Raw genomic sequence first — 57,396 nt, 5'->3', positions numbered from 1 at the left:
CTTGGTTTCAATACCCAGGGACAGCGGGGTGACATCCAGGAGCAGAACGTCCTTGACTTCACCGCGGAGCACACCAGCCTGCAGGGCAGCACCCACAGCCACAACCTCATCGGGGTTCACACCCTTATTGGGTTCACGGCCACCGGTGAGTTCCTTGACCATGTCGGAAACAGCCGGCATACGGGTGGAGCCACCAACCAGCACGACGTGGTCGATGTCCTTGACGGACATATCGGCATCCTTGATGACCTGGTTGAAGGGGGCCTTGGTGCGGGCCAGCAGGTCTTCGGTGATGCGCTGGAATTCGGTGCGAGACAGGGTCTCATCCAAGAAGAGCGGGTTCTTCTCGGCATCGACGGTGATGTAGGGAAGGTTGATATTGGCGCTCTGGGAAGCAGAGAGCTCAATCTTGGCCTTCTCGGCTGCTTCACGCAGACGCTGCAGAGCCATCTTGTCCTTGGTCAGATCAATGCCATTGGCGGCCTTGAACTTTTCGACCAGCCAGTCAACGATGCGCTGATCCCAGTCATCGCCGCCGAGCTTATTATCACCAGCGGTGGCCATAACCTCGACCACACCATCGCCGATTTCTAGCAGCGAGACGTCGAAGGTACCGCCACCAAGGTCGAAGACCAGGATGGTTTGTTCCTTATCGCCCTTTTCCAGGCCATAGGCCAGGGCTGCTGCGGTGGGCTCGTTAACGATGCGCAGGACATTCAGGCCGGCGATCTGGCCGGCTTCCTTGGTGGCCTGGCGCTGTGCGTCTTCGAAGTAAGCGGGAACGGTAATAACCGCGTCGGTTACCTCATCACCCAGGTAGGCTTCCGCGTCGCGCTTCAACTTCATGAGCGTGCGGGCGGAGATTTCCTGCGGGGTGTACTTCTTATCGTCAATATCGACAGACCAGTCGCTGCCGATATGGCGCTTGACGGAACGAATGGTGCGGTCCACGTTGGTGACTGCCTGGTTCTTGGCGGATTGGCCAACCAGCACTTCACCGTTCTTTGCGAAGGCAACCACCGAGGGGGTGGTGCGAGCGCCTTCAGCGTTAGCGATGACGGTGGGTTCGCCACCTTCCAGAACGGCGACCACCGAGTTGGTGGTACCGAGATCAATTCCTACTGCGCGTCCCATGCTGATTAAGTCCTCCTGTTTTGTTGTTTCATCTTGGGCTGTACATCTTCAGTTGATTGCATCGCACTCAACTAAAGGGTGTTGGCCCCTCGCGACCCTAACAGAATGTGCGAGGGCCTTGAGTCGATGTCACTCAACCTGACACTAAGCACAACGGGGCAACCCTCAAAGTTGTTCCCACTTCGCTCAACTTTTTTGGAAAATTTTTGTTTGCGCAGGTCATAGCGCTAAAGATTTTGGAAATTCTACTCGCGCCTTGCACAAAACCGGCGCGGCTTGAGCGCACCCCACTCAAGTATGAGTATGTATGGGGGCTGCGGGAGGCGGGTCTCGACTAAAGCCCTAAGGCACAAAGTTTTGAGATCCTTAACACCTTAGGGGGTAATGGGCGTCGACAAGCTGGCGAAAGCGCCCTACCCTCGAAGGGGCACCTGACGGACACGAGGTTCGACAAGATTTTTTGGAGGCTAACCCCCATGAGCGAAAAGCAAACTGAAGTAATGCGCGAAGGCAAGGGCTTTATTGCTGCACTGGATCAATCCGGCGGCTCCACCCCCAAGGCCCTGCGCCTCTATGGCATTCCGGAAGATGCTTATCAGGGCGAAGATGAGATGTTCGACCTGGTGCACCAAATGCGCACCCGCATCATCACCTCGCCTTCCTTTACCTCCGAGAAGATCCTCGCCGCGATTCTCTTCGAGATGACCATGGATCGTGAGATTGATGGCATCCCCACCGCGCAGTACCTGTGGGAAAAGAAGGGCATTGTGCCGCTGCTGAAGACCGATAAGGGCCTGGCAGATAAGGAAAATGGCGTGCAGGTCATGAAGGATAACCCCGGCCTGGACGAGCTGTGCAAGCGCGCCGTGGAAAAGGGCATTTATGGCACCAAGATGCGTTCGGTGATCCATGAGGCCAATGCTGAGGGCATTAAGGCTGTCATTGAGCAGCAATTTGAGGTCGGCAAGCAGATTCTTAGCCACGGCCTGGTGCCGATCATTGAGCCGGAAGTTGATATCAACGCCCCGGATAAGGCTGAGGCCGAAAAGATGATGCGCGATGAGATTAAGCGCTGCTTGGATGAACTGCCCGAGGACCAGCAGGTGATGCTGAAGGTCACCATCCCCACCGAGGATGGCTTCTACACCCCGCTGATTGAGCACCCGCGCGTGATGCGTGTGGTCGCCCTTTCCGGTGGCTATGAACGCACTGATGCTAATGAGCGTCTCTCCCGCAACCCCGGCCTGATCGCGTCCTTCTCTCGCGCGCTCACCGAGGGGCTGTCTGCGGATCAGTCTGATGAGGACTTCAATAAGACTCTGGCTGAGTCCATTGAGGGCATCTACCAGGCATCTATCGCCTAAGTAGGCCCCGCTCGATTGCCTTAGGCACGGCACTTTCACTGTGGTTGGTGAGGTGCCGTGCTTTTTATATTTAGCGACGGCTTGAGCAGCCTGTGCACCTGAGGTGCGTTGTGGCCTGCGCCTAGGGATTTGGTCTTCGCGACAATTTTGCGCCCAACAATTCCATAAATGAACAAGCATATGGGAGAATCGGAGCCCATGAACGCCAACGAACCTGGACAAACATCAGAACAGGCTTCTGAACAGTCCTCCACCACCAGCCCGAAGGGCCCCCGACCTAAGGCAGCAAGCGCTGCAACTCAGGCGCGCAGTGCCCGCGCCGAAGCTGCCGATACCCCATCGATCCTCGCCCAAGCTGTAGAAGGCATGGTGGCTGAGGATGATGGCGAAGAGCACCCCATTGACCGCGCCCTGATTTTGGGCCGCGATGGCCGCTGGTTCGCCGGCTGGGCTTTGCGCTTCATCATCGTGGTCATCGCCGCGGTGTTTGCCTTTAAGATCCTTGGTTCCGTATGGAAGGGCGTGCTGCCTATCCTGCTGGCCCTGTTGATCTGCACCGTGCTGTGGCCGCCAGTGAAGTGGATGCGGGACCATAAGATCCCCGCCTCTTTGGCGGTGGTGGTGACGATGGTGGGAACCATCGCCGTCCTCTTTGGTGTCTTCGCAGGCATTGCGCCTTCGGTGACCTCCCAATTCCAGCAGGTGGTGGATCGCGCTACCGAAGGTGGCCGCCGCTTTGTGGAATGGATCCAAGGCCCGCCGTTGAACCTGGAATCTAACCGCGTTGATGAAATGGTCAACGAGGTCACTGCCTTCTTGCAAGATCACTCCAGCCGCATTGCCTCTGGGGTATTTAGTGGCCTATCCACGGCCTCTTCCTTTGCAGTGACGGCCGCGGTGACCATGGTGTTGGTGTTCTTCTTCCTCAAAGATGGCACGAAGTTCCTGCCCTGGCTGCGTAAATTCACCGGCAACAATGTGGGCTGGCACCTCACCGAGGTGCTCTCGCGCACCTGGAATACCCTGGCTGGGTTCATCCGCGCGCAAGCTGCGGTCTCGCTAGTGGATGCCGTCTTTATTGGTATTGGTTTGGTGCTGCTGAAGGTACCGATGGCGTTGGCGCTCGCGGTGATTACCTTCTTCGCCGGCTTCATCCCGATTATTGGTGCGGTTTCCGCCGGCTTCTTGGCTGTGGTGATTGCGCTGGTATCCAATGGCTTTACCAATGCGCTATTGGCCCTATTGCTGATCCTGGTGGTGCAGCAACTCGAATCCAATATTCTTTCCCCGATCCTGCAGTCCAAGGCCATGGACCTGCATGCCGCCATTGTGCTTTTGGCGGTGACGGTGGGCGGCACCCTCTTTGGCATTATTGGTGCCTTCTTGGCCGTGCCGGTGGCTGCCACCATCGCGGTGTGGTTGCGCTATCACTCGGAGCTGGTGTCGCTACGCGCAGGGGAAATCACCATCGATGATATTGAGATAGCGACCTCGAAGGGCAAGACCTTAACCAGCCAAGAAGCATTTAATGCGGTGCGTGGGCGCTTAACCAACCTTTCGGGGAAGCGCCGCCGCGGGCGTTCGGAATCTACCGTCGCCCCGAAGGTCTTTGAAGCTAAAACTGTGATTGAGGAAGACCCCTCCTAACCACGAAGACCCCTCCTAACCACGGATAATCTAGGGCGAAAAGCTTAAGGGCGATGATGCGAGTGTGAAGGCATCATCGCCCTTTTTAGCTTTGGGGATTCGCGCCAAAATAATTTTGTGGTGAGGCATAGCTGGGGAAGCACTGCCCTACCGAAGTTTTGCGTGGCGCTGCCGGTGGTGCGGGTCTCGGGGAAAGCACAACCTCGGCGCAGGCCGCACCTAGCTGCGCTTTTCTAGTTCCTCGGCGACGTGGAAAGCCACCTGTGCGAGCTCGCGGGCGCCGAGTTCCACGGCCTCATCCCAGAGCGCTGCAGAATCTTCATTGGCCTGGTCAGAGACCTGTTTGATGAGGGTGACGGGCAGGCCGAGGTGCTGGGCGACGCGCACGATGGCGTAGCCTTCCATATCCACCAGCTCAGCTTCGCGGGCGATGCGTTCGCGGTCTTCGCGGCGGTGGATGAAGGCATCACCGGTGGCGAGGCGCTTTTCTTCGAGCAGGCCGCTGGTGGGTAGGTCGATGTGGTTGGGGTAGGGCTTACCATTCATCTCGGAGATGATCTCGTGGTCGAAGTCATGCTGGTGGCAGCGGTTGACTTCATAGATGCCGTGCAGGCCATCCTGGAGGGCGCCGACCGTACCGAAGTTAATGAGGCGCGAGGGGGTGCGGCCTTGTTCGCGTTCGCTAATCAGCAGGTCCATGAGCGTAATGGTGGCGTTCAGCGTGCCGATGCCGGTGACGATGAGGGCGCATTCTTTGGGCAGGTGGACGGCTTCTTCTTGGGTGGCGGAGACAAAGAGCGGGCGATTGGGGATGACCTTTGGGGTTGTGTGCATGTTCGCTAGCCTAAACCCCCTGCCGCGGTGGTGTCGTGCGGTGCCTGGTGCGGCGCTGCTCTCTAGACGACCCCACGGCGCATCGAACTTAGCTTTGCCTGAACTGTGGGGACATTGCTGCGATGCCTTATAGTCCGCTGTGCACAGCTGGCCGCTACGGTCTGACCCTTGCTGGGCTCTAAGGTGGTGAAGGAGCGAAGAACGCTTCACTTCCTCCTCGCCTCAACCTGGCAAAGGCACGCGCCATCGCCCAACCACGCCAGCAAACCCCCATACCTAAAACCCCATACCTAAAAGAAAAGCACAGCCCAGAGGTTCACTTCAGCCATGATCTCCTCCCCCACAACACTGCTCGGCATTTTGGGCATCGTGTTGTCCCTTCCCGCGTGGGCCATATTCCTGCGCGGATTGTGGAAGCTCTGGCGTTTTGTCTCCCAAGGCACCAGCAGTGCACCGGAGCGATTCCACCACCTCCCCAAGCGCTTTGTGCGCATGCTCGTTGAGGTTTTTGGACATACCCGGATGAAGGGTAAACCCCTGGTACTCATTGCGCACTGGGTGGTGATGGTCGGCTTCCTCTTCGGCGTGGTGGTGTGGTTCGAGTCCTATATCCAAACCTTCTGGCCCGCCGGCGGCTGGCCCTTCCTACGCACCTGGACCTTCTACCACGGGGTAGAAGAACTCCTCGCCATCTTCACCGTGCTCGGCATCCTGGCCTTAATTGTGGTGCGGCTAAGGCTTGGGCATAAGGATCGCTCCTCGCGTTTCTACGGTTCCCAAGCCTGGGCGGCACGCTCCATTGAGGCGATTGTTTTCCTCGAAGGCCTAGGCATGCTGCTAGTCAAAGCAGCGAAAACCGCCACCTACGGTCACGCGCATCCCATCGCGGATCTGCTCTCCGCCCAGATCGCGCGGCTGCTGCCCGAAAGCCCCGTGCTCATCAGCTGCTTCGCCTTGCTCAAGCTGCTCGCCGGCATGGCCTTTTTGGCTCTGGTGGGCCTCAACCTCACCTGGGGCGTGGCCTGGCACCGCATCCTCGCCTTCTTCAATATCTTCTTCAAACGCGATGATGGTGGCCTTGGGGCGCTGGCACCCATGCGCACCGCTGAAGGCGAGGTCCTCACCCTAGAAAATGTGGGAGAAGATGATCAACTAGGTGCCGGCCACTTAGAAGATCTTTCCTGGAAGATGCGCCTGGATGCCGCCACCTGCACGGAGTGCGGTCGCTGTCAGGATCTCTGCCCCGCGTGGAATACCCACAAGCCCCTGAACCCGAAGCTGCTCATGATGGATATTCGGGAAGCAGCATTGAATCCACAAGCAGCTGCCGAGATCAACGAGGCGGCACTCAATGTTGATAACCCACATGCCGGGGTGGATGTGCTGAAACTAGCCGGCGATATTGTCACCGATGATGTGCTGTGGAGCTGCACCAATTGCGGTGCGTGTGTGGACCAATGCCCCGTCGATATTGAGCACATCGACCATGTGGCGGCACTACGCCGCTTCCGGGTGTTAAGCGATTCTGAATTCCCCGGCGAACTGGGCACCATGTTCCGCGCCCTAGAAACCAAGGGCAACCCCTGGGGGCGTAATCGCAAGGAACGCGAAGATTGGATCACCGCTGCCCGCCGCGATGGCCTCGAGGTGCCGATCTTCGGTGAGGATGTCGATAGCTTCGCTGACCTGGAGTACCTCTTCTGGGTGGGGTGTGCCGGCGCCTTTGATGAAGATGGCGTGAAAACCACCCGCGCGGTGGTGGAGCTCCTGCACACCGCCGGCGTGAAATTCGCGGTGCTTTCCAAGGGCGAAACCTGCACCGGCGACCCGGCGCGCCGCGCGGGCAATGAGTTCCTCTTCCAAATGCTGGCCGCGGAAAATATCGAAACCCTCAATAACACCTTCGAGGGCGTTCCTGCCGGCCAACGCAAAATCATCACTACCTGCCCGCACTGCTTTAATACTTTCCGCCGCGAATACCCGGACTTCGATGGCCACTTCGATGTCTTCCACCACACCCAGCTGCTGAATCGCTTGGTGCGCGAGAAACGCCTTACCCCCATCCCGCGTGGCCCGGAGAACCGTCGCCCCATCACCTACCACGACCCCTGCTTCCTGGGCCGCCACAACCAGGTCTTCGACCCACCGCGGGAACTCATTGGCGCTACCGGTGCTTCCATTAGCGAGATGCCGCACTCCCACAACGAGGCCTTTTGTTGCGGCGCTGGTGGCGCGCGCATGTTCATGGAGGAAAAGCTCGGCACCCGCATTAATGAGTTCCGCACCAAAGAAGCCCTCGATACCGGCGCGGAAACCATTGTCGTGGGCTGCCCCTTCTGCAACACCATGATGAGCGGCGGAGTGCGCGCCCTGCGCGATGACCAACCCAAGGATCAGCGTCCGCAGGTCCGCGACGTCGCCCAGATGCTGCGCGACTCCATCCTGGTCGATGGCCAACTGCCCACCCCGCATCCCCCAGAGTTCCTCGATAGACCCATCCGCGATACCGCACCTAAGAAGCCCACGGCTCTACCCATGCCGGGCTTAGGGCCCGAAGGTGGCACGCCAGCCACAAAGGATGCGGCTGCAGATAGGAAGGTTCCGGGCGCCTCCCCGAGAACGACTACTCCGCTTCCCACTCCCGGTGCGGCAGTGCCTTCCCCGGGGTCTGCCACGCCTACCCCCATTAAGCGCGAGTCGCCTAGCGACAGCGCATTAACTGGGAAACCTGCGGCACCTGGAGTTCCTACGCCTGGTGGGGTTCCGGCTCCTGGTGGGGTTCCGGCCCCTGGTGGCCTACCTATGCCCGGAGCGGCCACACCGAAACCTGTAGCCCCGAAGCCCATGGCACCAAAGCCAGCGGCTCCAAAGGCGTCAGCTCCTACGCCACCGGTTCCGGGTGCGGCCACGCCTAAGCCTGCGGCACCAAAGCCAGTGGCTCCAAAGCCCGCTGCCCCGAAGGCAACGGCCCCAAAGCCCGGTGTTCCAACTCCGGCGGCCCCGGGTAGTTCAACCCCGGCTGCCCCGGGAGCATCTACGCCCAAACCGGGTGCACCAAAACCTGTGACTCCTAAGCCTGTAGTGCCATCTCCGAATGTGCCTACACCAAGTGCACCTGCACCGAGTGCGCCAACTCCTGGCGCTGGGGTACCTGGTCCGGTGACGCCTAAGCCTGCGGTGCCAAAACCGGCACCACAACCAAGCACGCCAACCCCGGCTGTTCCCGGCGCGGCCACGCCTAAGCCGGCGGCACCAAAGCCAGTGGCACCAATGCCGGCGGCGCCAAAGCCCAGTGTTCCCACTCCGACGGTTCCGAAGCCCGCTTCAACGACACCAAAGGTGGCAACACCATCACCGGCTGCTCCTAAGCCAGCGGCATCCAAACCGACGGTGCCGAGCCCATCGGTCCCGAAGCCTGCTGCCGCGACTCCAAAGTCGAGTGCCCCTAAGCCACAAACACCAAAGCCTGCAGCCCCCGGTTCAGCGGTACCCACTCCTGGTGCTGCGGTGCCACCTCCCGGCGCGGCGACCCCGGCAGTTCCGAAACCAGTGGCGAAACCTGCTGAGGATTCCGAGTCCGATAACGACTAGGCCACCAGCTGGTCGTCATGTGGTGTGGCGGCATAAAAAATTTTCCCTCTGAGCTTTAACGCCGAATGCGTCTAGTTCAGAGGGAAAATTTTTGTGTGCGGACCTAGGTACTGCGGTTGAGGTTCGGGCTAGGTTTTATGCTTCCTTCATTCGCTTGTAGCCGAAGGTTCCTAGACCAAGTCCCATTGCCAGCAGCGCCAGGGCGATCATCCAACCAGCATTCGCACCGGTGGCTGCCAGGATTCCGCTCTTAGGGCCAGTGCCTGCCTGAGCGTTGGGGGCCTTGGGTGCACCAGGGGAGCTCGGTGCACTAGGTGCAGGTGCTGCGGAGCTACTGCTTAGCGGCGCGCCGGGGGCCTTAGATGAAGTGGGGTGAGTGGTACTAGGTGCCGGGGCTCCTGGGGCAGTACTGGGTGCTTCGGTCCCAATGGAGCTCACCTTGCCATCACTATCAACCAAGAAGGTCACGGTACGTGCGGCCACAGTGTTGTCTGGGTTGTCGTGCTCGTTGGCACTGACATCCATGGTGTAGATGCCGGGCTTGGTGAACAGCCAATTCGCGTGCAGGTGCATGGGCTCGGAGTTGGCAATCACGTGGCTGCCATCGCTACCAGCTAGCACCTGGCCTACCCCGCCGAGGGCTCCTTGGGTGTAGGCCCACCACTGTGCGCCTTGGGGGAGTTCCTTCGGGACGATGGTGATGTCATAGGCTTTGCCATCGCCTGTGTGCTGGGTGGAGAAACCAGGCCAGAGGCTATTGCCTTCTTGGGTTTGAGGCAGTAGATACACAACGTCACCAGCATGGGCGTGATAAGGCATGGCCTTCGCGGTGTCTTCGGTCAAGGTGTGTTTAAAGTGCTTCTCCACGACGAAGACCGTGTTATCCGCTAGGAAGTGACGGTGACCGCCGGGGTAGCTGGCGTCATCATGACCGACCATGATCTCTGGGTTAGAAAGCGAGCGTTCCTGCTCATTAACCATCGGTCCGATATCGGCATGGCCTTCTCGGATCCACACCTTCTCGGCAACGCGCGGGTCCAGCTCATCCGCATGGGGAGCAGAGGTCGAGGAAGTAGATGGAGTGCTGCTAGGGCTCGGGTTTGGTACTTCAGTCTCCGGTGCGGCGGTAGAGGTTTCCTCAGTGGTGGCGGTTTCACTTGTTGAAGGGCTTGGCTCATCACTGACTACTGGGGACTCCGAAGTTTCGGTGGTGACCGAGGTTGTCGGGGTGCTCGGAGTAGTCGAGATCTCCGGTGTGTCAGTGGGTTCCGGATCTGAACTTGGTTCGGGTTGGGGTTCCGGTTGAGGAGCTTCCGAGCTGTGTTCAGAGGTGGTTTCAGGCAGCGGTGCCGCAGTGGTTTCGGTGCTGCTTTCGGGCTCTACTTCGGGTGCGCGGTCGCGTACTTCAAAGGTGATGAGCTTTGGTTCGGTGGCGTTTTCTGGATTGCCGTGTTCGATCGCCCGCATGCGCATGACATAGGTGCCGGGTTTGGTGAATACCCAGTTGTTGTGCAGGTGGATGGGGGTATCGCGAATGATGGTGGTTTTGGTTTCATAGGAGGCCAGGCGTTCGGCGATTCCCATGAGTCCTTGGGTGTAGGCCCACCATTTGGCGCCTTCGGGTGCTGAGACCGGTTCGATTTCAATATTGAAGGCTTTGCCGCCGACATGTTCGGTGGAAAAACCTGGCCACAGGCGGTTGTCGCGTTGGACTTGGCTCACCAGCCAAACGGAATCCCCGGAGTTACCCATAAAGGCGTAGGGGGTGTTTTCCACGTTGTCGGGAAGTGGGGTTTTGAAGTAGGGATCCACGATCATGGTCACGGATTCGGGGTCGCGTGCGACATGTTCCTTAACGATGCTGCGGGTGTCATCATTAAGCACGAATTCCAGGCCATTTTCGGTGGGCACCGGGCCAAGATCGATGTGGCCGCGGTCTAATTCCACCTTCTCGCGCAGCACCTCTACTGGTTCTAGTTTCGGAGTTTTTGGCGCAGGCGGCGGTGGCGGTGGCGCAACACTGCTGCTCGTGGTGACTTCACTAGGTGAAGGTGCTGGTGTGGAAGGGGTGATAGCTGGGCTGCCATCTTGGGGTACGAAGGGTGCCTCGGATAGCTCAAAGGTGGTGCTGAAAGCAGCTTCGCTAAGGCGCTTTTCTAATACCGGTTGGACAACCCCGGCTCCTGCTGAGCTCAATGAATCCGGGATGGCTTTGAGGATCAGCACAGTGTCTTTGGGGCTACAGACCTCATCGCTTCGAATCGCGGTGCGTTGGGAAGGCGAGGAGGTAAATTGCACGGAGCAATCCGGGTTGGGATAGGGCTTACCGGTGCGATCATTAATCGCATAGAAGCCACCATCAACGCGCAGCGTAAGGCGTGGATCATTGGGGATCACGCTGATTTTGAAGGTGCGGTTTTCCGCATCCACCGGTTCAGAGGTGACCGTGACCCCGCGGTCTTCGATGATTTTGTCGGAAAGATCGAAAGCCGGTGGCGGGTCTTGGGTAGCTGGGGTGGGAAACTCGGTGGCGGTTTCACTGATGCTGACGCCCGGCTGGTTGCGATCATAGTTCAGTGGTGCTGATACCCACCGTGGGCTGCCTTGATCATTATCGGGGATATAGACCACCTGAAACTGGGAGGAATAGGACCCGATCATTTCAGCCCAGCTAGCGCTACCACCACTAACGGGTACCTCGGTGAGGTAGTAGCCATCAATGTAGAAGACGGCGGTGCCTGAATCTTGGGGGTTGCCGGTGCTAAATTCCAGATCGGTGAGGTACTGCGCACCTGGGGTGATATCGCCTTCAGCCTTATGCGGGCGCATGCTGAAGGTGGGGTTGAAGCTGGCGGAGCCAGCAGTGGAAGAAGGTGCCTTGTTATAGGCTTCGGTGACGTCGCCGATGCCTTGGGGAGACGGTTTACGGCCACCGACCTGCCAACTTAGAGCCTGGGGTGCAGAGGCAATGAGGTTGCCTTGTTTATCGCGGGCAGTAGCGCGGTAGTGCACCACATAGCGGCCAGGCTTGGTGAAGGTGGTGTTGATATGGGTGTGGTTACCGGGTGCAATGGAGGTGGAGCGCAGTCCAGGATCATGGGAGGACCAAACGCGGTTGATGCCGCCTTCCCCACCGGAATCACCGAAAAGTTCCATTCGGCCGGGGCCTTCGAAGCCAACAATATCGAGGGTGAATTCTCCGTCTTTGAAGTTTTCGGCCGGGATGGAGGTATCGGCACCGTAGCCAACCCAAATGGGGTAACGGCCGCTCACGAGGGCGGGTGCCCAGTAGAGCAGGTCGCCTGGTTTGCCGAGGGCCTCAGAGTGCATGCGGCCATCGACGGTGTAGACGAATTGTTGTGGTTGGCCTTGGCCTTTGCCGATCCAGTGCACGGATTCTTCGATGGGGCGAAGGGTGCCACCGTGTTCGGTTTTGAAGGTGAAGTTATTGGTGTCGGGATCCCAGAAGGCTTTGGGGGAATCGACGTGGGCTTCGGTGGCGACGTGGCGGTGGTCATCGGGGCCAGCCCAGGCGTAGGGCGTGCTGATGCTCAGCATCAGTGCACTACCTAGGGCTAATGAGGTGCGGGTGAAGCGACCTCGGGGTTGGGAAGGCACAGAAGCTTCCTTTCGGTAATGGTTTTCAGTTTGGCCATGAAGCTACCCCACCACAGTACTATTGGGCAAGATTTCCATTAATATTTTTTATTTCCCCAAGAGAGTCCTGGTTGCAAGTTTTTAAGGCTGAGCAATGTTGACAACGATTCCCACTAGGGCTTAGTTTGAAATGACGTTCAATACCAGTAAGGTGCGCTAGCAACCCTAACGAGATACAAGGAATCAAGCACAGTGCTTCAGGACTTACATACCCCTGCCCTATCTTCTTCGGTGAACAAAGCACCGGTGCGCTACCGCGGACTCGCGTTGCGCGCGGCGAGTGTCGTTGTGGCGGGAAGCCTGCTCAGCGTTGGGGGCGTGCCCCCGCTGGGAAGCACGATCTCGGGGATAGCTCCCCTCCCAAGCGCTCAAGCGCAGGATCGTGTGGTGCTCGATCACGGCCATATGGATGCCTTTAATGTGGGTACCGATGGGGCCGGCGGGCTGGTGATGAGCTTGAAGGAGGATGTGACCGGCTCGCATGTGCTGCGAGATCCGTCGACGGTGACGATCAAGGTGGGCGATCACGCCTATACCGAGCAGACGCAGAGTATTCCGGGGGTGGAGCGCGCTACGTATTTCCTGCCGCAAACGCAGCAAGCGAACTTGCCGTGGCCGGGGTGGGATACCCAGGGTGTGCGCGAGGGTGGTTTTGAGAGCATTGACCTGGTTTTTGAAGAAGTTTCCGGGCCGGGGAATGTGTTTGTATTCCAGCAGGAGGCTTTTGGAGGGTTCCATGGGATGACCACTGATGGTGCGATGGTGCTGCGTAGTGGTTCGGTGATCCGGCAGGAACAAGCCGCGCATGTGCATGTGAACTGGGCTTTTGATGCGCCGGGGACCTATGTGATGAAGGTGCGGGCAGCCGGGACCTCCAATAGTGGGGTGCAGGCTAGCAGTGCGACTGCGACCTACACCTGGGAGGTAGGAAGCGGCGGGGCGGGAGCTACTGACGGCGCTGCTGCTAGTGGGGCTTCGAATGCTCCTTCAGCGGCAGCTCCCTCGGCACCTGGAGCCCCCTCGGCGCCTGGAGCTCCCTCGGCACCTGGAGCTCCCTCGGCGCCTGGAGCTCCTTCGACAGGACCGAAGCAATTGCCGAATACCGGCAGTAGTGTGTTCTCCTTACCGATTGCTGGGCTGGGCTTAGGTGTCATCGTGTTGGGCGCTGGCTTAGTCTTTGCGACTCGTCGACTGTGGTCCGCTTAAACCGCGCCGGCACCAGGGGTGCCTTTCAGCAGGATTCGACCAGAGCTACGCGCCGCTTTAGGCGCAGGCTCATTGGTGTTTTAAGCGCGAGCTTGCTGGTTGTTTCGGCATGCGCGGATCAGGGGAGCTTTGAGGCTGCCCCGCAGCGTGATGATGGCGTGGTTGATGTGGTGACCTCGACTGCGTTGATTGCGGATTTAGCAAAAAACGTGGCTGGGGATCGTGCGCGGGTGACCTCTTTAATGCCTCCGGGTGCGGATCCGCATGCCTATGAGCCGAGTTTGCGCACGGTGCGCAATGTGGCGAATGCCGATATTGCGTTCATGAATTATCTGCTCTTAGAGCAGCAGTCTTTGTTTCAGGCCATCACGGAATCTTCCCGGCCAGGCACCCCGGTGGTGCGTATCGCTGAGGAAGCCAGTGAGCATGGGGCAAATATTATTCCGCTGGTAGAAGATGTCTCCTTAGATACCGTGTGGTTGGGGATGCGGATTATTGGCACCCAACCTGGGGAGCTTCTTGGTAGTGCTGATGCTGCGAACTCTATTGAGTTGAAGGCTACGGCGGTGCGCGGCCCAGGTGATGTGGCTGCTTATTTAACGGGAACCTTTGGGCAGCCGGTGGTGTATTTCAATTCCGCTGATGGGGTTAATGAGCGGGATCGGATTGTGTTGCCTGCCGCCGCTCATACGCATATGAGCTGGGCTTTTAGCAAGCCGGGTGTGTATGAGTTGGATTTATCAGCGCGTTTTGCGCACGTCGATAATGCCCCGGAGATCGCCCATGGCACGGTGCGTTTTGCTGTAGGCATAGATCCGCACACGGTTGCCGGGGTGGATGCACACACCACGATTATTGACCAGGGACACCAGGATATTGCTGTTGATGTGGATAACCATGAGCTCTTGATCCACGGCGATGAAATCGGAGCGCATGAGCACGGTGCCCACGAGCACGGGCACGAGGGGCATGACCACGAGACTCACGAGCACGGGGCGCACGAGCACGGGGCGCACGAGCACGGGGCGCACGAGCATCACACGCATTCCGCCACAAATGAACGGCACCGCCTGGAAGACTCCATCATTTCTATTCCAGGCAGTGCCTTACAGCAGATCCCTGCCACACCGGCTTTTCGTTTTCTCGGGCGCCCAGGTTCAGAAACCTACATGTTGGCCCAGGCAGTGCTGGGCAAGCATGTGCATGGTGAATGGGATCCGCACTTATGGCATGACGTGGGCAATGCGATCGCTTATGTGAAGGTAATCCGTGATCACCTGATTGCCATTGACCCAGATGGGGCACCGGACTATACCCGCAATGCACAGGCCTATATTGCCCGGCTTAATCAACTAGACAGCTATGTGCGGGAGCAGATCTCACAGATCCCAGCAGATAAACGCTATTTGGTGACTACCCATGATGGCTATGGCTATTTGGCCAAAGCCTATGGGTTAAAGGTCGCTGGTTTTATTAGCCCCAACCCAGCTGTGGAACCTAGTGCGCGGGATCTCATTGCGCTTACCCGCACCCTAGAGAACCTCCAGGTACCGGCGGTGTTTTTAGAACCGCAATTAGAAGGCCGTGCCACGAATCTTTCAGAGATGGCCAAGCGTGCGCATGTAGATATTTGCCGGATTTATGGCGATAGCTTCACCGAGGATGTGCGCACCTATGTGGAGTTAATGGAAGCCAATGCCCGCAGCCTCAAGGAATGTTTAGCGAAGGAATAACACAATGACGAAGCCCAATGCCCACCACCCCCAGTCCATTGCAGTAGCAGCACGTCCCCACCGAAAACGGGTGGGAAGAACTCTATGCGCTGTGCTTTTTAGTTCCGCTGTGGTGCTTAACCCCATTGGTTTTAGCGCAGTGGGATTACCAACGACGTGGTCATCAGAAGCAGCTATGCCTCAAGCTTTGGCGCAGGAGGACCCAGCGCTACATCAACATGTGGACGCCAATGAGGAACATGCGCCTTTAGGTACCCGCGTGGCGTTTGATCATGGGCATGCGGATTTAGGGCCGCAGCTTGATGAGCAGGGCAATTTAGTGTTCTTGGTGCGTGATGATTCCGCCATCACCCCGGTGTGGCGGCATATCGAGGATGTGGTTTTCCATGCTGATGAGAAAGCCGCCTTAGATCTCCCGGATGATCCGAATTATCACTTCATTGGTGCCCAGCCTGGGCAGAAGGTGTGGGTGCTTCCCCAAACAGAGGTCCCTGGGGTGCCGTGGTTGGGGTGGTCAACCCAAGCCCCGAGTTTGTCCGATGGTTCCGCCCAAGGTGTGAACCTCAAGCTCCTCGGTCACCAGGGCCCGGGCAAGCATTCTTTATTCCTGCAATCCGGTGGTTTCGCCGCACCGAAGGTGTTGTGGACAGATGATCAACCCCAAAATATTTGGGTGGAGCTTAATACCCATACGCATGCCAATTGGGTGTTTAGCGAACCTGGGGTGCACCTGGTGGCATTGAATGTGCAGACCACGTCTGCCCAGGGTGTGGGCCAAAGTTTACCGGTGGTGTTGAAGTTCGCCATTGGGGTGGACCCCAACTCTGATGAGGTAAAAGACGCGAAGTGGGAAGGTGAGCTTCCTGGAAGTGCTGGGCAAGCAAACGCTAAAGGTAAAAACACCAACGGTGAAAGCCCCAAGGCTGATGCTTCTTCTACCCACGAGGTATCCGATAACCGTGCGGTGTGGTGGGTGTTTGCCGGGCTCGCCGCACTGATTGTCTTAGCTGCGGTGGCGGGCCTTGGCTGGCGGGCTAACCAAAAGAAACATAAGGCAGCAGCACAACGTGCCCAAGAAAACACCGACTCAGCTGAAGGTTCGGTGCGGTGATGTCTACCCCAAGCACACAGCAACAGCACGAAGATAACCAGCCCAACCCGCGGGTCTCGGGATGCGTGCTTGATGCGAGGAAAGATACTGAGATGCCGCTGCTATCGGTCAAAGACCTGGCGGTGAGTTTGGGTGGCCGGGAAGTGCTGCGCGATATTGAGCTGGATATTTTTGAAGGTGAATTCATTGGGCTCATCGGGCCTAATGGTGCGGGTAAAACCACTTTATTGCGCGCGATATTGGGACTTCTTCCTGCCCACGGTGAGATCAGCATTGCTGGGGCAACCCAAGTACGTGCGCGGCGCCATGCGGTGGGGTATGTGCCGCAGCGCCATGAGTTTGCCTGGGAATTCCCGATTAGTGTGCATGATTGTGTGCTGAATGCGCGCGGTATTGGTAGCCGCGGGTGGTGGAAACCGCAGCGGAAAGAAGATTATGCGGCGGTTGCGGCGGCATTGGATCGGGTGCGTCTTAAAGACTTAGATAATCGACCGATTGCGGAGTTATCGGGTGGGCAACGCCAACGCGTATTAGTGGCCCGCGCATTGGTGAATACCCCTAAGTTGTTGCTGCTTGATGAGCCTTTTAGCGGGCTAGATATGCCTTCGGCGGAGTTATTGGTGGAGCTTTTTCAATCATTAGCGACCGAAGGTACTGCGATTGTGATGAGTACCCATAATTTGGGCGAAGCGATGGATGCCTGTTCGCGCCTGGTGTTGCTTAATCGGGAACTGAAAGCCGTGGGAACCCCCGCACAGCTACATACCCCCAGCGTGTGGATGGAAACCTTCGCGGTGAGTGCGCATTCACCGCTATTGAGAACCGTGGGGATTAGCCCGCTTGCCGAAAGGGAAGAAGCATGCTGAGTTTTGGTGATTTCTTGGCAGATTTAATGAATCCGGCGTTGGGCTTTTTACCCAAAGCCCTCATTGTGGCGATGTTATCGGCGATTGTGTGCGCGGTGGTGGGCACCCATGTGGTGTTGCGCTCCATGGCTTTTATTGGTGATGCCGTGGCACACGCAGTTTTCCCCGGCATTGCGATCGCCTTTGCTTTACAGGGCAGCGTTTTGCTTGGCGGGGCGGTTGCTGGGGCGGTAGTGGCCTTATTAGTCGCAACCTTTTCACAACGCCGCCGCATTAAAGAAGACACCCTGATTGGCATTTTCTTCGCCGCTGCTTTTGCGGTGGGGTTGGTGGTGATCTCCAGGATTGATGGGTATACCGCGTCTTTAACTTCCTTCCTTTTCGGGTCTTTAACTGGGGTATCCAATAGCCAGGTGTATGCGGTTGCTGGGGTGGGGTTTGTGGTAGTTAGCCTGCTGATTATTTTGCAGCGCCCCTTAAGCGCGGTGGCCTTGGATCGCGAATCCGCCCAAGCCATGAACCTTCCGGTGTTCTTTTTAGACATTGTTTTATACCTGGCGGTGACCGCTGCGGTGGTGATCTCGATTAGCACCATCGGCAATATTTTGGTGCTGGCTTTGCTGGTCACCCCGGCGGCCACCGCGCGGATGCTCAGTGATCGTTTGAGCATCATGATGGTGCTCTCTGCACTCATCGGAGCGGCCGCGTCTTTTATTGGGCTGTATTTTTCTTGGGCGTTGGATATCCCCACTGGCGCCACGATTGTTTTAACGGTGACGGTGTTCTTCCTGGCAGCGTGGCTTTTCGCGCCGCGTCATGGACTGCTCTTGAGGCGAAAGGTAGCGGCTAATGCTTAAGGCTATGGATTATGTGAAGGCGCTGGGGTGCAGCACGACCTTGGCTATCAGTGGCACCTTGGCCAGTGCGGGCGTTGCCTCTGCGTGGGCAGCGGAAACAGTCAGCAGTGTTGAAAGCAGCACCACCGCACCTGCCGCCGCGGAGGTTGAGTTCCTACCTGTCGCAGAAAAAGAAGAAGACTGGTGGCGGCTTCCCACTATCAACTTTGATGGGGTATTGCCCACAGATGGGCCTTTCACCATCAGCGTGGAACGCGTGGATGGTCCCGGACGGCTCATTAGCGCGGTGCTTAATGATGAAGGCGAGTGGGTCCTGGGTGTGGATTCGGCCAACCTAGAGCGCGCGCTCTACCTTCAGAACCATGAATCCGCAGTGGAGTGGTGGTTTTCTGAGGCTGGGCGCTACCAGCTCACCTTCCATGTGGCAGAAGAAGATGGCGCGAAAGAAACCTATGTGCTGGGCTTCTTGGTGGGTAATGATGGGGAACTCGCCGTGGATGAGTCCCATGGTTTAGGTGCTGCCTTCAAGGAATTAGGGGAAGCACTCCGCGGCTTGGATCAGGTGATTCATGGCGATAATGGGACGCCACACCCTGCCGGCCTACCACAGGGCATTAAGGAAACTCCCGCGGTTGACCCGAAGGAAGCGCATTACCACGCAGTAGGTGTGGCCCCGCAGGTTGTGCGGGCACCGACCGCTCCCACACCAAGCACCCAAGGCGCACCAAGCACCCAAGGTGCACTAAGCACCCAAGGTGCAATAGCAGCTCCTGGTCTCGCGCCCATCCCGGCGCGCACCCACCCAGCACCCGCGGCCCCCGCCGCACCCGCAGCTCCCGCCGCACCCGCGGCTCCCGCACCACCACCGCCGCCGCCACCTGCACCTGCCTCGCCCTCCCCTACTAACCCGCTGGCCACCATGCCGGCTGAGGAAGGCACGCAAGGAGCGGACTCTCGCACAGAGGGCTCCCGTCCAGAAGACTTCCACTCCACACCCCATAACCAAACCCAAGCAGCAGCACTTAACAACAGCCAAGGCATCTGGGGCACCCTGGCCGCCGGCGGCTGGGTCAGTGGCTTCATGCTGGGCGTAGGCGCCATGGCTTTTATCGGTGGCTTCCTCTTATTCTTGGCCTCTCTTTTCATCCGCCGCCAACCCGCCCGCACACCATATGACCTGAACCTCGACGGTGATGACGCGCCCTACATGACTTCCCCTACGCACCCCTGACGTACCCCTGAGACACCCCTGATGCACTCCCCCATAACCTCCCTAACCCCACCCCTAACCCCACCAGACACCACCCCCAACTACCTCGACTTAGCCCTAGTCAGCACCGTTTTTCCGCTGCTACTATGGTGCCCATGAGTAGCCCCCGACACCGCCCCGCCGATTCCCGCCCCAACCAAAAAGGCCAGTTGCGGATCTGCGATAAAGAGCGCGCCACCGCCATCGATGCGCTCAGCCAGGCAATGTCCGAGGGCCGCCTTAGCCTGCAGGAATACGATGATCGCTCCCGCCAAGTCGCCGAAGCCCTCACCTACGATGACCTCAGCGATATCTTCAAGGACCTCCCCCAAGATCCCTTCACCCCCGTCCCGCTAAGCAAACACCCCCTGGTGAGCTCCGCCCTAAACTTCGACCTCAACCAACCCGGCCCGCTCCCGCCCTCGGTGATGCCCTCCCAGCTACTCAACCCGCATACCGGCACCCCGATTTCTTCCGGCCCCATCGAAGAACGCCGCTACACCGCCGCCGAAGTCACCCGCATGCATCGCAGTGGCCTGGTTACTCGCCTTGGTATCTTCGGCATCGGCAGCGTGATCACGCTCTGCGGCATGATCATGGCGGATTTGCTCTTCGCCTCCTCCGCGCTGGTGGCGATCATCATGAGCTTCATCCCGATCCTCTTCTTCCTCCTGTTCTTCATCAAAGTAGGCCCCGCCTCCTGGTACGTGCCCTCCCCACGCCAACTCGACCGCCAACGCATCCAAGAGCTCAAGGCCCTCGACGAGGCGCATCGCACCGCCGTGCGCATGCAAAAACGCGAACGCCAACACGAGATCAGCACCAATGTCACTGACCTGGTTCGCGAATGGATTGATCGTCGTAGTTAAAGTCCCTGGCTGAGCTTTAGTCGAGCTCGGGTGCTAAGGCTTTCCAGGTGCGTGCCTCACCCCAAGTGCCGCGCTATGCCGCAGCAATTTTTATTAAGCGGGGGAAGACCGATCTCGGGCGTAGCTTAATTTTGCCTGCGTGAACTTAAGCGACCGGAAGGCGCACGCGGGCGCGGCGTACATGGCAGAATAGGGCGGGTGACGAGCGAAAAAGAGCCGAAGACCGAAAACCCCTCCGAGAAGCCGCGGGGAGTGAAGCGCAAGCCGCGCATCTTTGATCAATCTTCAAAGATGAAGGATGTGCTTTATGAGATCCGCGGGCCGGTGGCGGCTGAGGCGGAGCGCATGGAATTAGATGGGCACCGCATTTTGAAATTGAATACCGGGAATCCCGCTATTTTCGGTTTCGATGCCCCCGATGTGATTATGCGCGATATGATCGCCGCCCTTCCGACTTCGCAGGGGTATTCCACCTCGAAGGGTATTTTGGCGGCGCGGCGCGCCATTGTGACTCGCTATGAAGTTATTGATGGTTTCCCGGATTTCGATGTCGACGATGTGTTCTTGGGCAATGGTGTTTCTGAGTTAATCACCATGACCACCCAGGCGCTGCTCGATGATGGCGATGAGGTGCTCATCCCCGCCCCGGATTATCCGCTCTGGACCGCCGCGACCTCCCTAGCTGGGGGAACGCCGGTGCATTATCTTTGCGATGAAGAAGATGAGTGGAATCCATCGATTGAGGATATTCGCTCCAAAGTCACCGAACGCACCAAAGCAATTGTGGTGATTAACCCCAATAATCCCACCGGGGCGGTGTATCCGCGCAAGGTATTGCAGCAAATTGTGGATATTGCGCGCGAACACCAATTGCTGATTCTGGCGGATGAGATTTATGACCGCATTCTTTATGATGACGCGGAACATATCAGCATCGCTTCCCTTGCCCCGGATCTTTTGTGCATCACCTATAACGGGCTTTCTAAGGCCTACCGCGTGGCGGGGTATCGCAGTGGCTGGATGGTGCTGACCGGTCCGAAGAGCCACGCCCACGGCTTTATTGAGGGCCTGGAATTACTTGCCGGAACGCGACTGTGCCCCAATGTGCCAGCCCAGCACGGCATCCAGGTGGCTTTGGGTGGGCGCCAATCCATTTATGAGCTGACCTGTGAGGGTGGGCGGCTGCTGAAGCAGCGCAATATTGCCTATGAGAAGCTCAACTCCATTCCGGGGGTGAGCTGTGTGAAACCGATGGGTGCGCTTTATGCCTTCCCGAGGCTGGATCCGGAAGTCTATGACATTAAAGATGACACGCAGCTGATGCTGGACATCTTGAAGAAGGAAAAGATCCTGATGGTGCAGGGCACGGGCTTTAATTGGCCGCACCCGGATCACTTCCGCGTGGTGACTTTGCCGTGGGCTTCGCAGTTGGAGAATGCTCTGGATCGCCTGGAGCACTTCCTTAGCGCCTACCGGCATTAGTGGTTGGTCGTGCTTTGGGCGGCACTTTTGTCTTAGGCCATTAGGATGGGTGGCTCTAGCTACTTATCCATATGTTGGATCGCCAATAGGGAGGAGCCGTAAAGGCTGATGGGCAAGCATAGTGTGCGCGCCGATGAGGTACGCGAGAATAACCACGATGCACCGCACACCAGCAGCAGTGCCATCCACCCGCAGACGCATCCGCATACCCGCGTGTGGCGGATTGCTCTGAGCATCTTCATTGCCCTATTCGGGCTGTTTGGGATTATCGGTGGCATTAAGTTGTGGCCCGGGGATGCTCCCGCCAATATTTCCCCAGAGTTTCGCGCCACCTACCCCATGAACCAAACCCTAGTTGATGGCGTGATTAGCCATGTTGACCAGGGGCCGTGTTCTTCACCTTCTTTAGGTGTGGCCTTTGATTCCTCGCCGGTGAATTCCTTGGAGGAAACCTCCGAGCGTTGTGATCGCGCCATTGTGGATATCACCAGCGGCCAAAGCGCTGGGAAGCACACCTTGTTAATCACCCACGGCCAGGCCGGGGAACCCACCTTGGAACAAGGCGCCCATATTCGGCTTTCGGAAACCATAAATAGTGATGGTGCGGTGGTCTATGCCTTTGCTGACTATGACCGCCACACCGTGCTGATTATCTGGGCGATCATTATTATCGCCGCAATCATTGCCTTTGCCGCCTGGCGGGGTGTGCGAGCACTTGGGGGTCTGGCGATTACCTTCCTGGTGGTGGCAGGGTTCCTCTTACCGGTGTTGGTGCACGGCAAGAACCCGCTTTTTGCCGCCATGGTGTCCGGGGCGTTGATCCTTATTCCCGTGGTGTTTTTGGTGCACGGCTGGAATTGGAAATCCGCTTCTGCTTTAGGCGGCACCCTGGTGGCTCTCGGCTTAGCTGGAGTGTTGGCGCACTATGCAATTAGCACTAATCAGCTGCGCGGATTGGGATCAGAAGATAACTTGAGGATCCTGCTTTATTTACCGGAAGTGTCCGTCACCGGGTTGATGCTCTGCGGCTTCGTGATTGGCGCCTTGGGTGTGCTTAATGACGTCACCATTTCACAGGCCTCCACGATTAATGAGCTTTCCGAGATCGACCCAAGTGCTGGCCCTTTGCGGCTTTTCTTTGGTGCCATGCGGGTGGGCCGGGACCATATTGCCTCAATGGTGTACACCCTGGTGTTGACCTATACCGGTGCGGCTTTGCCGATGCTCTTGTTGGTCTCGGTATCGGAGCGGCCCTTTATTGACACCCTAACCAGCGACATTATGACCACTGAGCTGCTGCGCTCTGGGGTGGGTGCGTTGGCCTTAACCCTGGCGGTTCCGGTTACGACGTTGATTGCAGCTTTCACAGTCCCCGAGCATGACTAAACCCCCGCGCGCGGTGCCGCTGCATTGTCGCGGGGCGCTGGCGGAGGCTTTGTAACGGGGGCTTTAGCCCTAGGGCTTGGATGTTCGGGCTGCTGTGTATTAGGCGCGGCCGAGAGAAATAACTGTCCACTCGGCGTCACGCCACTTATCCAGCGGCAACACATTTCGCGCATCAATCATATTGCGCTGGTTGACCAGCTTCGCGGCAGCTTGGGGATCTAGTTCTTTAAATTCCTTCCACTCTGTGCCCAGCACCACCACATCGGCACCGCGCAGTGCATCAGCGGTGTTTTCGGCATAGCTAAGCTCCGGGAATTTTTGCTGCGCATTCTTCATGGCATAAGGATCAAACACAGTGACCTGTGCTCCTTCCGATGCCATGTGTGCCGCCACCTCTAGTGCTGGGGAATCACGAATATCATCCGAATCCGGTTTAAAGGCAGCCCCCAACATGGCTACCTTGCGGCCTTCGAGGTTCCCGCCGGCTGTGCTGCGCGCTAGATCGACCACGCGTTGGCGGCGACGCAGGTTCACATCATCAACTTCTCGCAGGAAGTTTAAGGCTTGGCCCACCCCGAGTTCTTCGGCATGTGCGATGAAAGCGCGAATATCCTTCGGCAAGCAGCCACCGCCGAAACCTAAACCGGCACGCAGGAACTTCGGGCCAATGCGATCGTCCTTGCCGATCGCTTCGGCTAGCTGGGTGATATCAGCGCCGGCGACCTCGCAGACTTCAGAGACCGCGTTAATGAAGGAGATTTTGGTGGCCAAGAAGGCGTTCGCGGCGACCTTCACCAGCTCTGCGGTGGGCAGGTTAGTGACAATAAAAGGAGTGTCATTGGCAATCGCCTTGGCATATACCTCGCGGGACACGTCCTCTGCCTTGGAATGCTCACGATGAGTATTGACACCCACCACAATGCGGTCTGGGGTGAGCGTGTCTTTAACCGCGAAACCTTCCCTTAAGAACTCTGGGTTCCAGGCGATCTCAACGCTGCTGCCCGGTTTGGTGAGCGAATCAGCTAACTCTTGGAGTTTCTCCGCGGTTCCTACCGGCACGGTGGATTTGCCGAGAATCAGGTGATCGCCTTCTAACAGCGGCACCAAGTTTTCAATGACGGAGTAGACATAGCTCAGGTCAGCTCCCAAGCCATCTTTGCTTTGGGGGGTTCCTACGCCGAGGAAGTGCACCGTGGCGAATTTCGCAGCATCCTCATAGGAGGTGCTGAAGCTAAGGCGACCGGCCTCAATATTGCGGCTGAGAACTTCCGGCAGGCCGGGCTCATGGAAAGGCACCCGACCCTGGGATAGTTCTTCAATTTTTTTGGCATCAACATCTACGCCCAGCGCATTATGGCCTAGTTCTGCCATACATGCCGCATGGGTCGCACCGAGATAACCGGTGCCGAGCATCGTGATATTAATAGTGGAGCTCCTTGTCGCATCAATGTTGTCACCCCAGGGCGCGCTACCACCTGGACCGTATGGACAACCAGCAGACAAGCACTAAATACCCTTAAACACCGCGGTCAGGGGAACCTCGATCGACTATCGCGTAGCGTGTACGCGGTGGCCGGCCTGGGATCCTCTCAAACAAACGGTGCGAGAGCGAAGAACATATCACTGGCTGCAGACTAGGCAGCAACCTGCCAAAGCAGGGACCTTTTGCGTATATCTTTCCCCATTAGCTTACTTAGACGCCAACTAAGGGTTTAATGAGTTGCCTGTCATTAGTAATTGCCACCAACCCTCACTTCGATATAGTTAGCCTCGGAAAATCACTAAATGGGCGGATTGTAGGGGGTGACATAGGAGCAGAAAGTGCTGGTCACATAATACATTGGATGAGTACACCCCGCACGCGGTGGATAGTGCTTAGAGGCGGCCACCTCGTGGGAGGTACTCAAACGTGGGAGCTTGGTTCTTGGAGCTTAAGAATCGCGGAAGTTCAGGTACGCCTTGGAGGGCGTGGGACCGCGCTGTCCTTGATACTTGGAACCAAGTGCGGAGGAACCATAGGGAACCTCTGCTGGCGAGGACATGCCAAAGAGTGCGAGCTGACCGACCTTCATGCCGGGATAGAGCACGATCGGCAGATTAGCGACATTGGATAGCTCTAAGGTGATGTAGCCATCAAAACCAGGATCAATGAATCCAGCAGTGGAGTGCGTGAGCAGCCCAAGGCGCCCGAGGGAGGATTTACCTTCTAGGCGTCCTGCTAGGTGCGGTGGCAAGGTGAAGCGCTCCAAGGTGGAGGCCAACACGAATTCACCGGGATGCAAGACGAAGGACTCATCTTCTTCTACCTCAACGAGGCTGGTGAGTTCATCCATTTCTTGCTTGGGATCAATGTGGGTGTACTTGGAGTTATTGAACACCCGGAAGAAACGGTCCATCCGCACATCCACGCTCGACGGCTGAATCAAAGCTGGATCGAAAGGATCAATCCCCAGCTCGCCGGACTCGATGGCGGCCCTAATATCACGATCTGAGAGAAGCACGCCCCCCAGCATACGGTCATCTATGCACTAACTAAGAACGCGGGGCAGGGGTGTTGCGGGCAGGCTAGGTAATAGTGCTAGAATCCCTTAGCAGTGTGTTGCACCGGATAGTTATCCAACATAACCGTTGTGACCTGCGCCGATGTAGTTCAATGGTAGAACATCAGCTTCCCAAGCTGAATACGCGGGTTCGATTCCCGTCATCGGCTCCATTTGTACGACCATTATGGCTAGGGAAGAAGTTCGACCCATGCCATTAAGCAGGCTCTTCGGATTCTGGCGGGGTGTCATGCATAAAAAGGGCTCTTAGGATTATGACGGGGTCTCGGGGGTTATCGAATGCTCCGGTGTGCTTTGAAGTACCCGGAGATTGTCGATGTGAGGATAGCTAGGGCGCTGCCGAGAGCGATAATGACCAGGAGTACATAAGCTTCGTCATTCACCAGTCCTACAACGAGGGTAGCGATACCGGAGATAACAGACACGTACCCCTGAAATATGTAGCTACGCCAGATGGCTCGATTGGCTTTGGCGAACGTCTCTGCGTCAACCATCGTCCGCTTCGTACGTATGCCCCACAAGCTACTCAGGGCCAGTCCATCGCGGGAGCGCACACCCAGCATAAACAACAGAACACCCGCAACAAGAAAATTGACTGCTACGGCACCGAATGCCCAGAACAATGTTTATGATCTCCACATTGGTTGAAGGTTGATACGTAGATGGTACAGCTCAATACCACTGTGCACGGCGTCAATGAGAGATGCGAAAGGCAGTGAGTCGGGGTGTACCGATTCTTCGCGGCATTGACGGCTCTTCAGATTATGGTCGGCTGCGTTAGAGGAAAAGTTGTGCAACAGCCGCTAGGGGATGGTTTGGGGTCCGGAGCGGGCCCCCGATATCTACTACCCTTCCCTCGAAGCCCGTCGTTAGCTCTCAAGGAAACCTAGGAGCAGGTGTACTCCGAGGTTCTAAAACCGAAGTTGGTGCTAAAGACGTTGGTATCGAAAAAGACGCTCAAACAATTCCCGTGGTGATGGGCCATAGCTGCGTCAAAACCTAGCCGAGCTAGCCAAACGAGAATGATCAGGCTCAGAAAGCCGAGGATCTTGGTGCAGCGCGAGGCAAGGCTCGGTGTCTCCAACTTTCGGTTTCTCCTGCTTTCACCTAGCTGTGTGCACATAATCTGTTCTCGAGCGCCACAGTGTCAATCGGCACCTGTGGCCGTGCACGTTAGAGCTATGCAATGAGCTCTGGAATATCTTTCTCTTGATTAGTGGACGGGCAACGGGTTGTCAGTCGAGATGATGATTCCGACTGGATTCGGCTGTTTCGGCCGACCCGCCACCCCCGTCATGCTTTCGTGATTGCTCGCGATTGGCCTTTATTTTAGGCATCACCCTCATCAAGGTGAGTGTGACTGCGAGAACCAGCACGAATATTAACCCGAACATAGTCCAAGAAAAGTCAGGCATCTTAGTCTCCTTCCTTGGGTTGATCGCATTCTGCCATAGGCTTGTAGCCTCCGCTACCGCTCGGCGTACGGGTCCGTTGCCCGGGTAAGCGACTAGATTGGCCCGTATTACTGGTACTGACCAGGAGGATTGTTGTGTCTAAGGACTGGGCGGAGTTTGTTATGCTTCTTAGCAACATGACCGGTTCCGCTGCCTACTTCGGTAGGAGCCCAGGGCCGGTCCTTGCTCTTAATCAGGCGTAGCTTTCGGGTTAATGGACAAAATGTGTGCCCATCCCCCACCGCTGAAAGAGATCCAGCCCGATCACCACCAAAGCTATCGCGTCCACCGCGCAGAAAACCACGCCAAGAACCCATACCGCCATACCTTCTTTTTGAACCTACTCTTAGACCGATTCACCATCCGGGGGATCGCCTACGAAAGGTGGAGAGTCGTTCAAATGAGCCAAAACTTCGAAGGGCTTGGTTTTACCATCGTGTCCTTCGGACAAAGCTTCCGCGATATGAGCCCTCCATCATGGTCCTCGACCGTGCCATCAGAGGTGCAAACAATGCAGCCGGTGAGAGTGTGTAATGGCGGACGCAGACTGTTGCCTTGTGCCTCTTTTGGCAAGTTTGGTGGTGGTTAGAATTCTTTCTGTGCCATGATTGCTCTACTCGCTACCAGCGAAATGACCGCGAGCACAAGGGTGCTTCCTAGGAGGATGCCCGCGTTGGCGAGTGCTGGAAGGGTGAGGATCTGTGCAACCCATTCATAGAGACTGTCTTTGTGATCACCGAGGAATTGGGAGCCCGCGAAGACGAGGATGAAGACTGCGATATAAAAGAGTCTGGCTTTGTCGGGGCCAAATTTGTAGAACAGTGGTAATTGGATGATGCTCAGTAATAGCGTGATGGTGAATGATCCGCTAGCAAAGAACACGGCATCTTGCCAGGGCATTGATGTCATCACGGTCACCACGATGCCAGAGACAACGAACGCCACTACCCCCAGGATCACGAGGGCAAGGTAGTTGGCGTTGACGAGCAGAGTTTTAGTGATTGGGCCAGCAAGGAGAGTACGGTTGACGTTCGATTCAGCATCACGAGCGAAGACCGCGGTGAAGTACAGCAGGCCGATCATGGCGAAGAGGAAAAGGAAGATGACCGGCTCGCGCATGTAAATGCTCAGCCCGCTCAATACAAGGGTGATTACTGCGAGGATGAGCAGGTAGTTGCGGTTGACGGTGAAGTCCTTGTAGAGCACGGCTTTCATCGATGTTCTCCTTTAATGGTGTAGACCATGATGTCTTCGACGGTTGGTCTACTCGCTTGAGCCCGGGCAGGTACGGCTTCAGAGCGGATGATGAGCTCTTGACCAAAGTCATGGCGACGTCGCCCTAACACCTGAGTGGGTTCAACCTGGTCAGCTTGGTCGTTGGTTAGCGAGACCAACCGCCAGGAGTCGAGGAGCTCATCCTTTTGCTCCATGAACTTAAGCTTGCCCTCGTGAATGAAGGCGATGTAGTCGGCGGCCTTATCGATATCGGAGACAATATGGGAAGAAAAGAGGATCGAATGCGAGGGGTCCTGGATGAACTCGAGCATGATGTCGAGTATTTCGTCACGAATTACCGGGTCAAGGCCACTGGTGGCTTCGTCGAAAATCAGTAACTCGGCTTCGTGTGAAAGTGCCGTCGCTAATCCCAATTTCATGCGCATGCCACGCGAAAGCTCGCTGATTTTCTTGCTTGTCGGTAGGTTAAAGCGCTGACAGTAATCAGCGAAGGTTCTTTCATCCCATTGTTTATAGAGTCGCTTGCCGAACCGGTTGGCATTCGCGACGGTGAAACTACCCGGCAGGCTAATGTCGTCGAAGACAACCCCGATGCGCTCACGCGGAGCCGGGTTACTGAGATCAGCACGTTCACCCAGCACGCTAATGTTTCCAGCGTCCGGGATTGCCAGACCGAGAATCAGACGCAGAGTGGTGGACTTACCTGCACCATTCTCGCCTACAAAACCAACAATGGCCCCCTGCGGGACATTAAAGTCTATCGGGCCGAGAGTGAAGCTCGGGTATGACTTCATCAGCCCCGAGATAGCGATACTATTCATCTGCTGCTCCTAACAAATCGATCAGATCCTTTAAATCTTGGAGAGACAGCCCCGCAGCAGCAGCCAATTCCAGAGCAGCTCGCAACTGATCTTCTACTTTTTGGCGATGCGCTTCCTTCAACAGATCGATATTTTTCGATGCCACGAAACTGCCGCGCCCTTGCATCGTGTTGATAAAGCCTTCAACTTCCAGCTCGTCATAAGCACGCTTCGTCGTGATGACAGACACCCTGAGCTGGGATGCCAACCTGCGAATTGAGGGTAACTTTTCACCTTCAGACAGCTGCCCGTTCATGATCGCAGCTTTAAGCTGATCTTTGATTTGGGCATAGATCGGCTGTGAACTCGCATTGCTCACGATGATGTCCATCAGCACCTCCTACTGTTCATAGTGTACATGAACAGTAGGCATTCTAGAGGCGTGGCCAAAAGACCCCTGCACGCCTGCAACTGGGGCCTACTGCACGGCTAAAAGATAACTAGATTGCCCCGTATTACTAGTACTGAGCCGGAGGGTTGTTGGGGCCAAGGGCTAGGCGGAGTGTGTCACGCTCCTTAGCAATATGACCGGTTCCGCTGCCTACTTCGGCAGCAGTCCAGAACCGGTCCTTGTTCTTAATTGGCCGTAGCTGTCGGGTTAGTGAACAAAATGCATACCCACCCCCACTACTAAAAGAGATCCAGCCCACTCCCGATCAAAGGTCGAGACGGGCTGAACGATTGATTTCAATATAGATCAATACTCGCGCATCGCATTAAAAATAGGTCAGGGCTCTCCTCACCCCTCCTGGATTAGGCACCGCACGCCGACGCGCGACTGATCGCCCACCCATCCGGATTCGTCCGCCGTCGAGGACGTATGAGGCGAGAGCCTCCCTCAAGCCCCGTCCACACCAGCAACGAATCCAGAAGCCTGTTGTATTCTGCCGCGATGGGCGGGTTCCAAAGAGCTGCGCAACGCCTATGCGCGTGAGAGATCAACCAGCCCCGCCAGCGCCCCGATCGCCACCACCCCGACACTTGCCGCGGGCAGTGTCACTTCGGGTAGCCCAACACAACCGCCACAATCGCTAACACAACACCCAGCCCAATCGCGGACCACGCAACCTTGGGATCCTCACGCTTGCGAAGGCCGCTTACCACCAGAACTATCGCGGCCACTGCGCATAAAACCATGACCCAAAAACCCATACCGCCACACCTTCCTTCTATGAACGAGTATTAAGAACCGCAACCTCGCGAGTTCCGGAGCACTGACCAGGCCACCAACTCAAAAACCCAGCTCAAACACCACATCCGAGGTCTTTTATGCCAGCAAAACTATATGCAGGTGAGCCTAACATCCCTTCCAAGGTAAAAACGTTCAACACAAGGAAGATCACACACCCGCAACCTTCAACACATCAGCCCTAATAACCTTCGCACACTAACCGCTCCGATGGATTCCCAAAAACACGCCATACCCTCAACATCTGTTCGATCGCCGCCAAATCCCGCACAATAATCCCAATAATTTTTTAAGTCACCCTCAAAAAGAGGGTGAGGCGGCAGCGAAGGACCCCGGAAACTCATGCGCGAACTTCTTTTCCACTATAAGAACTTCCGCCACCACCCCGCGGCCACCACCGTCATCGCCGGCTGCGCCACTCTCCCCCTCCTCGCCGCCCTCTACCTCATCACCCAAAGAAAATAGTTACTCAATTCACAAGAAATCTATTACCTTCGGAGTACAATCATCCCCCACCACCTACAAAGAAAGGTCCCTTCATGAAACTCCTCTCTATTCGCTACTGCGGCGACCTCCCGCAGGCCGAAAAGTTCTACGCTGCCCTCGGCCTCACCCTCAATGAGCAGACGTCCTCCCCCCGTCTGGCGCGAACTCGAAGCCGCCGGCGGTTCCTTCGCTCTCCACCCCCAGCAGGAGGGCGAGAACTCCCCCGCTTTCGAGCTTTCCTTCGAAACCACTGATTCCCTGGAATCCTTCCAAGAAAAGGTGCAGGCCGCGGGTTTCCAGCCCGGCACCATCCACAGCGAGGACTACGGCCGCCACCTCATCCTCACCGACCCCGAAGGCCTGCAGCTGCGCATCAACGAGATCGCCTAAGCCTCATTCTTTCCTTCTCAGAGCTTCCCTCGAGATCGGGCGCTCCCCCGCACACAAAAATTGCTGCAGGCCCGGCATTCTTCCCCCGTTTGCCGCGCCTTCCAGGATTTATTAGTAACGCGAGTATTCCGGGCGTGGTGGAATCACTTCCAGGGCTTCAATAATGAACTCCAACTGCACATTCAACCCATCCCGAGCCATCCAGGATTCTTCCGGCGCGAAGGCCAGCTTGATATTCGCGGGCACATAGGTGCGGGTTTGGAAAATTTTCTTTGCGCGCTCCAAACCAGTCATGCCGTCTTCTCCCACGGAGGTGAGGTGCTCATGGAACACCCTCGATACGGTCACCGAATCGCCCACCATATCCATGGCAAAGAGCGCTCGGCCGCGATCCCCTGGGAAGTCCGCATCCATGAGTGCTGTGACTACATCATCGAAATATTTCTGCACACCAATATGTGCACCTGGGGTGGTGAAGATCGCTGGCGCTAACCCTGGGTAGCGGTCAAAGAGTCGCCACATATCATCGGCCATCCAGCGCAGAATGCCTTGCCAGCTTAAATCTGTGGGCACTTGTTGTAATTGTCGGCCGGCCCTAATAAAAGCGCGGATAACAATATCTTCGCGGCTTTCTACGTGGCGATAAACCGCGGAAGGAACCACCCCGAGTTCCTTTGCCACCTGTCCGATGGTGAAATTGTCCACCCCTATTTTCAGGGCGCACTCGGCAATATCATTGGCCGATAGTTGCGGTTTGGGGCCCGTTTTATTGCCCACTCTCGGACGCTCCACTTGGACCCCTTTTCTTTTAGTCTGCGGCTACGACACTCACGTCATCTCCCACTATAACCAGCAGCCGAGTAACTACTTGAGCTCGCCAGGCACACAGTCTCGTTCTGCTATCCGGCCAGTCCGGCTCTGCGGAAGTGTTTCCGCCACGCCTTCACTCCAATCCAACCGCCGATCAGTGCCACCACAAAGAGCGCCCCGATGGCAGCAAGCACCACCATGGGGCTTAAAAGTTCTCTTAGTTGATCAGAGAATTGCTGGTCCACCGAGCTGCTCACAGCGTTGAAATAAATATCGGAGTGCCACAGTACTGAGGCAATCGGCAGTGCAGTGATCATCGACAAGATGGCGTAGCCCAAGATGGCGCGAGCTGGTTGTAGTTTTGTTTCTTTACCAGCGTTGGTAGCCACCACATCAGCGATGAACCCTAAGATCACCGAGCCGATGAAGGTGTAGAGCCCATAGGCCAATCCAAAGCCCAGGCCCATAAAGAAGCTTAAAATTGTCATCGCCCCGATCTTCGGGACCCGGGAGATATAAAGAATGACGACAATGCCATTGAGCAAAATAGGCAGGAACCAGCCAATGAACATCAAATACACCCCGCCCACGCCGATTAGGTCAATGACGGCGAAAACGGCGAGGTAAATCAGGGTGAAGATACCCGCATTAATGAGGTCGCGGGTCGTAAGCTTCCTAAACATGACTTTAGTTTAGGCGAGCCTACGCTTTGTTTAACGTTGTGGGGTGCACATCACAGTGCGCACACCCCACAACCTCAACGGAGCCTTCTAGCTACTCAAACCGGCGCGCTTAAAGTGCTTACTCCAGGCCTTCACACCCAGCCAGCCACCGGCAAGGCCAAGAATGAAGATCGCAACACACCAACCTGCGAATACCGGCACCGTGAAGAGTTCGCGCATGCTATCTGCGTATTCCACGCTCATTTCTGCTTCGATTTTGCCGAAGTAGTCATCTGCCGCAAAGAACATCGGTAGCAGCGGGAAGATATACCACAGGGTGAAGACTGCATAGGCCAGCATTGCTCGCTTGGGTTCCAAGCGCTTGGCTGTCCCACCGCTGGTGGCAATGAAGTCAGCAATGAGGCCCAATACCGGGGTGGTGATCACCAAAAACCATGGGTGACCGGTGAGCACCATGACGATGCCGGATAAAAGCCCCAAGATGGTGAGCGTGAACATCTTCGGAGAGCGCGCTAGCAACAAGATGAACACATAGCCGTTAAGGAGGATGGCTGCGGCGAAGCCCACCAGCATCATTTGGGGGCTGAAGATGCCGAGCATTCCCAGTCCGAAGAAGATGATGACGTAGATGACGGTAAACACGCCGATATTAATGAGGTCGCGCGTGCTGAGTTTGGATTTCATGGCTTAGTCACAGCCTTTCTGCTGCTTAGTGGCTCAATACTGAGTTAAGGAACATCAGCATCAAGCGGGGGTCTAGAAAAGATATGGAGTTTGGGGTGAGCCATGTCTTTTTAGGTTCTGCTCGGCTTTGAGGGCATCAGGTTCTGGCTGTCCTGATGTCCGCCTACGCCGAGGAGTTTGGGAATAGCGAACTCGTAGTCCCCGCATTCGGCCATGAATTCACGGTCATGGGTAATCACGATGACCACCGCCCTGGAATCCGCGAGTTCCCGCAGCAAGCTGCCGATGCGGTTGAGTTGTCGATAGTCCACCCCTGAGGTGGGTTCATCGAAAATCACCACTTTGCGTTTACTTCCCAAAGCCGCAGCAATAACCAGTCGTTGTTGCTGCCCGCCAGAGGTCGCAAGCGGATGCGCCTCCGCGCACACCTCCAGGTCCAGTCGCTTCAGCAACTGCTTGGCGGTTTCCTCATCACAAATTTTTTCCTGCCCCAAGCGCACTTCTTCATAAACACTTTCCGAGAAGAGTTGTCGCCTGGCATCCTGCATCACAATGGCGCAGCTGTGATTCCTCTTGCTGCTGCTCATGGCTTTCCCATTCAGCCGGAAAATTGCCCCAGACTCTGGTTTCGCTAATCCGCAGATCACTCGCGCAAAGGTGGTCTTCCCCGCCCCATTAGGGCCAGACAAGATGGTGATGGCCCCAGCTGGGAAGCTCACCTTGTCAATATCAAGGATCGTGGTGTCCCCATAGGAAAATCGGACATTCTCAGCCACCAAACCTTCGCCGCTCATCGGCGGTGTCGGTAATTGTGGGTTCGGCAGGGTGCGTGCCCTTAATCCACGTTCGCGACATTCTTGGCTGCTGAGTGCAAAGAATTCTTCGCCGCTGAAGGTTTCGACGATCCTTCCTGCTTCTAAGCGGTACACGGTATCTGCCAGACCAGCTAAGAAGTGCAGGCGGTGTTCTGCCACAATAATGGCCGCGCCAGCCTCTTTCAGTTCTCTGAGTAAGACCGCGAATTCTTCAATGGATTCCACATCCAGGTTGCTGGTGGGTTCATCAAAAAGAATCACCGGCACATCCATACACAGCGCACAGGCGCAGGCCACTCTTTGTAATTGGCCACCGGATAGCCCAGATAGTTGGCGGTCTAAGGCCCACTGCAGCTTGGTTTTAGCAGTTACATCCGCGATTTTCTGGCAGATGATCTGCGGATCCATCCCAATATTTTCCAAAGGCAACGCCATTTCGCTGCGCACATCGGTGGTGAAGAATTGGGTGCGGGGGTTTTGAAAGACGGTGGCTGATAGTCGGCACACATCATTGAGTTCCACAGTGGCCATATCTTGGCCATTGACCGTGACGGTGCCCTTCAATACACCTTGGTGGAATTTCGTGGCCAAGCCATTAATGGTGCGGATCACGGTGGATTTACCGCTACCGCTAGCGCCGCATAACACCACGATTTCACCGCTGCGGACCTCAAAGTTGATGTCATTAATGCAGCCTAAGTGGCTTCTTTCTATAGCTTCCGCCGCAGCATCGACTTCCTCGTCGAAGTCACCGCGGTAGTAATAATCAACGTTTTTTAAGCTCACCCGGATGCGCTCATCCTGCGGCTGCGCGCCTCCCATAGTGGAGTCACTCATAGTAGTTCCACCAGCTTCCACACCAGCATGGCAACTAAGCAGCCAATCGCAATGGCATCGCCGATCCTAAATTTCAGGTTCACAATGCTAGTGCGGTTCTTCTCAATACCCACGCCCTTAATCAAGGCTGCTGCGGACAGCTCATCTGCAATACGGGCACTAGAGGCCAAGAAGGGAATCATCATTAATTCCCCGGTTTTTAGCGGGTGTAATACCAGTCCACCGGCACCGGGTTTCAGCCCACGTAGCACCATGGCCTCCGAGATGGCGCGAAGCTCCGCGATGGCCACGGGAAAGAATCGCAACATCACCAGGGTCGGCACATGGATCCACTGTGGGGCGCGCATGCGGGTAAGTACTGCGGCGACATCGGGGACCCGCAAGGAACTAGCCGCAAAGATTCCCCACCCAGCAGCTAAGGAAAAACGCACGAACCAATAAGCCCCGTAGCTAAGAAGGAAGGACCAGCGTGCTGGTGCAAGCGTGGGTACCGCTAGCCAACAGAAGAGGAAGACCACTAAGGCCAGGGTCCACCACAAGCAATGCTTCGGCTTCGCCACCGCATATACAAAGACCGCGGTAAGCGCCGCACAAGCCAGCACTAATTCCGTGGAAGCCGTGGTAAAAGCCACCAAGTTAATGGCAAGGACCATCAAGATGGTGGTTCGTGGATCTAACCGAAAAATCGGCCATCGCATCTTTCTCCCAGGAGCGTCCTCAAGTTGGACCTGGGCATGCTCAACCAGCACACCAGAATTAACCATAGGCTCACCTTAGACATCTGTGAACGCCATTCGCAAACCCTTAGTGGCAACCGTTACAAACTTTTCCACGCATAAGCCCCCTCCACGCCCCACCGAAACCGCGCTAGCAACCCTCATTCCAGACTGCTATCATGCAATGCATAGTACCCGGTTGTTGCTAACCACCACCCCAGGAGACGCTCATGCATTACTCGAGGAATACCTCAGCTCATAGCCATGAACCGATGCTGCGTAAAGGCTATCTTGAGCTCCTGATTCTCGCAGAATTACAACGCGAACCCGCCTATGGCGCAGAGCTGCTCGAACGCTGCCCACTCGAACTCAGCGCCGGCACCCTCTACCCACTACTTACCCGCCTAAAAAAGCTGGGGCTCATCGAGCATGCGTGGGAAGAATCCCCCGTCGGCCCACCCCGGAAAATCTACACATTGAGCTGGGCAGGCACCCAACGTTTACGCGATCTCAAGGCCGAATGGGTGGAACTCGTGGAGGTCATGAACGAACTCCTCTTCCCAAGCGCAGAAGCTCCAGGCGCAGAAGCTCCCACCGCAGCTACCGAAGCGCAGCCCAGCACCACCGAATTCTCCGAGGACAGCCATGCCCCTGCCCCCATTTCTTCGAACTGATGAAAACGGCCAACGCTACCTCCTAGGCGTGCCCTTCGGGGTTGGCGCCATCACCTCCGAAGAGGTCCGCCAAAGAAACTTCGATCCTGAAAACCCCGCCCTTTTCATCCCCCGCAACGCCGGCCTCGGATGGGACCTCAACCTCGGGGCGCTCGCTGTTCGCTGCGGTTTTATTCGCCCCGATGATTCCATCCCGGACTTAGAAGAATACATCCCCCAAAGCACCCACACTGCCTTGGAAAACGGTCCGGTAGTACTCACCGCCATCAACACGGTGCTGGCTTTAAGCATTTACCGCCACCGCGGCCCGGTTGCTAGCCACTGGGGCAAAAAGTGGCGCCCAGATCGCTTTAGCACCAGCACTAAAGCACTGGCCCTGCCCATGGCCTTCTCCTATGCCACTGCCTTATGGCATCGCCTTGAAACCCAGCGCGAAAACTCCGGCCCCACGGTGATGGCCAGCGCCAATGCTTTGAGCCTGCAATGTCTCATCCTTGGTGTCCTCGGAGCCATGCATCAAAGCACGCATTCCCCAGATAAACCTGCCTGGCCACTCCTTGCCGGCCAAGTAGCCCTGCCCCTGGTGATGATCGGCACCTGCGTGGGCACCGTGAAGTCCGCGCTCAACAATCTCCAACGCGTTTTGGAAAGTGAAAGAAAGAATGTGATCGGTTCATGAGGCCCGGAATCCACACCGAATTACCCTTCGAGCTCAGCGAGCTAAGCCAAGGTGCTTTGTGGGCACTTATCGCCATCGCGGTGCTCTACGCCGCGCTATTTATCTACACCCTGCTAGCGCTCATCCGCTACCCAGAACCCCAGCTCCAAGGCGCCTCCAAATTGATCTGGGGCTTGGTGCTGGTTTTCGGCAATGTTCTCGGCGCCCTGGTGGTGCTAGCAGTCGTCCTGGTAGCTAAAAAGAATCTGCGCGAACAACGCCGCCACGCCACCGAGCTTTCTACCCCTCATCCCGACACCACAGCTCACACTCCTACCAGCTCGGTGATTGAGGATCTCTACGGGCACCCCAGGAATTAAGCATGCCCCACCCTGAGACCACCACCGACACCGCACTTGTGATCAGCACCCACAATCTCAGCAAGTCTTTCCACCACCACGTCGTCCTCCAGGACCTCAACTTAGCGGTCCCCACCGGCAGCATCTATGGCTTCATCGGCGCTAATGGTGCCGGCAAAACCACCACCATCCGCATCCTTCTAGGCTTAAGCGCCGCCACCGCCGGTAGTGCGCGCATCCTGGGGGTTTCACGTGGAACCCTGCCACCACAACCCACCGCCGGGGTGGCCTATCTTCCGGATGTTCCAGCGCTTAATCCCTGGATGACTGCCCGCGAAACCCTCATCTTCCTCGGCCAAATCTCCGGCGTCCCAGCAGATCTCGCCGCCGATCGCGCCAGCGGCCTCCTCGAACTCGTGGGACTAAAAAACACGCACAATAAAATCGGTGGCTTCTCCCGCGGCATGAAACAACGCCTCGGCATCGCCTCCACACTTATCGGCGCACCTCAACTCATCATCCTCGACGAACCCACCTCCGCACTCGACCCGCTCGGCCGCGCCGATGTCCTCGCCCTTATCCGTGACCTGCGCGATCACGCCACCGTCTTCTTCTCCTCACACCTACTTGGCGATGTCCAACAGGTCTGCACACATGTCGGAATCCTCGACAGCGGCCGGCTACTAGCCCAAGGTTCCCTACCGGAACTCCTCGATCGCTTCACTCCCCCAACCAGCACACTCCAGCTTCGAGCTCCCTCCGAGATCGTGGGCGAAGCTGAGCACATCATCATGACGGCACTCAAAGATGCAGGTATCCACACCGTGCAGTGCCAGCGCTTATCCGCGGATTTACAGCACCTTTATACCCACCTCACGCAAGGCGAAAGGACCTCAGCATGACCCTGGCAACCCAGCAGCGGCCTACCGCAGGCTCGCATTTCCAAGGCTTTAAGCTCCTGCTCACCCATGTGCTTCGCTTCCTCCCCCGCTTTTTAAGCAGCTGGGCACTGGTCCTCATCGCCATATTCTTAGCGGTGCTTTCCCCACTTACCGCAAAATACCTCCCCGATCTCATCAATACCTTCGCTGACGCGGCCACCAAAGATTTAGTTGCCGCCACTATGCCGGAACCTTCCTGGCAGGAAGCCTATGGGCAGTGGTTCAATAACCTCACCCAGCTTTTTAGCTTCACTGCGATAGTCATTGTGGCGAACTACCTCAGCTCCGCATATTCCCTTGGTGGGCAAGCAGCCTTCATCCTCAGCCGCAATATTGGGCGCTCAGCCTATTTCCTCGCGCACTTTCTACGTATCACTGTGCTGCTTGTACTAGCCACCGCCCTCGGCAGCCGCAGCACCTGGGCAGTCACCAAGCTCATATTCCCCGATACTCCCTTTAATGGCCAGCTTGCTGCCGGTACTGCGCTGTGGTGCTTAAGCTTCCTGGTGATCCTCGGATTCATCGCTCTAGCTGCAGCGATATGGAAGAACATGATGGCCTCAGCTGGGGTAGGTTTCCTCATCTACGTGCTGATGGCTTTAGGTGGCCTGTGGGTCAGCGCTTCGCATTACCTACCCACCGCTTTAGCCACCAGTGGTTTAAGCATCGCCCAAGGTGCTGCGGCCGAACATATCCTCTGGCCATGTGTCAGCGCTACGGCAATCACCCTGTGTTGCGCTGGTGCCGGCCTCTACATTTTTGGCCGAAATGAGCGCATCTAAACACCCTGGGCGTAGTCAGCGCCGCCTAAGATAGAGCAGCTTTAAAAACACCACTTCAATTACCACCGCGATCGCCCCGCGCTGCCTAAGGTCGCAAACACACCGCGGAAAGCCAAACTATAAGGCAAGGCCATAGCCACTATTGCCACCAACATGTGCATGGATTGGCTCCGGGAGAATTTCGGGGCCAGTGCATTAACCTGGCTGGCCGCAAAGAATTGGGCCAGCATCCCCACCAGGGTTAAAAAGAGCACCACCATCACTCCGCCAACCCCACCAGTTGCCTCAGCACACACCCCCCATAAAAGGCGATGGCACCCAAGCTGCAGCAGACCCTCCGCAAAAACAGATCATCCGCCGGCATCGCCAGCGCGCCCACAACCTACGTACTTCACAAGCAAATGAAAACCGCTAAAATGGTGTCTGGGCGGCGTTCTCGAGGCTGCATGCCTCGTTAGACTACAAAACCCCATCAAGGTCGAAGCATCGTTTGGGGTTCACGCCAAGCCCTCTGGGACAATCACACACAAGATAAATACCTAGGAACAAAACCCAGAACACTTCAATCACTAAGAAGGAGTCTCTTGTAGCGATCTCACTGGTGTCAACGACCTTGCTTGTTGGTAGCCGGTGCCGCGGACTGTCATGCCGCAGGATATCCAGCAGGGGCAGGGTGTGTCGGTTTGCCGCCTGAGTTCGGAATTTCGAATGCCCAAGCTTCTCAGAATCGAGCGTGGGCTAAATGCTTGGCAGGAATCACTGCTGCAGGGATTCCGTATGCAACTGGTGTTAGCACGATCGCGAAAGCCTTAGGAGAAGGTGCTGCTGTAGTTGGCCTTAGTGGATACGCGACGTGTGACCTTAATGCCATTCGCGGATAGTAAAGAGGAGGGTCAAGATATGAACAAGGAAAAGTTCCTACTCAGTGCGCTCGCCGTAATCAGCGTAGTTGCTGTCATTGGCTGGATTAGTGGCGAATCCCTCTGGGCAGTAAAAATCGCGGTGATTGTGGGCATCGGCTGCTTACTATCAGTTCTGCTCACCCCAAAAGCCAAGGACTTACCGAATGAAGAGCGCTCGTCCTCGCAGGAGGGCGCATCTGGAAGAGAGTTTAGGGTCCAGCCTTAGTGGCTGAGCTTGAACTTTTGGCCAATTTCAGTGCACCCCGTTGCAGAACGTCGCATTTTAGATTCTGACGAGCTTGCTTCCCTGCGGAAGGGGGTGCCGAGGTGCACGGTGGGGCGTCGGCGTTTTGCTGAGCCAGGTGATGAAGAACATTCCCCCGATGGTGAGCAGGATGGTCACCGCAATGGAGGTCGGCGCGTTTTTGAAGAACCTGACTTCGAACTCTCTGCGAGCGATCAGAAGTACATCATGCATGGTGGCCTCCGTGGGGTGTGGTGATGGCGGCGGGGAGATGCTGCGTCCAGCCGGGCAACGCGTTGAGGAGGCGGATATCGATGACCTGTTGATCTTGTTGTCGCAGGTTGGGGATGGTATCGCTGGCGACCATGTGGCCTTCGCGGATACTGCCGACGCGGTCACAAAGCCGCTCCACCAGGTCGAGTTGGTGCGAGGAAAAGATGACGGGCACGCCTTCTGCGTCGCGTTCTTTGAGGACATCGGGATTATGGACTTATGATGGCGTCAGCAGGAGTAGGCTCGCCGTCTATGTGCTTTTAGCCCTAGGCGGAATGTGGGTGCGCGCCTTGCACTATCTACCCACCGGCCTTGCCTCCACTGCCCTAGCTTTAGCCCGCGGCGCGGAAGCTGAACGTATCTTGTGGCCCTGCATCACCAGTGTGCTTATCATTAGTTGCTGTGTTGGCGTGGGACTCTATATCTTCGGCCGCAGCGAACGTATCTGATCCGCCCCCACAGGGGGTTGTTGTTTAGCTTCAGCGAAAAAGCCAGCACAAAAACACTGCTTCAATCATCACCGCCGCCACGGCCGCGCTGAGGGCGTGTACGCCACCAGGAAAAACCAAGCTATAAGGCACCCACATGGTGAGCACCGCAACCACACCGTGGGCAGCTTTTAGCCACCACGGGTTCCTCGAAATTTTTGCGGCCGCCGAACCTACTTGGCTGCTAATAAAAAATTGCGCCATCATCCCCAGCACACTGAGGAAGAGCACCACCATCGCTCCACCGAAACCACCGCTGGGTTTGTTGAAGACCGCGCTATAAACCAGCAACGCCCCCACGGTGGGCAGTAGCGGCAAGGCAATGAGGTTGAAGGTAGAGCGCGGACTATCGGGGAGGAAGAGTCGGGCGACTTCTTCCTTGTTGTGTGGGATGGGGTGCCATTGGGTGTGGGTTGATTCCTGAATGGGCATGATATGGAGGATATTAGGCTTTTCTTAGTCTCGCAGGGATAGGAAATGCGCACCCCAAATAACCGTGCACACTAGAAATAGACCCCCAGAGTAATTTGCTGTGGGGGTTTATCTAGCTGCCGTGGTTTATCGGGTATCAGCAGATGAAGTGTCAATGGTCGTTGAGCACCAACGCTAACATAATTGCAACTGCCTACCACTTTAAGGATCACACCCCATAAGTGCAGTTCCCAGGGCATAGTTGCCAGCCTTTTGCCAGCCCGCATCACAAGCATTCCTAGCTGACAGGAGGCGCTGCCAGCCCCTTCCCAGCTAGCCCGGGGAGCCCTAAACTACCGCCCAAAAATTTTCCTCGCATCAGGCCCCCGCGAATACATAATGCAGTGCAGCAATAAGGGAGCACATTCCATGAAGCGCTTTAATAGCACCAGTTAAGCGTCGGCTAATTCCAGGAAATACTCCCGCAGTGTTCGGTTGCCGGTCTTCTCCCCCACCGCATCTTTGCTCATCGTGGAAAGAATGAACTTCCCGGTGTCCTGGAAAGAGGGCTTAAGCTTTGAAACCACCTTCACGGCACCTTCCGCAACCCCAAAGGGGACAGTGTGCGTGCGCGGCGTGGTACCTAAAACCTCGAAGGCAAGTTCTGGAATCTCATGGGCATAAAACACTTCCGGCCCACCAACTGGGTATACCGCTGGTGCACCCTCCAGGTGATCGACCATAAAGGCTGCTAGGTCGGCCCCGTGGATGGGGTTCATGCGGTGCGTGCCCTCCCCGATCTGCAGGACTCGACCCTTTTTCGCCATGCCGAAGATCGCAGATAAATCAGAGAAATAGCCAGAAGGCCGCGAGATATAGCCTTTCACGCGGCTGCGCAACAAGACTTCTTCAAAGGCGTATTTGCAGCGTTTCACCGCGGTGAGGCCTTCTTCGACCCCCAGTGCACTGGCATAGGAGAAGGTCTGCACACCCTGTTGTTCCGCATCGCGAAGGACCGCGAGGTTGCCTAAGAAATCAATCTCCCATGGGCTTGCCTTTTGGTGGGTAACCCCCAATGCGCTGAACACATGGCAGGCCCCTTCGCTAAGGCCCCTGCTGATCTGTGGATCTCTAATATCGCCGACTACCCATTCATCGACCAGTCCCGCTAGTGCAGGTGCCCCATGCGGGTCGGGTGCTTCGGCGCGCTCTTTGTTCCGAACCAGTGCGCGCACGCGATAACCGCGGGCAGCTAATTCTGCCACGAGATATCGCCCCAGATAGCCGCTAGCGCCAAGGACAAGTGCGGTGCTCAATGAATGTCATCTCCCCATCTTCTGCCGCATGTACTTCCCCACCCATGGTACGTCTGTCCACAATTGGGGTAGGCGCTGTACTTAGGCAGCTACCGGGGCTGGGGTTTGGGCGATCTTGGAGCTGCGCAAAGTGGGATGCAAGAAACAGAAGAGCACCGCGATGGCCAATAAAACCACGCACATAATAAATGGGCTTTCCGGATTCCATCCATAAAGCGAAGTGGAAAGAATCGGGGCGATGGCATAGGTCCAGCCATTGGTGGCGTTAATGATCCCGCCAATACCGCCTTGTTCTTCCTTGGTGGCTAGCAGGGTGGGGCCAGTGCTATAACCAGGGATCGCCAGGCCAGCACCGGCACCACCGAGGAAGTAGCCGACTGCGAAGAGGAAATAACCAGCAGGAATCAGCAGCACGATGAAGGCCACCAGCATGATGGAAAGGCCCAGGCGCAGTAGCGTGCGGGCACTTAAATTAAGTTTGGGCAGCACCACAGCTTGGGTGATGACCATAACCACCGAGGCCAGCAGGATAAAACCAGCGGAGTAACCGGCCGTTGCGCCGGCATCTAAACCGAAGCGGTCTTGCACCACAAAACCAACGATGAGGGTAAGGGTGCCGAAGGCAATAAAGAGCAGGAACCCAGCGATGAGGAAGGGGTACACGCGCTTATCGGTGTAGCTAATGCGCGCTGGCTGCTCGATGAGCTGATCATCGCGGTAGGGATGCATTTTCACGGCCACCAAGGTGGTTGCGCAAAGCACCATAATGGGCATGAGGATAAGCGGTGCCATGAGGCTGATGGCTCCTAATGCGCCACCAAGGAAAGCACCGATCATGCCGCTGAGGGCCTGCATGGCGCCGATGGCGCCGAGTTGGCGTAGTCGGGCTTTCTCATCACTGGTGGTGCTGGTGATATAGGCCATGGCGGTGGGGTTGATCGCAGAGATCGCGCCACCATAGAAGATGCCGCGGGTCAGCAGCATGAGCAGGAATAAGGTCGTGCCGGCGAGCATGCCTTTCATGCCGAACCAGCTGATCACGGCGAAGAGCACCAGTGCTGCGGCGGCGAGCAGGGTGGAGAGGATAAAAACTTTTTTGGCCCCGACTTTAAGGGAACGGCGACCCCAGAATTGGCTGAGTAGCGCCAGAGCGACGGCAGCCAGCGAGATCATGGCGCCCACATGCCATTCTTGGAGATCCAAGGAACGCGATAGTGGTGCGATCACGGGGTTGAGGATCATTTGGCCTAAGAAGGCCAGGAACACGATGATCGAGACGAGCTTGAATTGATCCGGTGCGGCACCAGGGGTGTGTGCTACCGGGGACTGAGCATTCGGTTGTGCTTCGGTCATGATGGGTTATTGGGCGCTTTCTGCCTCATCGTTCGGGGCTTTGGGGGTTTGGGGGATACTGCAGCAACAAATCTGACTATAGGTACTCCTTAGTCAATAGTGAATCATATTCACTTAAGGGCAAAAATCAACCCCACACAGCTTGAAAAACACTCTGCGGGGGTTGAGTTAATTACTCGCAGCGCACAATCGGCGAGGGGTCATACACCGTGGTGGTGGTATTGCGGGAAATCTCATTACCAGCCAAATCCCGGATAATGCGGGTATCGGAGGTGGTAAATCCAGGCGCCCCACCACTGGGTACGCAATCGCTACCGCTTAAGGTGATGCGCTGAGGTTGGGTGGGTGCCCAGCGGCCACCATTAATGGATTCCACGCTCACGGTTTTCACGCCCATGAGTTTGACGGTGATGGCACCATCACCGAAGTAGGTGTCGATGCGTACCGGGTAGGGCGAGGTGTTTTTGAATTGCAGGTCAATGGCACCTTCATAAACGGTGGCTTCACGTCCTGCTGGGTAGCGAGAAATGTAGTAACTATGTGCGGTGTGCGCGACATCTTGCATGCCGGCGAAATAAGCGGCGTTATACAAGGTGGTGGCGAATTGGCTAATACCACCGCCGACGGCTTTATCGGCATGGCCGTTGAGGATAATGCCGGATTCCACATAGCCTTGGGCGGTACCACGGGGCCCGGTGTAGCCATTGAGTGAGAACACCTCACCCGGGGCGACAATGGCGCCATTAACGGTGGCGGCGGTGAGTTGGATGTTATGCCCAGAAGCCGCGGCGAAACCGCTGGTGCTGAACTCGCCAACTACTTCATCGAAGGTGGCGTGTTGGGCATCTTCGGTGGTGAAGCTAGCGGGATCCTCAACATAGCTGGCATCCCATTCTTTGGGGGATTCACCGATAACGCGTTCGGGGAAATCGGCGAGGCTTTCTTCCCAATTAATTTTCAGGCCATCCACGTGCGGGGTGATCACCCGTTGGCCACCGGAGTATCCGATGCGCGCGTTTTGGCGTTCCTGCTCGGTGGCGGCGAGGGCTTCATTAAGAATGCCGTGGGCGGCTTCAACATCCACCTCGGGCTGGATCTTTTTGGTGTCCGGTTCGGGATGGAAGTGCAGGATCTCGCCGATTCTTTCCGGGGGAATCACACCATCAATACCGTCTTGGCCGTGCAACACAATAGGGGCAGAAAGGGCGCGCTTGGCGGGGCCATTAATAATCTTTTGGGCAACGGAATCACCAATAGCTGGTGGGTTTTCCTTCGCCTCAAGATCAATGCCTTCCGGATCCAACCAGCCGGTTAAAAGGTCCACCTCCACCAAGCGGGGATCAACGCTTTGGCCGGTCACAGCGGGGATGAGCTCGGCTTTGCCCTCAGCGAGGTTGATGGAGGCATCAGCGGGTTCGCGGTGAAGATCTTCGGTGATGCGATGCACTGCGGCATCTAAGAGTTGTGGGTCGGCATCACTGGAGATGGGTATTTCGCGTTGGCGGAAGAAGTCCATCACCCAGGTAATGGGGTTATAGGACATCTTTCCAGTGGAATCCACGGTGGCTTTCCAATTCGGGGTGATGCCGGCTTCGCCGGGAAGCACGCTGGTTTCTAATTCCCCGGCGCGAATCTTGATTGGTGCGCTGACCTTATCTTTGAGTTCGCGTTCTAGGGTGGCTTGGGCGTCGGCGCGGTCCATGCGGCCGATCTCTACGCCACCTACTGCTACCCCGCGGGGTACCTTATCGCCATTGACGGCATGGTCCAGGGCGAAAGCGACGCCACCGGCGATGAGGACGCCGAGGAGGACCCCGAGAGCGATGATCCAGCCGCGGCGGTGGGTGGTGGTTTTGGTGGCGGGCTTATTCACAGCCCTTAGAGTACTGCTCAGGGCCCAGAAATTCCTACTTTTAGGCGATGAACTTGGCTGGGGTTCTAGCTACTCGCGTGCGGAAGATGCGGGTGTGCCCGACGTGATTTTTCTGCAATGTCGCGCGCGGAAAGCTCACCTGTAGCCACGGTCTCGAGCACAGCATCAATGCATTCTTCGAGGTGGTCGCCACTGGACCAGAGTGCTTGATCAGCGCCGGCGATCAGGGCGCGGCGGACGGCTTCGGTGGTTCCCATGAGATCGCTGATGGCTTTCATGCCGGAGAGATCATCGGTGATAACCGGGCCGTTGAAGGGGCGGCCGCCGGGGTAGATGCCTTCGCGCAGGAGCCGGTAGGTGGCGGGGTTGAGGCTGCCGGGGGTGCTGGGGTCGCCGAGTCCGGGGACGATCATATGCCCAACCATGACCCCGGCGCCGCGGCTATTGCTGAGGCTTTCTCCATAGGGGATGAGGTCGAGTTTTTTCATCTCTTCTAGTGGCGGGGTGCTGGCCAATCCGAGGTGAGTATCGCCGGTGGCGCGGCCATGGCCGGGGAAGTGTTTGAAAACCGCGTGCACCCCAGCATCGCTAAGCCCTTCGGCAAAGGCGGTGGCATAGCTGGCGGCGGTGTGTGGGTCGGTGGAAAAGGCGCGGTCGCCGACTACTTCGAGGCCACCGCCATCAAGATCAAGCACCGGGGCGAAATCGATGGTGATGCCGTGGGCGTGCAAGCTGGCGCCGATGCTGTGGGCAATGGCGCGGACATCTTCGGGGCTGTGGTTGGCGGCGAGTTCGCGTGGGGAGGGCCAGGAGCCGAGCACTTCTTGGTGGCGTTGGACACGCCCACCTTCAAAATCAATGGCGACCTCGAAGGGGAAATCCGGGAATTCTTCGCGAAGTGCCTGGATATTACGGCCGGGGGTGGTGAGTAGGCCCGGATCTGCCCAGCTGGGGATGAATAGTCCGCCGGCGCCGAGTTCGAGGGCGCGGTGGGCTTCCTCGAAGTTGCGCACCCCCACAAACATTAAGGAAGCGACCTGCGCGCGAAGGGTGTCGGGATCGACCTGCGGGGCTGCCACAGTAGTGGTGATGGTTGTGGTGGTGGTGCTGGTAGTTGTGATGGCGGTGGTGCTTTGCGCGGCTGTTGCACTAGGGCTTGGTTGGCCCAGGCCAGTGCTGCTTTGGGCGCAGGCGCTGAGCACCCCGATGCTGCTGAGCCCCAGTACGCTGAGTGTGGCGAAGAGCCAGCGCGTGGCTTTCGGCGTGGGTGTGGGCTCAGCAAAACTCATGTGTTGCAGTGTGCCTGAAATGTGGGCTAAATTACCAACCCCTACGTACCGGGGTGCCCCCTGCGATATGTCCTTTTACTCCGCATCGTGGTGATGCAATGCGTACACTATGCCCCGCGGGCCTTCTCGCGCCCTGAATACAGCTGGACCAGACACACCCCCCTTCTCACACAGGAAGTGAATAATGAGCCAAGAAGATACCGCGATGACCATGCTGATCGCCTATGACGGCTCAGATCAGGCAAAACGCGCGCTCACTGATGCCGCGCATCTGCTACGCCCCCGCCATGTGGAGATCCTCACCGCCTGGGAGCCTTTGCATCGCCAAGCAGCACGAGCGGTGAGCATGTCTGGGTTGCGCCAAGCTGATTGGTCCGCCGGCGCGGAGGAAGAAGACCCCGCCTATACCGAGGCTCGCCGGATTTGCCGGGAGGGCGTGGAACTTGCGGAGTCCCTGGGGTTGCGGGCACGCGCGCATTTGGTGGAAACCGCTACGGCGATTTGGTCGGCGATTGTGGATGCCGCCAAGGAATTACGCCCCGATGTGATTGTGACCGGCACCCGCGCGGTGACTGGGTTTAAGAGCCTGTGGACCTCTTCTACTGCGGATGCGGTGGTCAGCCACGCAGGTATCCCGGTCTTCATTGTTCCGCCATTAAATGATGAGGATGAAGAGGATCTGGACTCTGAAGAGGGCGTCGATCCGGCGGGCGTGGAAGACTAGCCCCTCACACTAAGGCGTACTCCTGGCTTTGTGCCTGCTGCGTCTAAGATCGGAATACACCATGGCTTTTGAATCTGATTCCTTAAACCGCCGCACCATTGGCCCAGTGATTGCTAGCGCCGTTGTTGGTGTGGTGTTGGGTGTGGTGGCTGTGTTTGGGGTGTCTTTATTCAGCGGCCAGGATTCGGTGCCTGAAGGTAAGGCTTTGTCCTCTGAGGAGGCGCTCCTTGGCGGCCCGGAATACGGCACCCGCGAACCCTAAGCCTCATGGCCTAAGGCCTTCTGGCCCACGCGAGCTTCATATCCACCTGCTCGCGTGGCTTGTCATGGGGTGTTTTCTCTTCGCCCAAACCCCGCTGCGCAACCTCAGCGCTGATACCAAATATGACTTAAGCGTCAACCCCGGCGGCTTTTTAGCTGGGGCGATGCACCCCTGGTCGGATCTTTTCCCCCTTGGCCAACTCCAAAACCAGGCCTATGGCTACCTCTTCCCGCAGGGCCTCTTCTTCCTGCTTACGCACCCGCTGCCCCCGGATATTGCCCAACGTTTATGGTGGCTGCTGGTCTGCGCGGTGGGCTGGTCCGGGATGTTCAAGCTGGCACTTGCGCTATCCCCACGCCCGCGCACCTATCTCTTCCCGGTCTTAGCTGCCACCGCCTTTGCGTTAAGCCCGCGCACGCTGAGTACTTTAAGCACAATTTCTTCAGAAACCTGGCCGGTGATGTTGGCGCCCTGGGTCATCCTTGGCACCCTGAGTATTACCGAGGCGCAAAGGAGTATGGCCCGCGCCTTAGCGGCCAGTGTTATACCGGTGGCCCTCATGGGTGCGGTGAATGCCACTGCTACCTTGGCGGCCTGCACCCCCGCGGCCTGTTGGTTATTGGCTAGTTGGTGGCGGGCCCGCGGCCTAAGGGGTCGCAGACGCATTGCGGTATTTGCCGCCGCGTGGCTGCTGGGTTGTGCGTTGGTGAGCTTATGGTGGATTATTCCACTGCTGGTATTAGGCCACTATGCCCCGCCTTTTATTGAGTTCATTGAATCGGCCTATGTGACTACTCGCTGGTTGAATCTTCCCGAAATCCTCCGCGGTACCACCAGTTGGGCGCCCTTTGTTGATATTGAACGCAGCGCCGGCAACCTACTGGTCAGCGAACCCATCTTCATTATCCTCAGCCTGCTTTTTGTGGCCGTGGGCCTCGCGGGCCTTGCGTATCGCGTGCGTATGAGCCGCGACCCGCGCCTCCTGTTGATGCTCGGTGTGGGGCTGATCATTCTGGGTGCCGCACATGGCCCCTTTGGTGAGTATTATCAATCGCTTTTAGATGGCCCCTTGGCCTTTGCCCGCAACCTGCATAAATTCGATCCGCTGGTGCGCATCCCCTTGTGCTTGGGCTTGAGCTTCTTCGGCGCCACCGCCACTTCCCGCAGCCAACGCCGCTCTTCCGCTAGCGCTTTGGCGATTGTGTTGGTGGCTTCACTCAGCGCCCCACTGTGGTCACTACGCCTGCTCCCGGAAGGGAACTATTCCCAGGTGCCGGCTGAGTGGCAGGCCACCGCGGAGTACCTCAATACTCATGCCCAGGACACCCGCACCCTGATCTGGCCGCCCACCAACTTTGCGCGCCAGAGCTGGGGGTGGACCCGCGATGAACCGCTCCAACCACTTCTGGAAGTCCCTTGGGTGGTACGCGACGCAGTGCCCCTGGTGCCACCAGAGACCATCCGCCAACTTGATGGGCTGATGGTGTTGGTGGAAGAAAACCCTAAAGCTGCTGCGAAGGTGCTGCCCAACATGGGGATTGGGGCGGTGGTGATCCGCCATGATCTTGTACTTCCCCCAGCACCCGAAGGCCAAGAGGATGCCAAAGAGATTTCCCGGAAGGTAGCCACGGCATTAGCGGCATTGCCGGTGGAGCATCAACGCTTCGGGCAGATCGCGGATGTGTTCTTGCTAGACCCGCAGGCCGATATGCAGCTGGTGGAAGGTGAGACTCTTCGCGTTGCTGGTGGTGGGGAGGTACTTCCTTGGTTAGCGGCAGCCACCGGCACACCGCTTAGCGGCACCCAACTGGTGGCGGCCAGCGATAACCCCACGGTATTAACGGATACTCCCCAAAACACTGGCCGTAATTATGGGCAAAACCCGCGCACCCTCTATGGCCGCGGGCCGCTGAGTGCCCCGCAACTAGCCGGGGAAGAACACCAGGGGGTGCATAATCGCCTGCCGGATTATCCCTCCGCTGGGACTCGTAGTGTGTTGATCAACAAAGGTGGTTCGGTGCGTGCCGGATCAGCTGCTTCCCAGCCGGATAGTTTTGGTGGCGCACAGGCCGCACACTCTGTTGCCGCCGCAGTTGATGGGCAGCCTGATACCGCCTGGTTCCCGGCACCCGGCACCCCACCAGAAAAGCGGTGGATCGAACTCGAGTGGGAGGGCGACGATGACCTAGTTGAGCTCAGCATTCGCCCCACCGCGGATACCCAGGTGCGGATTAGCCGTGGCGAGGAAACCCTGCAGCGCGACTTAAAGGGTGAGGAAACCACCACGGTGCGCATGGCTGGTTCGGGCACGAGGGTGCGGGTGGAACTGAGCGAAGCAGGTGTGGGGATTAGCACTATTGCCATCCAGAACCACCCCATCACCCAGATCCTGCAATTACCGGAGGCACCCCCTAGTGTGCGGGCTTTCTTCTTCCAAGATGCATTACCGCAGGTAGGCACTTTGCGCCGGGAATTCACGCTGCAACGCCCCATGCGGCTGCAGGTGCATTCCGAAGAGTGCGCGCCCATCACCATTGATCAAGAGACCACCTCCTGCGGTGAGATCAAACTGCAACCAGGCACCCACGAGCTTCATGCACAGGCTTCCTGGGTGTTGCTCCAAGAAGAAGGCTTCCACTTCCCCACCGCGCATACTCAACACATCACCCCAGGCGAACATATTGCGGCCAGTAATACTGATCGCATTCTTCTGACCAAACGTGCTTTTAACCCCGGCAGCTATGCCACACTCGGCGACCCACTCAGCGCGAACCCGCTCACCGCGATCAGTGTGGATGGCGGTTTCCAAGGTTTTCTTCTCCCCGCAGGTCATAGCGGCACATTAGAGCTTGGGTTTAGTGGGCAACGCCCCTACCAAATGGGCTTAGCCCTAGGCGCAGTACTAGGCCTACTCACGCTCATTGCTTGTCTATTTATCCTCATCCGCACCCCCCGTTACACTCCGCGCTACGCTCCACCACTGAGCACGCATCAGGGCCTAGATCTGTGGGTATCGCCCTTGTTGGTGCTTATCCTCGGGGTGATTGGCGGCTGGCCAGGGCTACTTATTGGGCTGCTGACCTTAGGCATTTTAAGGTTCACGCTGATTAACCCGCCGCAACTTATCGCCAGCACCACCACCATCGCCGCCTTGTGGTTATCTCATTCCCCCTGGCCGCAGGCCCATTATGCCGGGGATGAACCCATCACCACCTGGCTGTTGTTGCTGGCACTCAGCGCGCTTTTTCTCAGCGCGCCCCAGAAGTCCACAGACTCCGCGCCACCCCAACTAACCCGGCGCGGCATACCCCCGCACCCACACACCGCAGCTTAGCTGCGCAGCCGCACCCGCAGGTCTCGGGCTAAGCCTTGCTCCGAAACCAACTGCGGCAGGGCTTTTCTATCCACTCATAGCTTGCCCAGCTGATCACCAGGCTCAGTGCGATGGTCAGCGCGCCGACGAGGAGCGTATGCCCGCTAAATAGGGGGATGCCCAGCAGCGGGAAAACGAGCGCGAGGACGCCGACGTGCCAGAGGAATAGTGAGTAGCTCCAGCGTCCCACCCTCAGCGCCGCGGGGGTGGTGAGCAGGGTGCGGTGTTCTTGGATGAGTGCGTAGGGCAGCAGAATGAGCGCGGCGAAGAGCGTACCGGCGAGGATGCGCGCTAAAAATTCGGTGGGGCTGGGGTGTACGAGGCCGATGGGGCCGAAGCTTTCGCGGGAGGCGACGAGCGCTACCAGCAGCGCACCTGCCCAGGCGCTAAGGCGCAGCATTAGGACGCGGCGCGCACTCCAGCTGCGGGTGCGTGGGATTACTCGAGTTTCAACTTCGGCAGCAAATAACCCCAGTGCCAACCAGGGGAGATAAGAAAGTGGGATGAGCTGGAGGTTTAATTCCGCGCCGGGGAAAAGTGTTTCGCAGCTGAGGATCCAGAGGGGACCAAGCAGCGCCAACCCGAGAATCCCTAGCAGCCTGGCGCTGGCATTCAGGCGTTGAAATCCCCAGAGGAGAAGCGGTAGGAGGAGATAAAAACTCACCTCCACAGACAGCGACCAGAGGTGCGTTAGCCCAGGTAGGAGGGCATCTGGGTGGAAGACTTGGGTGAGGGTGAGGTTCGCGAGGATCGCACTGGCACTCGCATTCATCCCGGGTAGGAAAAGCAGGATAGTAACAACGCACACCAGGTAGGCGGGCAGGATGCGGCTGGCGCGATGCCGCAGGTAACCACGCGTACCGTGGGCACGGTATTTGCGCCACAGCACAAAGGCGGAGAGGGAAAAGAAAAGCGCAACGAAGAAATCGAAGCGCGCCAGCATCCCGCCGATGAGGCTGCGCGGATCTAGGTGCGTTTGGAAGGCCACATGGGTCAGCAAAATTCCCAGGGCAGCGATGCCGCGTAAGCCTTCCAAAGAAGGCACAAACCTGGTTGCGTAGGATTGGGCCATCCGTGCCGATCCTACTGCAAGGAATAGAACCCCGAGATGCCCTTACCCAAGGCGCTGCTTGCAAGCCTTATCCTCACCCTCCTTCTTGGTTTCGGGCTGCCCCCGGCGACCCTCGCACACTATAAACCCTTCCCCACCGATCTCTCCCGCAGCATCCACAGCGAAGCTTCTGACGCTTTGATTTTTGATGAAGCAGCTTTCCGAGATCGGGTGGCTCAGGCCGGCGCAGGGTGTGAGCGCCTGGCATGTGGGGTGCGTAAGGCACAGGTGGTGGCCGAAGGACACGCGAGTAGCGAGCCGGGGGCCAAGAAGAATCAGGCCCGGGTTCACTCGCACCTGCAGTTTAAGGCCGATAACCAGGTGTTTTTAAGCACCTCCGAGGAGGTCACCTTGCAGCGGGATTCCACCTACCCCATTGCGGATCCCACTGCTATCTCCTCGGTGGAGCTATTCGGCCAGCGTGCTGAGTTCGGCCCAGAAGTGCGCCAAAGTATGCACCACGGCTTCCCATTTATTACCCTGCCGCGTACCTATAGCTATTTCGACCCGATTATCCACGACCACTATCCGCTTGATTTCGTGGACCGACGCGACCTGCCGCGCGCTGATGGGTCTTTAAGGGTTTTTGAATTCCACCAACACATCCCGCCGCACGCCGTGCCCACCCAGGGGCTTGAGCTAGCTGGCGTGGCCGCGGATTTCTTTGATGAAGAAGAATTGGCTGCGCGCCAACTCGATCCCGGTGCGCAGCGCAGTTTAAAGCCCTTCTACCAGGTGGATCGCACCTTATTCGTGGAGCCGAAAACCGGGCGGATTGTGGATCGTAAGGAACATATCGAGATGATCTGGGCCTTGGATTATGTAGAAGCACAGATGAGTATTGATGCTGGGGAAGCGGAAAAGCGCGCCATTTTTATTGGCGATATGAATTGGGATAAAGACACCGTTGCCGCCCAAGAAGCTGAAGTCACCAAGGTGATTAAGAACCTGCATCTGATGCGCATTATTTCTTGGGTGGCGAAGATGGCGGCCCTGGTCATCACTGGTGTGCTGCTCTATTCCTGGTGGCGTAGGCGCGCATGAAACCCGCGTTGGGGTTGTGGTTGGGGTTGTGGGCCGGGGTGCTCATTGCGCTGATCCTGGGCGCACTATGTTGGCCGCTGGAGGCGCACACCTTTTCTTCCGCCGTCTTCTTCGGGCTGGGGGATATGGTGATCACTCCGCATCCGCTTTTAGGTGACAATGCCTTCGGCTTAGGGGACCTGCCGGCGCGTAATGCCCCACAGGATGCGGTATTGGCTTTAGCTGGGCTGGTTTTCCCGGCCACCTGGTTGGTGCGGGTGATCATGTTCGGCTCGGCTTTGGCTGCGGCTTTAGGGGCTGCGCTCTGGGCGCGGGGAAGTAGCTGGGCGCAATTCGGGGCGATCACGGTGGTGCTGTGGAATCCCTTCGTTGCCGAACGCCTTGTTCAGGGGCATTGGTCTTTAGTGGCTGCTACCTGGTGTTTACCGCTCTTAGCGTGGTGTGCGTATAAGGGGCAGCTGCTTGGGGTGGTGCTGTGTATGTGGTTGGCTTCTTTAACCCCCACCGGCGCATTGGCGGCAACCGTGGTGGGCGTACTTGCAAGTAGGACGTGGCGGCGTGCTGGGCTTAGCTTGGGGTTAGGGGTGCTGATGAGTTTGCCCTGGCTAGTGCCCAGCGTGCTGCGCATCCGGGAGCTACCCCACTTTACTAACGCCATGCTGCAGGCCTTCGCCCCTAACTCTGAAGCCTATGTGGGCACCGTAGGGGCATTAGTGGGCCTAGGTGGGATCTGGAATGCGGCGGTGGTGCCGCCCAGTAGGCAGCAGGGTTTCGCCATCTTAGGGCTGCTTCTCGTGGCCTTGCTGTTGGTGGCGGTGGTGCGCACTAAGGTGCGGGTGCCCTGGCCGCTAGTGGTGGGCGGGGTATTGGGCTTTGGGTGGCCCTTGCTGATTCTTGCAGCCCCGGAGGCGGCACGTGCGGTGATGCTGAATATCCCGGGGGCGTTGTTGCTTCGCGATGCCCAAAAGACCCTCATGTTGGTGTTTCCGTTGATGGTATTTGTGGTGGGGGCGGTGATCGCGAAGGCGCGTTCCCCGAAGTTGATGGCGCTGGCGGTGGTGCTTTTAGCTATTGGGCAGGTACCGGATTTAGCGCTGCAGACCCGGCAATTAGCGCCCATTGAATACCCGGCTGAGCTGCAGGCGCGACGTGATGCTGGCTTTGGCGGAGACCTTGGCGGTGACCTTCTTTTCCCGCAGGCCAGCAGCATTGTTCATTACCAGGGCCGCCCCATGGTGGATCCACGGACTAAGGATCTCCCCATGGTTGTGGTGGGTTCTTTGGTGGTCGATGGCCAAGAGGTGGACCCACCGAACCCGCGTTTTACTCAGGCGGTGGCTGCCTGGGAGGCCGGTGATAAACAGCGGCTCGCAGACCTAGGCATCGCCGCGGTAGTTGATGGGGATAACACCTTATTAATCTCGGGCGCTGAAACCCAGGAGCGCCCCAAGGTTTCTCCGCTGGGTCTTGGGCTGACTCTTGGTTGGCTGCTTATTCCGCCGTTGTTGTGCGTGTGGTTGCTCATTCGCCCTGCTGGTGGAGCGCGCTTAAAAGCTCGCTGAATTCCTCGCCGGTTTTCTCCCAGGAGTAGCCGCGGCTTAAAGCCAAGGCTTCTTTACCTAGTTGCGCTGCTCGTTGGGGTTGCTGGAGAAGCGTGGCGATTAGCGCGGCAAACTCCTTATAGTCCTTGGCTAATAACCCGGATTCTTGGTCCCTAATGGAATCGCAGAGCCCACCGGAACTGCGATACCCAATAGTCGGCACAGCATGTTGGGCAGCTTCAATGACCGCCAAGCCCCAGCCCTCTTTACGGGAAGGCAATAGTTGGATGCTGGCGCGGTGTAAGAGCGCGTGTTTATGGGCCTCACTAACATGCCCATGAAACACTATTGCTTCATCATTGGCAGCAACACGGCGAAGTTCATCTTCCCACCAGCCGGAACCAATAATGTCTAGTACCAGCGGCAACCCGGTTTTTTGGCGAAGTTCTTTGACCACCTTGATGGCATGCTCGATTTGTTTATGCGGCACCAGCCGAGACAACGTCACGAGGTGGATCTTGGCATCTTTAGCCAGGGTGGGGACGTGTGCTGGGATGGGGTCCACGCCATTGCGGATAATACTGATTCTTTGTGGATCTACCCCTAGGTCCACGAGTTCTTGGGCGGAAGGTTGTGACACCGTCACATAGCGGCAGCTGCGGTGTAGCCAGGGTGATACCCGGGATTCGAGGAACCAGCCGAGTCGCGCTAAGAAAGGCCCAGCTACTGGCCATTGTTCGCGGTGGCAGTGGTGCGTGAGAATCACGGTGGGTTTATGGAGGAAAAGGCGTGCGAAGAAGGGGATGCCGTTTTGGGTATCCACCACCACATCCACATTCTTTAGGGCACCGCACCCCATTCTGCCGGCCAGCATGGCTAGCCAGGCGCGTGGGTAGACCGTGAATTTCCCGCCGGCACGGTAAAAACGTACCCCATCTCGTTGGGAGCGATGCGGGGCATCGGTATAGGCGGCGGTGCGGAAAATAACCTCGTGGCCTTGGGCTGCCAGGTAGCTGGCGACTCTTTCGAGGTAGCGTTCACTGCCACCGCCTTGGGGGTGGTGGGTATCGCGCCAACAAAGAAGCAGGATTTTCATGACTTCGCTTAAGGCTACTTAGCTTAGGCGGCTATGGCAGAATCGCCGCCGTGAGTTCTTTTCCACATACCCGCCGCGCCGCCACCCTGGCACGTTCTTTAAGGCTGCTTTTTTCTTTCCCGCAGGAACAACGGGATCCAGAAAATTTTTATCGCAGCTTGGCTGAAGATACCGCCACCCAATTAGAGAACCTGCGACGGGATTGTGTGGGCACTTCCTTAAAAGGAAGCAGCATCTTAGATGTTGGCGGTGGACCCGGGTACTTTGCGGATGCCTTCAACCAACGCGGGGCAAGCTATACCGCGGTGGAACCCGATGCTTCAGAATTATCCGCCGCGGGGTTGTATCCACCACGTCAAATTCGGGCTAGTGGGCATGCCTTGCCCTTTAAAGATGAGGCCTTCGACCTCAGTTTTTCTTCCAATGTGGTGGAGCATGTGCCACGCCCCTGGGCGATGGGGGAGGAAATGCTGCGCGTTACTCGCCGCGGCGGATTAGTGGTGCTTAGTTACACCATCTGGTTAGGACCTTTCGGTGGGCATGAAACTGGATTGTGGCCGCACTATCTCGGTGGAGAGTTCGCCCGGAAACGCTATGAAAGAATCCACGGGCGGCCACCAAAAAATATTTTCGGACACTCTCTATTCGCAGTGTCTTGTGCTGAGGGGATGCACTGGGCGAAAGAAGTAGCCACACGTGGGCAGGCTGAGCTGGAGTTACTCTTCCCGCGCTATCACCCCAGCTGGGCATGGTGGTTAGTGAACATACCGGTAGTGCGCGAATTTTTAGTCAGCAACCTGGTGATTGTGCTGCGCAAGCTCTAGCGACGTGGAGGGATTAGGGGCGAACGGCTGTGGATAACTTCTATTTGAGGCTGTGATTATCCACAGCCTCTGAGCTGGGGTTTTATCTCGTTGTGATGTGTTGTTCGGTTAAGGAAAATGTTTTCGTCATACCCCTAGACACCCACCTACA

52 protein-coding genes and 1 tRNA gene (1 of these 53 only partly in view) are annotated in these 57,396 nt (G+C 57.2%); 28 read left to right on the top strand and 25 right to left on the bottom strand.

The window, feature by feature from the left end; all coding sequences use genetic code 11:
• Positions 1–1,134 carry the 5' portion of a molecular chaperone DnaK gene (gene dnaK, locus BMZ01_RS07175; RefSeq protein WP_092285931.1) on the bottom strand. Its footprint begins 714 nt before the window's first position, so only the first 1,134 of its 1,848 coding nucleotides appear in the window; it begins with the start codon at positions 1,132–1,134; its stop codon lies beyond the left edge, outside the window.
• A gap of 476 nt (positions 1,135–1,610) precedes the next feature.
• Here dnaK and BMZ01_RS07170 point away from each other — a divergent pair, with 476 nt between their 5' ends.
• Both BMZ01_RS07170 and BMZ01_RS07165 read left to right on the top strand, forming a co-directional pair.
• The gene (locus BMZ01_RS07170) at positions 1,611–2,498 is read left to right on the top strand and encodes a fructose bisphosphate aldolase (protein ID WP_092285929.1); all 888 of its coding nucleotides are present in this window, start codon (positions 1,611–1,613) and stop codon (positions 2,496–2,498) included.
• 168 nt (positions 2,499–2,666) lie between these two features.
• Positions 2,667–4,145: an AI-2E family transporter gene (locus BMZ01_RS07165; protein ID WP_223845895.1), complete on the top strand. Its 1,479-nt coding sequence runs from the start codon at positions 2,667–2,669 to the stop codon at positions 4,143–4,145.
• Positions 4,146–4,364: 219 nt separating this feature from the next.
• Here BMZ01_RS07165 and BMZ01_RS07160 read toward each other — a convergent pair whose 3' ends face one another.
• Positions 4,365–4,979, bottom strand: coding sequence for a nucleosidase (locus BMZ01_RS07160; protein ID WP_092285925.1), 615 nt, complete (start codon positions 4,977–4,979; stop codon positions 4,365–4,367).
• A gap of 327 nt (positions 4,980–5,306) precedes the next feature.
• On the opposite strand from BMZ01_RS07160, the gene BMZ01_RS07155 reads away from it, so the two are divergent.
• Entirely contained in the window at positions 5,307–8,570 is a 3,264-nt protein-coding gene (locus tag BMZ01_RS07155) for a (Fe-S)-binding protein (protein ID WP_092285923.1), read from the top strand.
• A 135-nt stretch (positions 8,571–8,705) separates the two neighbouring features.
• On the opposite strand, the gene BMZ01_RS07150 is transcribed toward BMZ01_RS07155, so the two are convergent.
• Complete coding sequence (locus BMZ01_RS07150; protein ID WP_092285921.1) at positions 8,706–12,188, bottom strand: choice-of-anchor M domain-containing protein; 3,483 nt, start codon at positions 12,186–12,188, stop codon at positions 8,706–8,708.
• 426 nt (positions 12,189–12,614) lie between these two features.
• On the opposite strand from BMZ01_RS07150, the gene BMZ01_RS07145 reads away from it, so the two are divergent.
• The 9 genes from BMZ01_RS07145 to BMZ01_RS07100 all read left to right on the top strand — a co-directional run bounded on the left by BMZ01_RS07145 (position 12,615) and on the right by BMZ01_RS07100 (position 22,986).
• Positions 12,615–13,433, top strand: coding sequence for a choice-of-anchor M domain-containing protein (locus BMZ01_RS07145; RefSeq protein WP_143067466.1), 819 nt, complete (start codon positions 12,615–12,617; stop codon positions 13,431–13,433).
• Positions 13,434–13,525: 92 nt separating this feature from the next.
• Positions 13,526–15,166 (top strand): metal ABC transporter solute-binding protein, Zn/Mn family, encoded by a 1,641-nt coding sequence (locus BMZ01_RS07140; RefSeq protein ID WP_177180108.1) that lies wholly within the window; start codon positions 13,526–13,528, stop codon positions 15,164–15,166.
• 4 nt (positions 15,167–15,170) lie between these two features.
• Positions 15,171–16,277: a choice-of-anchor M domain-containing protein gene (locus tag BMZ01_RS07135; protein ID WP_092285915.1), complete on the top strand. Its 1,107-nt coding sequence runs from the start codon at positions 15,171–15,173 to the stop codon at positions 16,275–16,277.
• 92 nt (positions 16,278–16,369) lie between these two features.
• On the top strand, positions 16,370–17,143 hold the full coding sequence (locus tag BMZ01_RS07130; protein WP_092285913.1) for an anchored repeat-type ABC transporter ATP-binding subunit: 774 nt from the start codon (positions 16,370–16,372) through the stop codon (positions 17,141–17,143).
• A complete protein-coding gene (locus BMZ01_RS07125) occupies positions 17,137–18,000 on the top strand; it encodes an anchored repeat-type ABC transporter permease subunit (protein WP_092285911.1) in 864 nt (287 codons plus the stop codon). The genes BMZ01_RS07130 and BMZ01_RS07125 overlap by 7 nt, the downstream gene beginning before the upstream one ends.
• Positions 17,993–19,231 carry a hypothetical protein gene (locus BMZ01_RS11185; RefSeq protein ID WP_177180107.1) on the top strand — a complete coding sequence of 413 codons (1,239 nt, stop codon included), beginning with the start codon at positions 17,993–17,995 and terminating at the stop codon, positions 19,229–19,231. Before BMZ01_RS07125 ends, BMZ01_RS11185 begins: the two co-directional genes overlap by 8 nt.
• Positions 19,232–19,365: 134 nt before the next feature.
• Positions 19,366–20,118, top strand: coding sequence for a DUF1707 SHOCT-like domain-containing protein (locus tag BMZ01_RS07110; RefSeq protein ID WP_177180106.1), 753 nt, complete (start codon positions 19,366–19,368; stop codon positions 20,116–20,118).
• 291 nt (positions 20,119–20,409) lie between these two features.
• Positions 20,410–21,600, top strand: a complete 1,191-nt coding sequence (locus tag BMZ01_RS07105; RefSeq protein WP_092286022.1) for a pyridoxal phosphate-dependent aminotransferase — start codon at positions 20,410–20,412, stop codon at positions 21,598–21,600.
• A 108-nt stretch (positions 21,601–21,708) separates the two neighbouring features.
• A complete protein-coding gene (locus BMZ01_RS07100) occupies positions 21,709–22,986 on the top strand; it encodes a YibE/F family protein (RefSeq protein WP_177180105.1) in 1,278 nt (425 codons plus the stop codon).
• Between the two features lie 99 nt (positions 22,987–23,085).
• Here the strand turns inward: BMZ01_RS07100 and BMZ01_RS07095 are convergent, their stop codons facing one another.
• The gene (locus BMZ01_RS07095) at positions 23,086–24,405 is read right to left on the bottom strand and encodes a UDP-glucose dehydrogenase family protein (protein WP_244887597.1); all 1,320 of its coding nucleotides are present in this window, start codon (positions 24,403–24,405) and stop codon (positions 23,086–23,088) included.
• Positions 24,406–24,917: 512 nt separating this feature from the next.
• Positions 24,918–25,487, bottom strand: a complete 570-nt coding sequence (gene dcd / locus BMZ01_RS07090; RefSeq protein WP_092286016.1) for a dCTP deaminase — start codon at positions 25,485–25,487, stop codon at positions 24,918–24,920.
• 138 nt (positions 25,488–25,625) lie between these two features.
• Between dcd and BMZ01_RS07085 the strand changes: the two genes are divergently transcribed.
• Positions 25,626–25,699 (top strand) — tRNA-Gly (locus BMZ01_RS07085).
• A gap of 120 nt (positions 25,700–25,819) precedes the next feature.
• On the opposite strand, the gene BMZ01_RS11550 is transcribed toward BMZ01_RS07085, so the two are convergent.
• From BMZ01_RS11550 to BMZ01_RS11175, 5 genes are all read right to left on the bottom strand, one after another.
• Positions 25,820–26,110 carry an SdpI family protein gene (locus tag BMZ01_RS11550; protein ID WP_223845975.1) on the bottom strand — a complete coding sequence of 97 codons (291 nt, stop codon included), beginning with the start codon at positions 26,108–26,110 and terminating at the stop codon, positions 25,820–25,822.
• Between the two features lie 1,476 nt (positions 26,111–27,586).
• On the bottom strand, positions 27,587–28,216 hold the full coding sequence (locus tag BMZ01_RS07070) for an ABC-2 transporter permease (protein WP_092285899.1): 630 nt from the start codon (positions 28,214–28,216) through the stop codon (positions 27,587–27,589).
• On the bottom strand, positions 28,213–29,058 hold the full coding sequence (locus BMZ01_RS07065; protein ID WP_092285897.1) for an ABC transporter ATP-binding protein: 846 nt from the start codon (positions 29,056–29,058) through the stop codon (positions 28,213–28,215). The genes BMZ01_RS07070 and BMZ01_RS07065 overlap by 4 nt, the downstream gene beginning before the upstream one ends.
• Complete coding sequence (locus BMZ01_RS07060; RefSeq protein WP_092285895.1) at positions 29,051–29,428, bottom strand: GntR family transcriptional regulator; 378 nt, start codon at positions 29,426–29,428, stop codon at positions 29,051–29,053. Before BMZ01_RS07060 ends, BMZ01_RS07065 begins: the two co-directional genes overlap by 8 nt.
• A 665-nt stretch (positions 29,429–30,093) precedes the next feature.
• Positions 30,094–30,249, bottom strand: a complete 156-nt coding sequence (locus BMZ01_RS11175) for a hypothetical protein (protein WP_177180102.1) — start codon at positions 30,247–30,249, stop codon at positions 30,094–30,096.
• Positions 30,250–30,628: 379 nt separating this feature from the next.
• Here BMZ01_RS11175 and BMZ01_RS11470 point away from each other — a divergent pair, with 379 nt between their 5' ends.
• Together BMZ01_RS11470 and BMZ01_RS07055 are read left to right on the top strand one after the other, a co-directional pair.
• Positions 30,629–30,751: a hypothetical protein gene (locus BMZ01_RS11470; protein ID WP_263364370.1), complete on the top strand. Its 123-nt coding sequence runs from the start codon at positions 30,629–30,631 to the stop codon at positions 30,749–30,751.
• A 153-nt stretch (positions 30,752–30,904) separates the two neighbouring features.
• The gene (locus tag BMZ01_RS07055; protein ID WP_092285893.1) at positions 30,905–31,162 is read left to right on the top strand and encodes a VOC family protein; all 258 of its coding nucleotides are present in this window, start codon (positions 30,905–30,907) and stop codon (positions 31,160–31,162) included.
• 111 nt (positions 31,163–31,273) lie between these two features.
• On the opposite strand, the gene BMZ01_RS07050 is transcribed toward BMZ01_RS07055, so the two are convergent.
• The 5 genes from BMZ01_RS07050 to BMZ01_RS07030 all read right to left on the bottom strand — a co-directional run bounded on the left by BMZ01_RS07050 (position 31,274) and on the right by BMZ01_RS07030 (position 35,755).
• Positions 31,274–31,954, bottom strand: a complete 681-nt coding sequence (locus BMZ01_RS07050) for a TetR/AcrR family transcriptional regulator (RefSeq protein ID WP_143067464.1) — start codon at positions 31,952–31,954, stop codon at positions 31,274–31,276.
• A gap of 107 nt (positions 31,955–32,061) precedes the next feature.
• On the bottom strand, positions 32,062–32,655 hold the full coding sequence (locus BMZ01_RS07045; RefSeq protein ID WP_092285889.1) for an MptD family putative ECF transporter S component: 594 nt from the start codon (positions 32,653–32,655) through the stop codon (positions 32,062–32,064).
• Between the two features lie 87 nt (positions 32,656–32,742).
• Positions 32,743–33,339, bottom strand: a complete 597-nt coding sequence (locus tag BMZ01_RS07040) for an MptD family putative ECF transporter S component (protein ID WP_092285887.1) — start codon at positions 33,337–33,339, stop codon at positions 32,743–32,745.
• A gap of 110 nt (positions 33,340–33,449) precedes the next feature.
• Positions 33,450–34,991: an ABC transporter ATP-binding protein gene (locus tag BMZ01_RS07035; RefSeq protein ID WP_223845972.1), complete on the bottom strand. Its 1,542-nt coding sequence runs from the start codon at positions 34,989–34,991 to the stop codon at positions 33,450–33,452.
• The gene (locus BMZ01_RS07030) at positions 34,988–35,755 is read right to left on the bottom strand and encodes an energy-coupling factor transporter transmembrane component T (protein ID WP_143067463.1); all 768 of its coding nucleotides are present in this window, start codon (positions 35,753–35,755) and stop codon (positions 34,988–34,990) included. The genes BMZ01_RS07035 and BMZ01_RS07030 overlap by 4 nt, the downstream gene beginning before the upstream one ends.
• 182 nt (positions 35,756–35,937) lie before the next feature.
• On the opposite strand from BMZ01_RS07030, the gene BMZ01_RS07025 reads away from it, so the two are divergent.
• Genes BMZ01_RS07025 through BMZ01_RS07005 form a run of 5 tightly spaced genes read left to right on the top strand, consistent with a single transcriptional unit; the run spans position 35,938 to position 39,121 of the window.
• The gene (locus BMZ01_RS07025; RefSeq protein ID WP_092285885.1) at positions 35,938–36,381 is read left to right on the top strand and encodes a PadR family transcriptional regulator; all 444 of its coding nucleotides are present in this window, start codon (positions 35,938–35,940) and stop codon (positions 36,379–36,381) included.
• Positions 36,353–37,060, top strand: a complete 708-nt coding sequence (locus BMZ01_RS07020) for a DUF5808 domain-containing protein (protein WP_092285883.1) — start codon at positions 36,353–36,355, stop codon at positions 37,058–37,060. Before BMZ01_RS07025 ends, BMZ01_RS07020 begins: the two co-directional genes overlap by 29 nt.
• A complete protein-coding gene (locus BMZ01_RS07015) occupies positions 37,057–37,419 on the top strand; it encodes a hypothetical protein (RefSeq protein ID WP_092285881.1) in 363 nt (120 codons plus the stop codon). Before BMZ01_RS07020 ends, BMZ01_RS07015 begins: the two co-directional genes overlap by 4 nt.
• 2 nt (positions 37,420–37,421) lie before the next feature.
• On the top strand, positions 37,422–38,300 hold the full coding sequence (locus BMZ01_RS07010) for an ABC transporter ATP-binding protein (RefSeq protein ID WP_092285879.1): 879 nt from the start codon (positions 37,422–37,424) through the stop codon (positions 38,298–38,300).
• Entirely contained in the window at positions 38,297–39,121 is an 825-nt protein-coding gene (locus tag BMZ01_RS07005; protein WP_092285877.1) for a hypothetical protein, read from the top strand. Before BMZ01_RS07010 ends, BMZ01_RS07005 begins: the two co-directional genes overlap by 4 nt.
• Positions 39,122–39,180: 59 nt before the next feature.
• On the opposite strand, the gene BMZ01_RS07000 is transcribed toward BMZ01_RS07005, so the two are convergent.
• Positions 39,181–39,417: a hypothetical protein gene (locus BMZ01_RS07000; RefSeq protein WP_143067462.1), complete on the bottom strand. Its 237-nt coding sequence runs from the start codon at positions 39,415–39,417 to the stop codon at positions 39,181–39,183.
• Positions 39,418–40,021: 604 nt separating this feature from the next.
• Between BMZ01_RS07000 and BMZ01_RS06995 the strand changes: the two genes are divergently transcribed.
• The gene (locus BMZ01_RS06995; RefSeq protein ID WP_143067461.1) at positions 40,022–40,249 is read left to right on the top strand and encodes a hypothetical protein; all 228 of its coding nucleotides are present in this window, start codon (positions 40,022–40,024) and stop codon (positions 40,247–40,249) included.
• Between the two features lie 57 nt (positions 40,250–40,306).
• On the opposite strand, the gene BMZ01_RS06990 is transcribed toward BMZ01_RS06995, so the two are convergent.
• Positions 40,307–40,501 carry a hypothetical protein gene (locus tag BMZ01_RS06990; RefSeq protein WP_092285872.1) on the bottom strand — a complete coding sequence of 65 codons (195 nt, stop codon included), beginning with the start codon at positions 40,499–40,501 and terminating at the stop codon, positions 40,307–40,309.
• On the bottom strand, positions 40,494–40,715 hold the full coding sequence (locus BMZ01_RS11545; protein WP_092285870.1) for a hypothetical protein: 222 nt from the start codon (positions 40,713–40,715) through the stop codon (positions 40,494–40,496). The genes BMZ01_RS06990 and BMZ01_RS11545 overlap by 8 nt, the downstream gene beginning before the upstream one ends.
• Here BMZ01_RS11545 and BMZ01_RS06980 point away from each other — a divergent pair.
• The gene (locus BMZ01_RS06980; protein WP_143067460.1) at positions 40,705–40,989 is read left to right on the top strand and encodes a hypothetical protein; all 285 of its coding nucleotides are present in this window, start codon (positions 40,705–40,707) and stop codon (positions 40,987–40,989) included. The two genes, BMZ01_RS11545 and BMZ01_RS06980, sit on opposite strands and share 11 nt — an antisense overlap.
• Positions 40,990–41,019: 30 nt before the next feature.
• On the opposite strand, the gene BMZ01_RS06975 is transcribed toward BMZ01_RS06980, so the two are convergent.
• From BMZ01_RS06975 to BMZ01_RS06955, 5 genes are all read right to left on the bottom strand, one after another.
• The gene (locus BMZ01_RS06975) at positions 41,020–41,460 is read right to left on the bottom strand and encodes a hypothetical protein (protein ID WP_092285866.1); all 441 of its coding nucleotides are present in this window, start codon (positions 41,458–41,460) and stop codon (positions 41,020–41,022) included.
• Positions 41,461–41,891: 431 nt separating this feature from the next.
• On the bottom strand, positions 41,892–42,755 hold the full coding sequence (locus tag BMZ01_RS06970; protein ID WP_092285864.1) for an NAD(P)H-binding protein: 864 nt from the start codon (positions 42,753–42,755) through the stop codon (positions 41,892–41,894).
• A gap of 81 nt (positions 42,756–42,836) precedes the next feature.
• Positions 42,837–44,108, bottom strand: a complete 1,272-nt coding sequence (locus BMZ01_RS06965) for an MFS transporter (RefSeq protein ID WP_092285862.1) — start codon at positions 44,106–44,108, stop codon at positions 42,837–42,839.
• Between the two features lie 172 nt (positions 44,109–44,280).
• Positions 44,281–45,981, bottom strand: coding sequence for a VanW family protein (locus BMZ01_RS06960; RefSeq protein ID WP_223845971.1), 1,701 nt, complete (start codon positions 45,979–45,981; stop codon positions 44,281–44,283).
• Between the two features lie 65 nt (positions 45,982–46,046).
• The gene (locus BMZ01_RS06955) at positions 46,047–47,270 is read right to left on the bottom strand and encodes a glycoside hydrolase family 3 N-terminal domain-containing protein (RefSeq protein ID WP_092285860.1); all 1,224 of its coding nucleotides are present in this window, start codon (positions 47,268–47,270) and stop codon (positions 46,047–46,049) included.
• A 184-nt stretch (positions 47,271–47,454) separates the two neighbouring features.
• On the opposite strand from BMZ01_RS06955, the gene BMZ01_RS06950 reads away from it, so the two are divergent.
• The 3 genes from BMZ01_RS06950 (at position 47,455) to BMZ01_RS06940 (ending at position 51,590) form a co-directional block, all read left to right on the top strand.
• Positions 47,455–47,994: a universal stress protein gene (locus BMZ01_RS06950; protein ID WP_223845970.1), complete on the top strand. Its 540-nt coding sequence runs from the start codon at positions 47,455–47,457 to the stop codon at positions 47,992–47,994.
• Positions 47,995–48,055: 61 nt separating this feature from the next.
• The gene (locus BMZ01_RS06945) at positions 48,056–48,256 is read left to right on the top strand and encodes a DUF2613 domain-containing protein (RefSeq protein ID WP_092285858.1); all 201 of its coding nucleotides are present in this window, start codon (positions 48,056–48,058) and stop codon (positions 48,254–48,256) included.
• 64 nt (positions 48,257–48,320) lie between these two features.
• Positions 48,321–51,590 (top strand): alpha-(1->3)-arabinofuranosyltransferase domain-containing protein, encoded by a 3,270-nt coding sequence (locus BMZ01_RS06940; RefSeq protein WP_092285856.1) that lies wholly within the window; start codon positions 48,321–48,323, stop codon positions 51,588–51,590.
• Between the two features lie 28 nt (positions 51,591–51,618).
• Here BMZ01_RS06940 and BMZ01_RS06935 read toward each other — a convergent pair whose 3' ends face one another.
• Entirely contained in the window at positions 51,619–52,701 is a 1,083-nt protein-coding gene (locus BMZ01_RS06935; protein WP_092285854.1) for an acyltransferase family protein, read from the bottom strand.
• Positions 52,702–52,737: 36 nt separating this feature from the next.
• Here BMZ01_RS06935 and BMZ01_RS06930 point away from each other — a divergent pair, with 36 nt between their 5' ends.
• Both BMZ01_RS06930 and BMZ01_RS06925 read left to right on the top strand, forming a co-directional pair.
• Complete coding sequence (locus tag BMZ01_RS06930; protein WP_092285852.1) at positions 52,738–53,784, top strand: porin PorA family protein; 1,047 nt, start codon at positions 52,738–52,740, stop codon at positions 53,782–53,784.
• Positions 53,781–55,346 carry an MmpA family trehalose lipid delivery protein gene (locus BMZ01_RS06925; RefSeq protein WP_092285850.1) on the top strand — a complete coding sequence of 522 codons (1,566 nt, stop codon included), beginning with the start codon at positions 53,781–53,783 and terminating at the stop codon, positions 55,344–55,346. The genes BMZ01_RS06930 and BMZ01_RS06925 overlap by 4 nt, the downstream gene beginning before the upstream one ends.
• Here the strand turns inward: BMZ01_RS06925 and BMZ01_RS06920 are convergent.
• Positions 55,306–56,421 (bottom strand): glycosyltransferase family 4 protein, encoded by a 1,116-nt coding sequence (locus tag BMZ01_RS06920; RefSeq protein ID WP_092285848.1) that lies wholly within the window; start codon positions 56,419–56,421, stop codon positions 55,306–55,308. The genes BMZ01_RS06925 and BMZ01_RS06920 overlap by 41 nt on opposite strands.
• A gap of 50 nt (positions 56,422–56,471) precedes the next feature.
• Here BMZ01_RS06920 and BMZ01_RS06915 point away from each other — a divergent pair, with 50 nt between their 5' ends.
• Positions 56,472–57,245 carry a class I SAM-dependent methyltransferase gene (locus tag BMZ01_RS06915; protein WP_092285846.1) on the top strand — a complete coding sequence of 258 codons (774 nt, stop codon included), beginning with the start codon at positions 56,472–56,474 and terminating at the stop codon, positions 57,243–57,245.
• Positions 57,246–57,396 lie beyond the last annotated feature (151 nt).

Source organism: Corynebacterium spheniscorum, assembly GCF_900113445.1.
Lineage (GTDB): Bacteria > Actinomycetota > Actinomycetes > Mycobacteriales > Mycobacteriaceae > Corynebacterium > Corynebacterium spheniscorum.
The sequence above is the reverse complement of the archived record's forward strand: the minus strand, read 5'-3'. Positions and strand labels throughout refer to the sequence as shown.

Bases quoted from the DNA above. Each gene is read 5' to 3' on its own strand.
- BMZ01_RS06930 (WP_092285852.1), top strand. From the start codon at position 52,738: ATGCCCTTACCCAAGGCGCTGCTTGCAAGCCTTATCCTCACCCTCCTT.
- BMZ01_RS07040 (WP_092285887.1), bottom strand. From the start codon at position 33,339: ATGAAATCCAAACTCAGCACGCGCGACCTCATTAATATCGGCGTGTTT.
- BMZ01_RS07160 (WP_092285925.1), bottom strand. From the start codon at position 4,979: ATGCACACAACCCCAAAGGTCATCCCCAATCGCCCGCTCTTTGTCTCC.
- BMZ01_RS07155 (WP_092285923.1), top strand. From the start codon at position 5,307: ATGATCTCCTCCCCCACAACACTGCTCGGCATTTTGGGCATCGTGTTG.
- BMZ01_RS07010 (WP_092285879.1), top strand. From the start codon at position 37,422: ATGCCCCACCCTGAGACCACCACCGACACCGCACTTGTGATCAGCACC.
- BMZ01_RS06990 (WP_092285872.1), bottom strand. From the start codon at position 40,501: ATGCATGATGTACTTCTGATCGCTCGCAGAGAGTTCGAAGTCAGGTTC.
- BMZ01_RS06935 (WP_092285854.1), bottom strand. From the start codon at position 52,701: ATGGCCCAATCCTACGCAACCAGGTTTGTGCCTTCTTTGGAAGGCTTA.
- BMZ01_RS07135 (WP_092285915.1), top strand. From the start codon at position 15,171: ATGACGAAGCCCAATGCCCACCACCCCCAGTCCATTGCAGTAGCAGCA.
- BMZ01_RS07060 (WP_092285895.1), bottom strand. From the start codon at position 29,428: ATGGACATCATCGTGAGCAATGCGAGTTCACAGCCGATCTATGCCCAA.
- BMZ01_RS07065 (WP_092285897.1), bottom strand. From the start codon at position 29,058: ATGAATAGTATCGCTATCTCGGGGCTGATGAAGTCATACCCGAGCTTC.
- BMZ01_RS07105 (WP_092286022.1), top strand. From the start codon at position 20,410: ATGAAGGATGTGCTTTATGAGATCCGCGGGCCGGTGGCGGCTGAGGCG.
- BMZ01_RS07020 (WP_092285883.1), top strand. From the start codon at position 36,353: ATGCCCCTGCCCCCATTTCTTCGAACTGATGAAAACGGCCAACGCTAC.
- BMZ01_RS11175 (WP_177180102.1), bottom strand. From the start codon at position 30,249: ATGGGTTTTTGGGTCATGGTTTTATGCGCAGTGGCCGCGATAGTTCTG.
- BMZ01_RS06925 (WP_092285850.1), top strand. From the start codon at position 53,781: ATGAAACCCGCGTTGGGGTTGTGGTTGGGGTTGTGGGCCGGGGTGCTC.
- BMZ01_RS07165 (WP_223845895.1), top strand. From the start codon at position 2,667: ATGAACAAGCATATGGGAGAATCGGAGCCCATGAACGCCAACGAACCT.
- BMZ01_RS06945 (WP_092285858.1), top strand. From the start codon at position 48,056: ATGGCTTTTGAATCTGATTCCTTAAACCGCCGCACCATTGGCCCAGTG.
- BMZ01_RS07025 (WP_092285885.1), top strand. From the start codon at position 35,938: ATGCATTACTCGAGGAATACCTCAGCTCATAGCCATGAACCGATGCTG.
- BMZ01_RS06975 (WP_092285866.1), bottom strand. From the start codon at position 41,460: ATGCCCATTCAGGAATCAACCCACACCCAATGGCACCCCATCCCACAC.
- BMZ01_RS07015 (WP_092285881.1), top strand. From the start codon at position 37,057: ATGAGGCCCGGAATCCACACCGAATTACCCTTCGAGCTCAGCGAGCTA.
- BMZ01_RS06980 (WP_143067460.1), top strand. From the start codon at position 40,705: ATGACGGGCACGCCTTCTGCGTCGCGTTCTTTGAGGACATCGGGATTA.
- BMZ01_RS06965 (WP_092285862.1), bottom strand. From the start codon at position 44,108: ATGACCGAAGCACAACCGAATGCTCAGTCCCCGGTAGCACACACCCCT.
- BMZ01_RS06955 (WP_092285860.1), bottom strand. From the start codon at position 47,270: ATGAGTTTTGCTGAGCCCACACCCACGCCGAAAGCCACGCGCTGGCTC.
- BMZ01_RS06940 (WP_092285856.1), top strand. From the start codon at position 48,321: ATGGGGTGTTTTCTCTTCGCCCAAACCCCGCTGCGCAACCTCAGCGCT.
- BMZ01_RS07125 (WP_092285911.1), top strand. From the start codon at position 17,137: ATGCTGAGTTTTGGTGATTTCTTGGCAGATTTAATGAATCCGGCGTTG.
- BMZ01_RS07070 (WP_092285899.1), bottom strand. From the start codon at position 28,216: ATGAAAGCCGTGCTCTACAAGGACTTCACCGTCAACCGCAACTACCTG.
- BMZ01_RS06920 (WP_092285848.1), bottom strand. From the start codon at position 56,421: ATGAAAATCCTGCTTCTTTGTTGGCGCGATACCCACCACCCCCAAGGC.
- BMZ01_RS11470 (WP_263364370.1), top strand. From the start codon at position 30,629: ATGCGCGAACTTCTTTTCCACTATAAGAACTTCCGCCACCACCCCGCG.
- BMZ01_RS07005 (WP_092285877.1), top strand. From the start codon at position 38,297: ATGACCCTGGCAACCCAGCAGCGGCCTACCGCAGGCTCGCATTTCCAA.
- BMZ01_RS07100 (WP_177180105.1), top strand. From the start codon at position 21,709: ATGGGCAAGCATAGTGTGCGCGCCGATGAGGTACGCGAGAATAACCAC.
- BMZ01_RS07130 (WP_092285913.1), top strand. From the start codon at position 16,370: ATGCCGCTGCTATCGGTCAAAGACCTGGCGGTGAGTTTGGGTGGCCGG.
- BMZ01_RS07110 (WP_177180106.1), top strand. From the start codon at position 19,366: ATGAGTAGCCCCCGACACCGCCCCGCCGATTCCCGCCCCAACCAAAAA.
- BMZ01_RS06995 (WP_143067461.1), top strand. From the start codon at position 40,022: ATGAACAAGGAAAAGTTCCTACTCAGTGCGCTCGCCGTAATCAGCGTA.
- BMZ01_RS07045 (WP_092285889.1), bottom strand. From the start codon at position 32,655: ATGTTTAGGAAGCTTACGACCCGCGACCTCATTAATGCGGGTATCTTC.
- BMZ01_RS06950 (WP_223845970.1), top strand. From the start codon at position 47,455: ATGAGCCAAGAAGATACCGCGATGACCATGCTGATCGCCTATGACGGC.
- BMZ01_RS07170 (WP_092285929.1), top strand. From the start codon at position 1,611: ATGAGCGAAAAGCAAACTGAAGTAATGCGCGAAGGCAAGGGCTTTATT.
- BMZ01_RS11550 (WP_223845975.1), bottom strand. From the start codon at position 26,110: ATGCTGGGTGTGCGCTCCCGCGATGGACTGGCCCTGAGTAGCTTGTGG.
- BMZ01_RS07030 (WP_143067463.1), bottom strand. From the start codon at position 35,755: ATGGTTAATTCTGGTGTGCTGGTTGAGCATGCCCAGGTCCAACTTGAG.
- BMZ01_RS07055 (WP_092285893.1), top strand. From the start codon at position 30,905: ATGAGCAGACGTCCTCCCCCCGTCTGGCGCGAACTCGAAGCCGCCGGC.
- BMZ01_RS11185 (WP_177180107.1), top strand. From the start codon at position 17,993: ATGCTTAAGGCTATGGATTATGTGAAGGCGCTGGGGTGCAGCACGACC.
- BMZ01_RS07035 (WP_223845972.1), bottom strand. From the start codon at position 34,991: ATGAGTGACTCCACTATGGGAGGCGCGCAGCCGCAGGATGAGCGCATC.